The sequence below is a fragment of the uncultured Intestinibacter sp. genome, assembly GCF_902468165.1.
Lineage (GTDB): Bacteria > Bacillota > Clostridia > Peptostreptococcales > Peptostreptococcaceae > Intestinibacter.
This window is the reverse complement of the sequence record NZ_CABQXJ010000009.1, coordinates 1-57,671: the sequence shown is the minus strand read 5'-3', so window position 1 is coordinate 57,671 and position 57,671 is coordinate 1. Positions and strand designations below refer to the sequence as shown.

General features: G+C 28.8%; 53 protein-coding genes, 2 riboswitches and 1 other annotated feature (1 of these 56 running past the window's edge). Of the genes, 3 read left to right on the top strand and 50 right to left on the bottom strand.

The window, feature by feature from the left end; all coding sequences use genetic code 11:
- The 5 genes from RDX53_RS03240 to RDX53_RS03220 all read right to left on the bottom strand — a co-directional run.
- On the bottom strand, nt 1-1,177 hold the 5' portion of the coding sequence (locus tag RDX53_RS03240; protein WP_195929657.1) for a PH domain-containing protein. The gene continues 290 nt to the left of window position 1, outside the view; 1,177 of the gene's 1,467 nt are visible here — the first part of the coding sequence; the start codon lies at nt 1,175-1,177; the stop codon falls past the left edge of the window.
- A gap of 502 nt (nt 1,178-1,679) precedes the next feature.
- Nucleotides 1,680-2,507, bottom strand: coding sequence for a hypothetical protein (locus RDX53_RS03235; protein ID WP_195929656.1), 828 nt, complete (start codon nt 2,505-2,507; stop codon nt 1,680-1,682).
- On the bottom strand, nt 2,501-3,199 hold the full coding sequence (locus tag RDX53_RS03230; RefSeq protein WP_195929655.1) for an ABC transporter ATP-binding protein: 699 nt from the start codon (nt 3,197-3,199) through the stop codon (nt 2,501-2,503). Before RDX53_RS03230 ends, RDX53_RS03235 begins: the two co-directional genes overlap by 7 nt.
- Nucleotides 3,192-3,566: a GntR family transcriptional regulator gene (locus RDX53_RS03225; protein ID WP_195929654.1), complete on the bottom strand. Its 375-nt coding sequence runs from the start codon at nt 3,564-3,566 to the stop codon at nt 3,192-3,194. Before RDX53_RS03225 ends, RDX53_RS03230 begins: the two co-directional genes overlap by 8 nt.
- A gap of 192 nt (nt 3,567-3,758) precedes the next feature.
- Nucleotides 3,759-4,208, bottom strand: a complete 450-nt coding sequence (locus RDX53_RS03220; RefSeq protein WP_195929653.1) for a MerR family transcriptional regulator — start codon at nt 4,206-4,208, stop codon at nt 3,759-3,761.
- Nucleotides 4,209-4,294: 86 nt separating this feature from the next.
- Between RDX53_RS03220 and RDX53_RS03215 the strand changes: the two genes are divergently transcribed.
- Nucleotides 4,295-5,656: an MATE family efflux transporter gene (locus RDX53_RS03215; protein ID WP_195929652.1), complete on the top strand. Its 1,362-nt coding sequence runs from the start codon at nt 4,295-4,297 to the stop codon at nt 5,654-5,656.
- A gap of 85 nt (nt 5,657-5,741) precedes the next feature.
- Here the strand turns inward: RDX53_RS03215 and RDX53_RS03210 are convergent, their stop codons facing one another.
- From RDX53_RS03210 to RDX53_RS03175, 8 genes are all read right to left on the bottom strand, one after another.
- Nucleotides 5,742-6,161, bottom strand: coding sequence for a hypothetical protein (locus RDX53_RS03210; protein WP_195929651.1), 420 nt, complete (start codon nt 6,159-6,161; stop codon nt 5,742-5,744).
- A gap of 54 nt (nt 6,162-6,215) precedes the next feature.
- Nucleotides 6,216-6,650, bottom strand: a complete 435-nt coding sequence (locus RDX53_RS03205) for a 2-oxo acid dehydrogenase subunit E2 (RefSeq protein WP_195929650.1) — start codon at nt 6,648-6,650, stop codon at nt 6,216-6,218.
- A 162-nt stretch (nt 6,651-6,812) separates the two neighbouring features.
- A complete protein-coding gene (locus tag RDX53_RS03200) occupies nt 6,813-7,628 on the bottom strand; it encodes an energy-coupling factor ABC transporter ATP-binding protein (RefSeq protein WP_195929649.1) in 816 nt (271 codons plus the stop codon).
- Entirely contained in the window at nt 7,621-8,319 is a 699-nt protein-coding gene (gene cbiQ, locus RDX53_RS03195) for a cobalt ECF transporter T component CbiQ (RefSeq protein ID WP_307993702.1), read from the bottom strand. Before cbiQ ends, RDX53_RS03200 begins: the two co-directional genes overlap by 8 nt.
- 63 nt (nt 8,320-8,382) lie before the next feature.
- Complete coding sequence (locus RDX53_RS03190; protein WP_195929647.1) at nt 8,383-8,703, bottom strand: energy-coupling factor ABC transporter substrate-binding protein; 321 nt, start codon at nt 8,701-8,703, stop codon at nt 8,383-8,385.
- Nucleotides 8,703-9,392 carry an energy-coupling factor ABC transporter permease gene (locus RDX53_RS03185; RefSeq protein ID WP_330593223.1) on the bottom strand — a complete coding sequence of 230 codons (690 nt, stop codon included), beginning with the start codon at nt 9,390-9,392 and terminating at the stop codon, nt 8,703-8,705. The genes RDX53_RS03190 and RDX53_RS03185 overlap by 1 nt, the downstream gene beginning before the upstream one ends.
- Before the next feature lie 241 nt (nt 9,393-9,633).
- Nucleotides 9,634-9,813: riboswitch (cobalamin riboswitch) on the bottom strand.
- Between the two features lie 247 nt (nt 9,814-10,060).
- The gene (locus RDX53_RS03180; RefSeq protein ID WP_195929645.1) at nt 10,061-11,851 is read right to left on the bottom strand and encodes a nitric oxide reductase activation-like protein; all 1,791 of its coding nucleotides are present in this window, start codon (nt 11,849-11,851) and stop codon (nt 10,061-10,063) included.
- Nucleotides 11,852-11,899: 48 nt separating this feature from the next.
- On the bottom strand, nt 11,900-12,823 hold the full coding sequence (locus RDX53_RS03175) for a MoxR family ATPase (RefSeq protein WP_195929644.1): 924 nt from the start codon (nt 12,821-12,823) through the stop codon (nt 11,900-11,902).
- 362 nt (nt 12,824-13,185) lie between these two features.
- Between RDX53_RS03175 and RDX53_RS03170 the strand changes: the two genes are divergently transcribed.
- Together RDX53_RS03170 and RDX53_RS03165 are read left to right on the top strand one after the other, a co-directional pair.
- Nucleotides 13,186-14,598 (top strand): MBOAT family protein, encoded by a 1,413-nt coding sequence (locus RDX53_RS03170; RefSeq protein ID WP_295573778.1) that lies wholly within the window; start codon nt 13,186-13,188, stop codon nt 14,596-14,598.
- Between the two features lie 10 nt (nt 14,599-14,608).
- On the top strand, nt 14,609-15,916 hold the full coding sequence (locus RDX53_RS03165) for a DHHW family protein (protein ID WP_195929643.1): 1,308 nt from the start codon (nt 14,609-14,611) through the stop codon (nt 15,914-15,916).
- Nucleotides 15,917-15,979: 63 nt separating this feature from the next.
- On the opposite strand, the gene RDX53_RS03160 is transcribed toward RDX53_RS03165, so the two are convergent.
- The 37 genes from RDX53_RS03160 to hemA all read right to left on the bottom strand — a co-directional run bounded on the left by RDX53_RS03160 (nt 15,980) and on the right by hemA (nt 57,218).
- The gene (locus RDX53_RS03160; RefSeq protein ID WP_195929642.1) at nt 15,980-16,852 is read right to left on the bottom strand and encodes a DegV family protein; all 873 of its coding nucleotides are present in this window, start codon (nt 16,850-16,852) and stop codon (nt 15,980-15,982) included.
- A gap of 138 nt (nt 16,853-16,990) precedes the next feature.
- Nucleotides 16,991-18,403: a glutamate synthase subunit beta gene (locus tag RDX53_RS03155; RefSeq protein WP_307993701.1), complete on the bottom strand. Its 1,413-nt coding sequence runs from the start codon at nt 18,401-18,403 to the stop codon at nt 16,991-16,993.
- Between the two features lie 11 nt (nt 18,404-18,414).
- On the bottom strand, nt 18,415-22,932 hold the full coding sequence (gene gltB, locus RDX53_RS03150; RefSeq protein ID WP_307993700.1) for a glutamate synthase large subunit: 4,518 nt from the start codon (nt 22,930-22,932) through the stop codon (nt 18,415-18,417).
- A gap of 340 nt (nt 22,933-23,272) precedes the next feature.
- Nucleotides 23,273-24,640: an MATE family efflux transporter gene (locus tag RDX53_RS03145; RefSeq protein ID WP_195929372.1), complete on the bottom strand. Its 1,368-nt coding sequence runs from the start codon at nt 24,638-24,640 to the stop codon at nt 23,273-23,275.
- Nucleotides 24,641-24,908: 268 nt separating this feature from the next.
- Nucleotides 24,909-25,394, bottom strand: coding sequence for a LysR family transcriptional regulator (locus tag RDX53_RS03140; RefSeq protein WP_195929373.1), 486 nt, complete (start codon nt 25,392-25,394; stop codon nt 24,909-24,911).
- 31 nt (nt 25,395-25,425) lie between these two features.
- Nucleotides 25,426-25,683 carry a TfoX/Sxy family protein gene (locus RDX53_RS03135; RefSeq protein WP_195929374.1) on the bottom strand — a complete coding sequence of 86 codons (258 nt, stop codon included), beginning with the start codon at nt 25,681-25,683 and terminating at the stop codon, nt 25,426-25,428.
- Nucleotides 25,684-25,695: 12 nt separating this feature from the next.
- On the bottom strand, nt 25,696-26,496 hold the full coding sequence (locus tag RDX53_RS03130; protein WP_195929375.1) for a hypothetical protein: 801 nt from the start codon (nt 26,494-26,496) through the stop codon (nt 25,696-25,698).
- A gap of 167 nt (nt 26,497-26,663) precedes the next feature.
- Nucleotides 26,664-27,854, bottom strand: a complete 1,191-nt coding sequence (locus tag RDX53_RS03125) for an aspartate aminotransferase family protein (RefSeq protein WP_195929376.1) — start codon at nt 27,852-27,854, stop codon at nt 26,664-26,666.
- 86 nt (nt 27,855-27,940) lie between these two features.
- Nucleotides 27,941-28,789, bottom strand: a complete 849-nt coding sequence (gene argB, locus RDX53_RS03120) for an acetylglutamate kinase (RefSeq protein ID WP_195929377.1) — start codon at nt 28,787-28,789, stop codon at nt 27,941-27,943.
- Between the two features lie 40 nt (nt 28,790-28,829).
- Nucleotides 28,830-30,047 (bottom strand): bifunctional ornithine acetyltransferase/N-acetylglutamate synthase, encoded by a 1,218-nt coding sequence (argJ, locus tag RDX53_RS03115; RefSeq protein ID WP_195929378.1) that lies wholly within the window; start codon nt 30,045-30,047, stop codon nt 28,830-28,832.
- Between the two features lie 17 nt (nt 30,048-30,064).
- Entirely contained in the window at nt 30,065-31,099 is a 1,035-nt protein-coding gene (gene argC / locus RDX53_RS03110) for an N-acetyl-gamma-glutamyl-phosphate reductase (protein WP_195929379.1), read from the bottom strand.
- Nucleotides 31,100-31,256: 157 nt separating this feature from the next.
- Nucleotides 31,257-31,462: a binding site (T-box leader), on the bottom strand.
- 88 nt (nt 31,463-31,550) lie between these two features.
- The gene (locus tag RDX53_RS03105; protein WP_195929380.1) at nt 31,551-32,126 is read right to left on the bottom strand and encodes a bifunctional precorrin-2 dehydrogenase/sirohydrochlorin ferrochelatase; all 576 of its coding nucleotides are present in this window, start codon (nt 32,124-32,126) and stop codon (nt 31,551-31,553) included.
- A gap of 151 nt (nt 32,127-32,277) precedes the next feature.
- A complete protein-coding gene (gene sstT, locus RDX53_RS03100) occupies nt 32,278-33,504 on the bottom strand; it encodes a serine/threonine transporter SstT (RefSeq protein ID WP_195929381.1) in 1,227 nt (408 codons plus the stop codon).
- Nucleotides 33,505-33,827: 323 nt separating this feature from the next.
- Nucleotides 33,828-34,805, bottom strand: a complete 978-nt coding sequence (hemB, locus tag RDX53_RS03095) for a porphobilinogen synthase (protein ID WP_195929382.1) — start codon at nt 34,803-34,805, stop codon at nt 33,828-33,830.
- Nucleotides 34,806-34,833: 28 nt separating this feature from the next.
- On the bottom strand, nt 34,834-36,336 hold the full coding sequence (cobA, locus tag RDX53_RS03090) for a uroporphyrinogen-III C-methyltransferase (RefSeq protein WP_195929383.1): 1,503 nt from the start codon (nt 36,334-36,336) through the stop codon (nt 34,834-34,836).
- Nucleotides 36,336-37,232, bottom strand: coding sequence for a hydroxymethylbilane synthase (gene hemC / locus RDX53_RS03085; RefSeq protein WP_307993699.1), 897 nt, complete (start codon nt 37,230-37,232; stop codon nt 36,336-36,338). Before hemC ends, cobA begins: the two co-directional genes overlap by 1 nt.
- Nucleotides 37,233-37,257: 25 nt before the next feature.
- Nucleotides 37,258-37,965, bottom strand: coding sequence for a cobalt-factor II C(20)-methyltransferase (locus RDX53_RS03080; protein WP_195929385.1), 708 nt, complete (start codon nt 37,963-37,965; stop codon nt 37,258-37,260).
- Between the two features lie 33 nt (nt 37,966-37,998).
- Entirely contained in the window at nt 37,999-38,793 is a 795-nt protein-coding gene (locus tag RDX53_RS03075; protein WP_195929386.1) for a sirohydrochlorin cobaltochelatase, read from the bottom strand.
- Nucleotides 38,794-38,855: 62 nt separating this feature from the next.
- On the bottom strand, nt 38,856-39,602 hold the full coding sequence (gene cobK / locus RDX53_RS03070; protein ID WP_195929387.1) for a precorrin-6A reductase: 747 nt from the start codon (nt 39,600-39,602) through the stop codon (nt 38,856-38,858).
- A 49-nt stretch (nt 39,603-39,651) separates the two neighbouring features.
- Entirely contained in the window at nt 39,652-40,377 is a 726-nt protein-coding gene (gene cobJ, locus RDX53_RS03065) for a precorrin-3B C(17)-methyltransferase (RefSeq protein WP_195929388.1), read from the bottom strand.
- Nucleotides 40,374-41,519 (bottom strand): cobalt-precorrin 5A hydrolase, encoded by a 1,146-nt coding sequence (gene cbiG / locus RDX53_RS03060; protein WP_195929389.1) that lies wholly within the window; start codon nt 41,517-41,519, stop codon nt 40,374-40,376. Before cbiG ends, cobJ begins: the two co-directional genes overlap by 4 nt.
- Nucleotides 41,503-42,267, bottom strand: a complete 765-nt coding sequence (locus RDX53_RS03055; RefSeq protein WP_207743802.1) for a cobalt-precorrin-4 methyltransferase — start codon at nt 42,265-42,267, stop codon at nt 41,503-41,505. The genes cbiG and RDX53_RS03055 overlap by 17 nt, the downstream gene beginning before the upstream one ends.
- Nucleotides 42,257-42,838 carry a decarboxylating cobalt-precorrin-6B (C(15))-methyltransferase gene (locus RDX53_RS03050; protein WP_195929390.1) on the bottom strand — a complete coding sequence of 194 codons (582 nt, stop codon included), beginning with the start codon at nt 42,836-42,838 and terminating at the stop codon, nt 42,257-42,259. Before RDX53_RS03050 ends, RDX53_RS03055 begins: the two co-directional genes overlap by 11 nt.
- On the bottom strand, nt 42,828-43,436 hold the full coding sequence (locus RDX53_RS03045; protein ID WP_195929391.1) for a cobalt-precorrin-7 (C(5))-methyltransferase: 609 nt from the start codon (nt 43,434-43,436) through the stop codon (nt 42,828-42,830). Before RDX53_RS03045 ends, RDX53_RS03050 begins: the two co-directional genes overlap by 11 nt.
- A complete protein-coding gene (gene cbiD / locus RDX53_RS03040; RefSeq protein WP_195929392.1) occupies nt 43,433-44,584 on the bottom strand; it encodes a cobalt-precorrin-5B (C(1))-methyltransferase CbiD in 1,152 nt (383 codons plus the stop codon). The genes RDX53_RS03045 and cbiD overlap by 4 nt, the downstream gene beginning before the upstream one ends.
- Before the next feature lie 8 nt (nt 44,585-44,592).
- Nucleotides 44,593-45,222, bottom strand: a complete 630-nt coding sequence (locus RDX53_RS03035; RefSeq protein WP_195929393.1) for a cobalt-precorrin-8 methylmutase — start codon at nt 45,220-45,222, stop codon at nt 44,593-44,595.
- Nucleotides 45,195-46,097, bottom strand: a complete 903-nt coding sequence (locus RDX53_RS03030) for a serine/threonine protein kinase (RefSeq protein WP_195929394.1) — start codon at nt 46,095-46,097, stop codon at nt 45,195-45,197. The genes RDX53_RS03035 and RDX53_RS03030 overlap by 28 nt, the downstream gene beginning before the upstream one ends.
- Nucleotides 46,098-46,101: 4 nt before the next feature.
- On the bottom strand, nt 46,102-47,169 hold the full coding sequence (locus tag RDX53_RS03025; RefSeq protein WP_195929395.1) for a histidinol-phosphate transaminase: 1,068 nt from the start codon (nt 47,167-47,169) through the stop codon (nt 46,102-46,104).
- Nucleotides 47,170-47,193: 24 nt separating this feature from the next.
- Nucleotides 47,194-48,183, bottom strand: a complete 990-nt coding sequence (cbiB, locus tag RDX53_RS03020; protein ID WP_195929396.1) for an adenosylcobinamide-phosphate synthase CbiB — start codon at nt 48,181-48,183, stop codon at nt 47,194-47,196.
- 1 nt (nt 48,184) lies between these two features.
- Nucleotides 48,185-49,549 (bottom strand): cobyrinate a,c-diamide synthase, encoded by a 1,365-nt coding sequence (locus tag RDX53_RS03015; protein ID WP_195929397.1) that lies wholly within the window; start codon nt 49,547-49,549, stop codon nt 48,185-48,187.
- 9 nt (nt 49,550-49,558) lie between these two features.
- Nucleotides 49,559-51,097 (bottom strand): cobyric acid synthase, encoded by a 1,539-nt coding sequence (locus RDX53_RS03010; RefSeq protein WP_195929398.1) that lies wholly within the window; start codon nt 51,095-51,097, stop codon nt 49,559-49,561.
- A 153-nt stretch (nt 51,098-51,250) separates the two neighbouring features.
- A riboswitch (cobalamin riboswitch) is annotated at nt 51,251-51,416 on the bottom strand.
- Nucleotides 51,412-52,020 (bottom strand): histidine phosphatase family protein, encoded by a 609-nt coding sequence (locus RDX53_RS03005; protein WP_195929399.1) that lies wholly within the window; start codon nt 52,018-52,020, stop codon nt 51,412-51,414. (Overlaps the previous riboswitch by 5 nt.)
- An 18-nt stretch (nt 52,021-52,038) precedes the next feature.
- Nucleotides 52,039-52,809 carry an adenosylcobinamide-GDP ribazoletransferase gene (gene cobS, locus RDX53_RS03000; protein WP_195929400.1) on the bottom strand — a complete coding sequence of 257 codons (771 nt, stop codon included), beginning with the start codon at nt 52,807-52,809 and terminating at the stop codon, nt 52,039-52,041.
- Nucleotides 52,810-52,815: 6 nt separating this feature from the next.
- The gene (cobU, locus tag RDX53_RS02995) at nt 52,816-53,376 is read right to left on the bottom strand and encodes a bifunctional adenosylcobinamide kinase/adenosylcobinamide-phosphate guanylyltransferase (RefSeq protein ID WP_195929401.1); all 561 of its coding nucleotides are present in this window, start codon (nt 53,374-53,376) and stop codon (nt 52,816-52,818) included.
- Nucleotides 53,377-53,397: 21 nt separating this feature from the next.
- Nucleotides 53,398-54,444: a nicotinate-nucleotide--dimethylbenzimidazole phosphoribosyltransferase gene (gene cobT, locus RDX53_RS02990; protein ID WP_195929402.1), complete on the bottom strand. Its 1,047-nt coding sequence runs from the start codon at nt 54,442-54,444 to the stop codon at nt 53,398-53,400.
- 215 nt (nt 54,445-54,659) lie between these two features.
- Nucleotides 54,660-55,955, bottom strand: coding sequence for a glutamate-1-semialdehyde 2,1-aminomutase (gene hemL, locus RDX53_RS02985; RefSeq protein WP_195929403.1), 1,296 nt, complete (start codon nt 55,953-55,955; stop codon nt 54,660-54,662).
- A gap of 21 nt (nt 55,956-55,976) precedes the next feature.
- Nucleotides 55,977-57,218: a glutamyl-tRNA reductase gene (hemA, locus tag RDX53_RS02980; protein ID WP_195929404.1), complete on the bottom strand. Its 1,242-nt coding sequence runs from the start codon at nt 57,216-57,218 to the stop codon at nt 55,977-55,979.
- Between the last annotated feature and the right edge of the window lie 453 nt (nt 57,219-57,671).

Genomic DNA, 57,671 nt, shown 5'->3' with positions numbered 1-57,671 from the left:
TTCCAATCAATATTACTTGCATATTTGTAAATAAATTTAATTCGTAGATTACAAATACTATTAAATCTACAATACCCATTATTATAAGTGATTTTATAAGGCTTATTAGTAAGGTTTTCTTTGATTGTTTTTCAAAGTTAAAATCTATCTTTAAATTAAACTCTGGCAACAATAAATTAAATCGTTCTACCAACATATCCTTACTTTCAAATAGAATTATTTGTGATACTTCATCTTCATCATTCCCTACACCAACCACACTTATATCTACTTTATACTTGTTGAAAATTCTAGATAAAATAGTTTGATTTATATTTATCGCATTTATTCTATCAACTGGTATAGAATATTCCGATTTTGTGAAAAGCCCATAGTTTAAGTAAATTTTATCATTCTTTCTAAGAGATTTAAAATTATAGTATTTAATATAATCACCAAATAAATTTTTAAATATAGAACCGAAATTTGCTATTATTATGATACTTTGTATTATAATACTTTTTAGTGTATGATCCTCTTGATTTATTCCATATATAAATACTCCAATAAAAACTGCTATATTGATTAGCAATTCAATTATTCCAATATTGTAAAAACAGTGTTTTAAGATATCTCCATTTGAATAATTTATATCGTAATCTATATATTCATCATAATCCTCAACTTCATAATACATATTTTCTAAACTTTCTTGACTATCTTCATTTCCTTTTGATTTGTTTATAGACTGCATTATGCGCTTCTTAAATTCATTTGCTATATCTTTTTTGAGTACAATTTCTATATCAGTTTCATCTGCTGTAGAACGGCTATCAGTATCTATTTTTACTTTACATGTAGATATAATTCTTTCAAATATATTTTGTTCTATATTTATATTTGCAATATTTTTTATTCCAAAAGTATTTATCTTTTTATTTATAGTATTTCTTTCTAATACAATAGTACCATCTTGTATACTTATATATGTTTTTCTCCATACTAAGAAATTATAAATTGCATCTAATATTAATATTGCTGTACCTATCAAAAGTATGATATTCCCTTGAAATTTTCCTGTTTCTAATATATCAACTACATCATCTATATTTGATATAAAGATTATTATAAAAAATGATAAAACCCCTGCGACTTTTTCTAAAATAATACTTGGATGGCATCTAAATTTACTCTCCATAATTTCAACACCTTCCTATAAATTACTTCCCGATTTTGAACTTTTATTTATATCTTCTAATTTTTTACTTTTTTGACTTATAGATATTTCATTAATTTTATTTTTTAATGATTCTGCTATAAAATCTGCCTTATCATCTTCTAAAAAAGATATATTTATATCTCCTCCAGCTGTAGTTACTTTCGTATCTAACCTTTGGAGACACTAGCAAATATATTAAATCCAAAATAATTAAACCTAGTATTATATACTGAATTATCATAGGTATAATACCTTTAAAAAACCACCCTATAACAGCTAAAATTGTACTAGCTATTATAAACTGAATAAGCGTTCCTAAAAACATACATTTTATAGCTTTTTTGTTCAGCCTTTCATATTCCAAAATTTCCACCTTCTTTTTTATAAATACATGTTATAAATCCGATAACAATTCATAATTATTATCGGATTTTATCTCTTTTTAAAATATTAATTCTATATATTTCAACTCAATCAATTTTTATTCTAAATTAAGTTTTTTCTCTAATAAAGTAGTTGTTCCAAAGAATAATGCTAATGCAATTACAACATTTAATATCAATATCCCAATTTCATAACTTCCAACAGATAATATCGTTCCAAAAAGTTTATCTACATTTAAAAATAATATATCTAAATTCACAATTGCTTCAACTCTTGAACTAGTCATAAAATAATCAAAAATACCTCCGATAGCAGACTGTATTATAGTTAATACAATCATAGCTACTAAACCTGATAATACTTTATGTTTTGATAGCTTTGGTAGATGACATATTGTTATTGCTAAATATATTGTTAATATAAATACTGAATAATTTACTATATAACTTAAAATATAAAATAAAATTCCGCCTGCATTTTTTGAAAGAATAGAGCCCATATTTTTTAAACCATAACCAATATCTATAACATCACTCATTTTATATCCAACCATAACTGAAACTAAAGCTATACAAATCATTCCAACAATTGATGTTAAAATAATAAATAATAATGATGTTAAGAATTTAGATAGTACTAAAGTTTTTTGACTTACCGGTAGCGTAAACATCAAATACCCTTCATCTTCTAAAAGCCCCTTATTAAATCTTTGAACTATAAGAAGTATAGTTAATACAATTGCAGCTATAAATAATGCCAATCCTGCAAATATACCTACTATATATAGTACTGAAAAGTTATGTTCATAGTTATCAAAATTTATAAATAATGCTGCTATAAGTGAAAATATCAATCCCATTATATAAAATGGAAAAAATATTCTCCCGCAAGATTTAATTTCATATTGCATCAATTTTCCTAACATCTAAATTCCTCCCTAAATAAAGCATCTATAGATTTTTGTTTTTCTGCTCTAATTTCATCTACATTACCCTGTAGAGCAATTTCTCCATATGATAAAAATATAACTTCATCACATATATTTTCTATTTCACTTATTAAATGTGTTGCAATCAGTAAAGTTGAATTTTCATCGAAATTTTTAAGTATTGTATCTAATATAAAACTTCTTGCGGCTGGATCAACTCCTCCAATTGGTTCATCTAATATATATAAATCAGCTTTTCTAGCCATAACTAATATTAATTGAACTTTTTCTTTTGTCCCTTTTGATAGAGTTTTTAATCTTCTATTTTCATCTATGTCTAAAGTTCTTAACATTTGAAGAGCTTTAACCTCATCAAAATCTTTATAAAAATCTTTAAAGAAATCAATTATATCTTTTACCTTCATCCAATCATTAAGGTAAGTTCTTTCTGGTAAGTATGAAACTATTTTTTTAGTTTCTATACCTGGTTTCATACCATTTATAAGAACTTCTCCTTCAGTTGTTGTAAGTAAACCATTTATTATTTTTATCATAGTTGTTTTTCCACTTCCATTTGGTCCTAAAAGCCCAACTATTTTTCCTTTAGGAATTTTTATATCAATTCCTTTTAATGCATCTGTTTTACCATATTTCTTGTAAACATTTTTAAACTCTACTATATTATTCATTATTATCCTCCCTCAAGATTTCTCCTACTAAATTTAGAATTTCCTCATTCGTATAACCCAAATTAATTAAAGTATCCAATGTTTTTTTTACATTATCTTTAACTAAATTTTTTCTTTCTTTTTCTATTAATTCTTTATTATCTGTTACAAATCTTCCACTAGTTCGTTTTGAATATACAAATCCTTCTCTCTCTAGCTCAGCTAATGCCTTTTGCATTGTATTTGGATTTACCATAGCATCTGCTGCTAAACTTCTAACAGAATCTAACTTTGAATCTAATTCAATTTCCCCTGAAATTATCTTCATTCTTAGTTGCTCAACTAGTTGTATATAAACAGGTCTATTATTATCTATCTGCCATTTCATATTAACACCTCCTCATCATTGTATTAATACTTTAATACAATGATATTATTATTTTTTTTATTTGTCAAGTATTACATCATGTAGCTTTTTATTTGTAAATTTTCTATAAAATCCTTAATTACTAACATTTTAAAAGGTAGGTATGTTATGTCTAACATCCTACCTCTATTTATACTTTATCTAAAAAATATATTATTTTATTTGAATAGAAACTTTTATTATATAGTCATTCATCTCTTGTACTGATACTAAATCTAGTAATACCTCTTCATATGAATAACCTATAATCTCTAAATTATGCTGTTTTATAAGTTTCATTTTATTAGACATTATTTCTTGTTTTCGTCTAAGTAATTTAATTTCATTTTCGATTTCATTAGTTTTATATTCAAAAAGTTCGACTACACTATTTGGATTTCTTTTATCCATAAATGATTTGATTTCTTTTAATGGAACACCTAAATCTCTAAGTGTATAGATCATATCAAAAATTTCTAATTGATAAATAGAATAATACCTATATCCATTTTCCTTAACTATTTCAGGTTTAAAAAGTCCTATTTCGTCATAGTGAAAAAGAGTCTTCTTATTAACATTGCATAATTTTGCAAACTCACCAGTTGAAAAGTAATTATCTTTCAAATTTCAATCCTCCTATTGACTATCCTGTAACAGAATACTTTAGTATATACTATATAAAAACTTAATACTTTTTTCAAGGAGGTTATATGAACAATACATTACAAAACAAAATAACACTTACATCTTTAGTTAAATATACTTTGCCAACAGTAATAATGATGATATGTTTTTCTCTATATACAATTATAGATGGTATGTTTATTTCTAGGTTTGTAGGTGCTAGTGCCTTATCTGCAGTTAATATAGTATATCCTGTTATATATTTAGTTTTAGGCGTTGGAACTATGTTTGCAACGGGAGGAAGTGCTATAGTAGCAAAAAAACTTGGTGAAAACAAAATCGATGAGGCAAGAGAAAATTTCACATTAATCACTATTAGTGCATTAATAATCGGTATCGTTATCGAAGTTATAACGATTATTTTTATGAAACAAATAATTTATATTCTTGGTTCAACTGATGCATTATATTTTTATTGTAAGGAATACTTACTTTTCATGATATTATTTACACCATTTATAATATTAAAATTCTTTTTTGATTATTTCCTTGTTACAGCAGGGGCTGCACAACTTGGATTATTCAGTAGTTTATTAGGTGGTATAGTAAATATAATTTTAGACTATATATTTATAGTTAAATTAAATATGGGTATAAGAGGAGCTGCTATTGCAACTTGTATTGGATATGCAATTCCTTCATTTATAGGAGTTTTCTATTTCTTAAATAAAAACCATACTCTACATTGTGTTAAACCAAAATTGACATTTGATATAATAGCTAACTGTTGTTCCAACGGTTACTCAGAAATGATTACACAAATATCAAACTGTATTACAACATTTGTATATAATATAGTTTTAATTAAATTATTAGGTGAAGATGGTGTCGCATCAATAACTATAATTTTATATATACAATTATTGTTAAACTCAGCTTATATGGGATTCACTTCTGGTGTGCAACCTAGAATAAGTTTTAATTATGGAAGTAGAAATGAAAATCAGTTAAAGAATATTATAAAGTATAGTTTAGTTATAATTTCTGTATTCGCAGTATTTACATTTGTTTTATCTAGACAAAATGCTGATATTCTTATAACTATATTTACACCAAAAGAAAGCTCTTTATTCGGTATTACAAAAAATGCTTTTATGATATTCTCATTTGGTTTTTTATCTAATGGTATAAATATATTTGCATCTGGAATGTTTACTGCATTTTCTAATGGGAAAGTGTCTGCTATTATATCATCACTTAGAACATTTATATTATTTATAGTTGGAATGATTATATTCCCTAACTTCTTCGGAGTAAATGGAGTATGGATGGTAGTTCCTTTTGCAGAAATAGTTACTTTACTTATATCTTTAATTTATATTTATAAATACAGAAAAGAATATATGTATGATAATATGTTTGCTAAAAAAGAATTAGAGGCCGCATAACCTTAAAGTAAAAAGAAGATGTTGCTTTTATCTGTTTTTGAATAAGTAATTTCCTTCTTCCTTTATCATGGACAAAAACTATATTTTATTTAATTGATAAGCGTTTAAGCTTTTTTAAGAGTTTTTTCAAATGATACTTTTTAATCTTATTTTTGTAAATTACTTTGATTCCAAAATCATTTTCACATTTTAATATAAATGAGGATATATTATTCATATTTGCGTATATTACAATTTTCAAAAGTTGTCTTGGGGTTGCTGAATTTCCTCGAATACGAGAATAAGTCTGATATAATTTTTCTAAATTCATCTCCTCTATAATTTGACTTAACAACCTCACAGAATCATCTTTTGGTATTAAAGAATCAATATTTAATAATGATTTTAATTGATAATTATTTTTTGAAATAGTATAATCTACTTGTATAGTATTGTGTTTGGCCATACAATTATTATACAAAAAATTCCAAGATCTTTTGAACTTGGGATTTATTTTTTTTAACAAAAAGGGCATCGCTCTATTTCTTAGTATGACACCCCCTTTTACTTTAAATTTTCATTACAATTCGCCTATTATATCTGGATTTTCAAATATGCTATCTAGTTTTTTTATAAATGGTATAACCTCTCCAAAATCTAATGCTCTGTGATCAAATGCAATACATATTGGAAGTATTTTTCTAATTCCAATAGTTTTTTCTCCTTGTTCATTTGTATATACTCCCGGCTTTTCTTGAATTGCAACAAATCCAATCACACAAACCTGTGGTGGAATAATATCTAACATTGAAATTGTTCCCCTTTGTTCTCTATATGTTGAACCAATATTAGATATAGTTATTGTCATCATTTTTCCACTTGGTAAAATCCAAGGCATATTTACATTTATATTTTCTATAGTTCTTATTTCACCTTCTTTTGTATCTTTATTATAAGATATATGTGCATTTAATTTTGGAGCATATTTTAGTCCTTCTGAAAATACCTTTATCATTATTATATACATTATTAAAGTTATACAAAGTATAGCTTATCTAGAAAAGTATAAAAAAAATCCCCAGAGATTTTTGGAGTAATCCTGGGGTACCTATTATAGGTTAAGGGTTATTTTATTTTCAAACTATTTTGTCATAAAATAGGTTGAGGGCGTTCTCATTTATACAGTCTTCTGTGCTTGTTTATTCCAAAAGCTGTATAGGTCTTCTTCTTTTGGAAATAGAGGTAATCCCATATTTTTGTGAAGTTTTACAAGCCAAGGTAACTCAAGTCCTGCTTCGTTTATTTTTTCTTCATTTACGAAAACTTCAGCTCTTGTACCTTCATTTATTAAAACTCCTTGATTCAGTACATATACATAGTCACATATTTCATAAATTAAATTCATATCATGACTTGATATTATGATTTTTACACCTCTATCATTAAGACCTTTTATTATATCTACAATAGCTCTAGTACTTATTGGATCCAAACCTGCTGTAGGTTCATCTAATAATACTAATTTATTTTCCATAGCTACTACGGATGCTATTGCAACTCTTTTCTTTTGACCAAAGCTCAAATTATGAACTGGTCTATCTATAAATTGTAAACCATTGACTGCTTCTAAAGCAGTATGGATTCTATCTTTTATTGTTTTTTCATCCATACCTATATTTCTAAGTGCAAAAGCTATATCATCATAAACCATTGAGTAAAATATCTGCTTTTCAGGATCTTGAAATACTATTCCAACTTCCTTTCTTAGATTATATAAGCTTTTCTTATCATACTTTATTTGTTCTCCATTATAGAGTATTTCTCCTTCTGTAGATTTTAATATCCCCATAAGGTTATTAAATAAAGTTGATTTGCCAGAACCATTAGATCCAATGATTCCGATAATGTCACCTTTATTAAAGTCCATACTTACATTGTCGAGTGCTTTTCTTGTTTTATCATATTGATATGTTAAATTATTTATTTTAAACATCTTTACTATCCCCTACTATATGGAATGTACCATCAAATAATTTCATATCTAAGGCTATACTCATTTCATCATATCTTATCATCATTCGCTTGAATAACATATTTACTAAAAGCCCAAATGAATGGTATCCATTTTTTAAATTTATATATCCAAAGCGAAGTTCTTGGGAAGTTCTTATATCTAATACTTCCTCCATAAATATAAATATGAATCTATACATAAGCATTGATATCTCTAAAACTACATCTGGCAAGTGTAATTTTTTGAATATAAATATAAGTTGATTAAAAGGTGTTGTCAACATTATAAAATATATGCATGTTAAACAAGACAATGCCCTGAAAAACAAATGTATAGATGTGTCTATAGATGTATTAGAAACACCTATATATAAATTTCCCACTTTTATATAATGAAGTAAAATCGATTTATCAGTTGAAAAGTTTATTAAAATCATAATTATACTTATTAATAAAAATGCAAATGGTATTTTTATTAAATGTATATAGTCTTTTACCTCTATTTTGGCAATTCCAACTATTGTAATACTCATACCTAATATTATCAATACTGATAATATGTTGTAAGGACTAATTAATGATATTATTAAAAATAACATACCTACACTAAATTTTATATTAGGGTTAACCTTAAATAATTTATTCTTATAAGCATAATCATCTATTATCATTAATTTATCTTCTTTCTAAATTTATTTGAATTCACTAATACCTTAAACTAAATGTATTATAAATTATTTTTCTTCCCTCATTTTATGTTTAGTTCTAGTAGCTCCTATGTAGTAACCAACTATACCAGCACCTAGTGCTGCTTGAGATGCGAATAGTAAACTTTCGATTTCTCCACTAGCTGGTTCAAAGAAACTGCTAAACCATGGTTGATAATCTGGATTTATTTCTGTGATAGCTGCTTCAGCTTCACCATCTGCTCCACCAAATTCTGCATCACTTTGTATTACTTGAGGCACTACTATTATAGCTAATACTAATAGTAATAGTATTATATTTAATTTTGTACTATTACCTTTTTTTGATTTTGTTTCATGAGTTGTCATTATGCTAGTACCTCCTTATCTTCATTTTCAGTTATAAAGTTATAGATTATAGTTGTTAATAACCCTTCTGCTATTGCTATTGGAATTTGAGTTATAAAGAATATTCCTAAGAATTTAATAGCAGATACTGCAAATCCACCAACTGGATCAGGGAATGCTAACCCTAATTGTAATGAAGTTAAAGTATATGTAGCTAAATCTCCTATTGATGCTGCTAAAAATACTGCAACATTTTTATTGATTTTATCTTTGCATAATTTCCAAATTAAATATGATATGATTGGCCCAAATATCGCCATTGAAAATGCATTTGCGCCTAAAGTTGTTATTCCCCCATGAGCTAATAATAACGCTTGGAATAATAACACTATTGTTCCTAATACAACTGTTACGCTAGGTCCAAATAATATTGATGCTAGTCCTACCCCTGTTGGATGTGAGCAACTTCCTGTTACAGAAGGTATTTTTAATGCTGAAAGCACAAATACAAATGCACCACATAAAGCTAGCAATAATTTTTTCTTTGGATGTTCTTTTACTACTTTTGTTATATTTTTTAAACCTACAACAAAGAATGGTATAAATAGTACATACCAAATTACTGCCCATTTTACTGGTAAGAATCCTTCCATAATATGCATAGCGCCTGAAACTGTCGGAGCTAATACTAGCATAAATGCTGCTAACATACACCATTTCACATTAGTCTTTTGTAATCTCATTTACCTACCCCTTAAAAATAATATATTTGAAAATGTTGTGTATTAAGAACTGATAATATCTTATTTATGATAATAAATTTTGTCTATAACTCCCATTATTTAAATAATAATTCTAAAAATAAAAAACCTAACTACTCTGAGTTAGGCAATATCCTTAAATAAGTTTAAAAATTATTCCTTAATTAAGATATTATCTCCAACCCCGGAGAAATTCTTTTATTTATTAGGCAGGTTTCCTGACTTAGTCTCATTCTATCCCTCCCTTCCCATGATTTTAGATCACAGTGGTAACTGAGGGAATCGTCAACATTACAGTAGCGGGGGCTGTAGAGGATTTACACCTCTTTCCCTATTAATCTAATGTAGAACCTAAAAAATTTTAATTTTAATACCAACATATTCCATCTTGAGAATATATTTAAAGTATAGCATAAACAGACAAAATGTGATGGTTTTCACAATTCCAATTTGTTATAGTCTATAATCTTTTTATATTTTAAATTAATATTACATTGTAATTATATGATTATGTAAGTTTAACTATATAATATGTTGTTTTTTAATTCTAATTACGATTTTATATTTTTGATATAGCTTATAAAGTCTTTTTTAATTTATTAATTCCGTTTAGTTATCTAGTTAATTATTACCTTTTTCAAATAGGTAGATACAATATCTGAAAATCTCTGTATATCTTTTATATAAATAAAGTCTTTTCCATAGATTTTCTTTTCTGCCTCTAGGTCAATTTCTTTTCCTGTAAAAACTCCTAATACCATTATTCCTCTTTTTCTAGCTTTTCTAACTTCCATAGCAGTATCTTTAATTCCTACTATACCTTTATAAGACATTTCTCCTCTTATACTTCTTGAACTGTCTTTACCTATTTTTACATCGTTTGGTTTACCGTCACTAAGTACAATTAAAATTTTATTTTCTTCTTCTCTTTCTAATAGTCCATCACAAGTTGCTTTTATCGCAAGACCATCTCGATTATTTCCAGAACAGTAATATTCAAATATATCCTCACACTTTCTGACATTATCGTTATAATCCCTAAATCGTTTTAATATTGTATAATCAAGAAAACTTTGAAACCCCATAACTCTGTTTGGAATCCCAGCGAGTGTAAGTGCAGCAGATAATATATATGCTTGTATCGCAACCATAAATTGTTTTGATGTTTGTGAACCACTTGAATCGAGTAGTATATCTATAACATATCTTCCTTTTCCATTGTCTACATCTTTATAAAATATCTTGTTATTACTACTTCGTCCTATTCTCCACGCTTTATTTGCATATATTGTTCCGCAATCAGAATAAAGTCTATCAGACGAACTTTCTTCTATTAATAATCTAGAAAAACATTCTCTAAGCTTATTTATTTGTCTTCTATATACCTTCATTTTATATTGAAATTCAAATAAGTTATTATCCTTTTGTCTAGTTACATATTTTAATTGGAACGCATTTTCACAATGTGATCTCAAAACTCCATCAGTAAAATGAAGTCTGCATCCTTCATGAACATTTCTACAATTTCTAGATTCTATTTTTCTTCTATCGCCTTCATTTAAGTATGATTTTCCATAATAGTATTCTACTCTTTTATATATCTTATTTAGCATTTCTTCATTTACATATAATACTCTATGTGGTGTAGATTCTAAATTTATATCTTCTTTTTCGTCGCCTAAACCATCTACCAACATACCGCCAGTAAAGTTATTAATCTCTGTTTCAACATTTTCTACCTCTTGGTCATCATATAATTCTTCTAACATAAAATCTGCAAATGTATCAAAATCTACTTCTACATTTTTTATATTATCTTCTACAAATTCTACATTTTGATTTTGGCTATCTAGTATATATTGAAAATATGTGAGATATATTTCATCTACCTTTTTCAAGATTTCCATTATATCTCCATGTACATCAATATTATTAATTTCTCTAAGTATTTTTCTAACTAATCTATCCATAACTGGATGTCTATCCATTCGTTGAAGGACATATGTATATTTTAATAATTTTAAAATATCTTCTTTATGTATTTTGGAATAACTTTTTAAGATGTCATCATACGCTTTATTTCTAATATCAATTACTCCTGGTCTTTCTTCTATAACTTTTTTCTCTACAATATCATTTAATACTATTTGAATAATTGTACATAAGATGTCTTTGTTATATCCAGATTTCATTCTATTAACTAAGTATTTCTTAACAGTCTCCCAATCTATATATTTTCTCATTGCGCCTGCAATTATCGCATAATACATAGATGCATCTTTTGAAGTATAATCTTTTTCTGATATATCAATATCTTCATCATACTTTCCTGCGACTGTCCAAGCTAAATTATTAACCCTATTATCAAACTCATATTCATTAAATATCCATTTTAAACTATTTGTCATATTCATCACCCTTTTAATTAATATTTAAGCATTTTCAATCTGCATAAACTAATCATTTGGGAATATATCATGACTTTCCCATCCTTCTGGAATTCTAGTTCTTATAATGTCTGATACCATTTCCTTTTCATAAATATCAAAAGTCTTTCCTGTAATCCCCATATTAATTGCTAGAGTCGGTTTTAGTCCTCTTTTTATAGTTTTTAATGCACCTATCATTCCTCTTAAATCTATTGCTTTTGTTGATATTTCTCCATTTTCTGCTTTTAATTGTAAGTCTAAGAATATTCCTATAAATTGATATAGTTTTTCATCATCTACACTAGGGAATTCTCTTTTTAATATCATTTTTAATTTTTCTTCGTCTACTGCCGGCATATCAATTACTAAAAATCTTGAAACTAATGCTTCATTTAATTCTTTTGTTCCAGCATATTCATAATTCATTGTTCCTATAAATCGAGTTGCTGGGTGTAGATTTATTCTTTCATATCCTGGAACATCTATAACTCTTCTATAATCAAGTGCTGAGTGAAGTACTACAATTGCATCATTTTTAGCCATATTTATCTCATCAAATATTCCAAACCCTCCATTCACTGCACATTCATATACTGACCCACGTCTAAGTTTAACTTCATTATCTATAAAAGTATCTGTACCTATTAAAGATGCACTATCTGTATTTATATGAAATGAAGTATTCCATTGTGGTCTTCCAAATATCTCTGATAGATTATCAGATAATAAATTTTTACCGGTTGCCTTTGGCCCTGATAATAATATATTTTCCTCTTCCAAAATCCCTGTTATGCACATCTCTAAGATATCTTTTCCTATGAAAAATGCTGGTGATTTTGTAACCCTCTCTTTTAATTCATCTTTTACATCATATTCTTTTCTAAAATATTCAATATCTTTTATTAATGATTCTCTTATGTCTTGTTCCCTTAAATTTTCTAATATATCCATCTGTTTCTCCTTTTACTTTCCCCTATTTACTTATTTTTATATTATTTTGTATAATTACCAAATTCATCTGTAATTATAATATATCGAGTTTTATAACCATATATTGTAAATTATATCACCTATCACTTATGTATTCCGTTATAAAAATAGCTAATGTTATATTTTTTTAACATATCTTATTCATCATTTTCCTCAATCCACATCTAATAATGTTGAAATTTCATTATTTTTATAGACTTTTCCTCACTGCAACTAATGGTAAAATAAGACATAAAACTCTGTCGTAAAACCTCAACTTATGTTATAATATGCTGGTATATATTGCCTAATAAGGCAATTAAAGTATTTTATAAATTGGGAGGGTGATTAAAATAGTATTTTCAAATTTATTATTTATGTTTGCTTTTTTACCAGCAAACATAATATGTTATTTTCTATCTAGAAATTTAAAAACAAAAAATATTATACTTATAGTTTTTTCACTGTTATTCTATGCTTGGGGAGAACCTATATGTGTAGCTTTATTGATATTTAGTTCATTTATAGGTTATATCTTTGCTATTTCAATAGATAAAAGCGAGACTAAACAGCAGAAAAAATTATATTTGATTATTTCATTAATAATTAATCTTGGTTTATTAGGGATATTTAAATATGCAGGTTTCTTCGTAAGCAATATCAATTACTTACTTCATTTAAATTTACCTGTCCCTCAAATCTCTTTACCAATAGGAATCTCATTCTATACATTCCAAATAGTATCTTATGTTATAGATGTGTATTGTAATAGAGTTGATTCTCAAAAGAGTTTTGCAAAATTCTTAATGTATGTATCTTTATATCCACAATTAATTGCGGGGCCTATTGTTAGATATATCGATATAGAAAGAGAAATTGATCATAGGGAAGTTAGTATTGTAAATATATCTCAAGGTATAAACAGATTTATAGTAGGTTTAGCTAAAAAAGTTATAATAGCTAATACAGCTGCTACATTAGTTTCAACTTTCTTGGACGGCAAGTTAGCTTCAATGGGTGTATTAGATGCTTGGTTCGGACTTTTCATGTACACTATTCAAATATACTTTGACTTCTCAGGATATTCAGATATGGCGATTGGTCTTGGTAAAATATTTGGATTTACATACTGTGAAAACTTCAATTATCCATACATATCAAAATCTGCTACTGAATTTTGGAGAAGATGGCATATGTCTTTAGGTTCATTCTTCAGAGATTATGTATATATACCTCTTGGGGGTAACCGTAAAAGACAATTATTAAATATATTTGTTGTTTGGTTCTTAACAGGGTTCTGGCATGGAGCTAGTTGGAACTTTATAATATGGGGATTATACTTTGGTACAATAATTTACTTAGAGAAAAAAGTATTCTTCAAATTTACAAAAAAATTACCACAAGTTATTCAATGGTTCTTTGCAATGATTGTAATAATGGTAGGTTGGGCAATATTCTACTATGTCGACTTAAATAGTCTTGGAACTTTCTTAAAAGCATTAGTAGGTTTAAATAATAACCCACTTTACTCTGATACACTTCCGATAACATTTATGAGTAATGTAACATTTGTAGTTCTTTGCATAATTGCATCTACTCCTGTTCCAAAAATGTTATTCCAGAAGTTAAATGACAATAAAGTAGTAAATGGTAATTTAGATTTTGTACAAATCATTTTTAATGTATCATTAATATTCTGTATAATATCTATGTTAGTTGGAGAAAGCTATAATCCATTCTTATATTATAGATTCTAGGGGGTATAACATGAATAATACAGCAAAAAAATATGATAATTTAAAAAATAGTAACACTACAAGAAAACCAAAACTTAGTGATTATCTAAATATTGGTGTGTGCGGCTTAATTATGATGTTCTTCTTTGTATCTATGTTCTTTACAACTAATGGTGGTGTATCTCAACAAGAAAAAAGAAAACTAGCAAGTTTTCCTAAGATATCAGAAATGACATCAGAAGATTTACTTAGCGGTACATACTTCTCAAAAATAGATGAATTTTACAAAGATAACTTTGTACATAGAGATCAATTCCTTGCTTTATCAGATTCTATAGACGGTCTTAAAGGAGTTGAAAGTGAAATAAAAATGACAGTTGTATCTAATAATGCTACTAACCAAAGTGCAACTGCTAAAGATGATGATAGTGATTCAGACAAAGATATGTATAAAAATGTTGAACAAATCGGTACTTTATTAAGTATCGACAACATAGTTTGTGAAGCGTACGGATTTAATGAACCGACTATCAATGATTACGCAGAAACAATTAAGAAATTTGGTGATACTTTAAAAGGTGCAAATGTGTATAATATTTTAGTTCCTACACATGTTGAGTTTGCATTACCATCTAAGTATCAAAACTTATCTGCAAAAGAAAAACCAGCAATTGACTTAGTTAATAGCAAAATAGGTAATAATGTAACTCCAGTAGATGCTTATTCTATTCTAAAAAAACATAAAACAGAATATATCTACTTTAAATCGGATCATCACTGGACACAACTTGGTGCATATTATGCTTATACTAAATATTGTGAAGCAGCTGACTTAAAACCATTTAAGTTAAAAGATTATCCTTTGAAAAAAGTTGAAGGATTCTTAGGTACTTACTACTCTGCTTCTAAAGACCAAAAATTAGCTGATGACCCGGATGTAGTTGAATATCGATCTGTTGGTGCTGATTTAACTGCAACAATTTACGAAAATAGTTCATTGACAAAGAGCTTTGAGGCGTCTCCTTATTCAGATTACTCTACAGGTTCAAATGCATATGGTACTTTCCTTCATGGTGATAATCCTCTTACTATAATCAAAAATCCTGATGTTGATAGTAGTAAAAAGGTTGTTGTTATAAAAGAATCTTATGGTAATGCATTTGCTCCTTTATTAACTCAAAATTATTCAGAGGTTTATGTAATAGACCCAAGATATTTTAATGGTAATCTTAATGATTTTATAAAAGAACATGAAATTAAAGATGTTATATTTATAAATAATATGGTTGCTGTTGGTTCTCAAAGTCGTGTAGATGAATTAAAGAAATTACTAAACTAAAAATATAATTTTTCAAATTTAAAAAAGAAGATAACAAAAAATATTTGCTATCTTCTTTTTTATTTATTCTTCTCTATTATTTCCTAAATAAGCCACAACTACTGCCCCTTGTGCTGTATGAGCTCCTATAGTTGGACATATATCTGATATTAGAAAATCATCTACTCCATATTTTTGTTTTATTTTTTCTGCTACATATTCGGCATCTTCAATGCAATCTCCATGAGATATAAATACCTGTTTTAAATTTGTTACATCTGATTTTTTTTCTATATTATCAACTAATGTATGTAGTGCTTTTTTTCGTCCTCTAACCTTTCCTATAGCTGCTAATCCACCTTTATCATCCATATGCAGTATAGGTTGTATATTTAGCATTGTTCCTAAAACTGCACTCGCTTTTGAAAGTCGTCCCCCTCGATATAAATGATTTAAATCAGAAACTGTAAATTCATGTATTACATGCTTTTTATTATCATTTAACCACTTAGCAATTTCTTCTATAGTTTTTCCTTGTTTTTTCATATCTACAGCATGCATAAGTAATATTCCCTGACCAACTGTACCTGATAGTGTATCAACTACTATTATCTTAGATTCTGGCTCCTCTTCCATTATTTTTTCTGCACACATTTGTGCATTATTATAGCTAGAACTTAAACCAGATGAAAAACTTAGGTGAAGTATATCATGTTCTTCATTTATTTCCTTTTGAAATCTAGAAATTATATTTATTGGATTTGATGCACTTGTTGTAGGCATTTTGCCATCTCTTAATGCTTGATAAAAATCCTTCACCGGCATATCATCTACGCCTGGGATATATTCTTTTCTGTCTACTATATAATATAGAGGATGCACTACTATATTATTTTCTTCTAAGTATTTTGTTGGTAAATCTGCTGTAGAATCCGTTGAAATAATGAAATCTCTCATATTTTATCCTCCCCTGTATAAAGAAATACTTTATTTCTAATCATATTATAATTATATTAGATTTTTATGAATTTTGGGGTTTTAAAAGCATACAAAAAATGCTATAAGTAATAAGAATCACTCATAGCATTTTTTAATTTATCTTAAATTTGTTTGCCCCATAATATCTAAATCAATTGTTTTTGCTACTTTTCTTCCATCAGCAATTGATTTGCATACTAATGATTGACCACTTCTCATATCACCTGCTGCGTATATACCTTTAACAGAAGTTCTTCTAAATTTATCAGTAGCTACATTACCTCTTTCATCAAGTTCTACACCTAAATCATGTAATAAAGTCTCATGTTCTGGATGTAAAAATCCTAATGCAAATAATGCTAAATCACATTCAATTTCGAAATCTGAATCAGGTATTTCTTTTCTATTTTCATCTAATTTAACTGCATGTAGTTTATGAACTATTCCTCCTTCGCCACTAAATGCTGTAGGTTTTACAGAATACTCCCTTATTCCACCTTCTTCAAATACTGGATTCTTAGTCATTGCATAAATTTTTCCCCAGAAACTAGCACCTTTTAAGTCCCTTTCGCTCTCTGATGATCTTTGGAGTTGATATACATTTTTCGCCCCTTGTCTTATCGCTGTTCCAACACAGTCATTAGCTGTATCTCCACCACCAATTACAATTACGTTCTTGTCAGTAGCTATAATTTCTTCCTCATCAACGTCTAGTCCTCGATTTCTCTTATTTTGTTGTTTTAAATAATCAACAGCAAAATGAAGACCTTTTAAAGAACGTCCCGGTATAGGTAAATCTCTTGCTTGAGTTGCTCCACCAGTTAAAACAATTATATCGTACTCTTTTTTTAATATTCTAGCTGGATAGTCTCTTCCTACCCATATATTTGTTTTAAACTTTATTCCCTCTTGTTTTAATAAATCAATCCTTCTATCTACAACCCATTTTTCTAGCTTAAAGTCTGGAATTCCATATACTAAGAGTCCACCTATAACATCATCTCTTTCAAATACAGTTACATCATATCCTGCTTTGTTTAATTGGTCTGCACAGGCAAGACCTGCAGGACCCGAACCAATTATCGCAACACTTTTTCCTATTCTTATTAGTGGTAGTTTTGCAGTTATCCACCCTTCTTCAAAAGCTTTATTAATTATACTAAGCTCCATATTTTTGCATCCAACAGGCTCTTTTATAGCTCCTAACACACATGCCTTTTCACATAAACCTGGACAGACAGTCCCTGTAAATTCAGGGAAATTATTTGTTTGAAGTAATCTATCTAGTGCCTCTTTCCATTGTCCTCTATATACTAAATCATTAATTTCTGGTGCAGCATTTCCAAGTGGACATCCATATTCAGATGTGCAAAATGGTACTCCACAGTCCATGCATCTAGCTGCCTGTATTCTTACTTTTTCATAATTCATTGGTATATATATCTGATTAAAGTCTTTTATACGCTCCTTTACTGGACGTTTAGTCTGATTCTCACGTTCATACTCTATAAAACCAGTTTCTTTTCCCATATTTGCCCTCCTTATACTACTTGATATTCACTTATTAATTTTTTATATACTTTAGGTATAACTCTTAAAATATTTAATTTTTCTTTATTCCAATTATCGAGTATCATTTTTGATTTTTTACTTTGAGTATATTCAAAATGTCTTTCAATTAAATATTTTAGTAATTCTTCATCCTCAGTATCTATTATGTTTTCAATATCTGAAGTGTCTAGTACTCCTGGATTTAATTTTGTATTTAGTGAATGCTTTGGATCATATACGAACACTTTTCCTCCACTCATACCAGCGGCAAAGTTTCTACCTATATCTCCTAATATAACTACTGTTCCTCCTGTCATATATTCACATCCATGATCTCCTACGCCTTCTACAACTGCTGTTGCACCAGAATTTCTAACTGCAAATCTTTCACCTGCTTTTCCGTTAGCATAAAATTCACCACTAGTTGCTCCATATAAAACTGTATTGCCTACAATTATATTTTTATCTGATTTTACAGTACATTCTTTAGGAAGTTTAACTTTTATCTTAGCTCCTGAAAGTCCCTTTCCAACATAATCATTGCATTCACCTGTCAAATTAATTGTTATTCCTTTCATTCCAAAAGCCATAAAACTCTGACCTGTACTTCCAGTTAAGTTTAAAGTTATTGTATCGTCAGGTAACCCCTCTGCTCCATAGCATTTTGCGATTTCGCCACTCAACATAGTTCCAACTGTACGATTTATGTTTTTTATTTTAAAATCACCAGTTACTTTAGTTTTATTTTCTAAACTGACTTTAGCAAATTCAATTAATTTTAAATCATATGCATTATCTATTCCATGGTCTTGCTCCATTATCTTTCTACCAACTATTCTCTCTGGTAGATTAGGTCTATAAAGTATTGAAGAAAAATCTAGATTTTTAGTTTTCTCGTTTGTTAAAAGCTCATTTATTTCTAATTTATCGACCCTACCTATCATTTCATCCATAGTTCTAAATCCAAGCTGTGCCATGATTTCTCTTACCTCTGTCGCAACGAATGTAAAATAATTTATAAGATGTTCTACCTTACCTTTAAATTTTTTTCTTAATTCTGGATTTTGTGTTGCAACTCCCATTGGACATGTATTTGAGTGACATTTTCTCATCATCATACATCCCATAACTACAAGTGGTGTTGTAGCAAATCCAAATTCTTCGGCACCTAATAATGCTGCAACTACAACATCTTTTCCAGTTCTCATCTGTCCATCTGTTTGTAATGTTACCCTACTTCTTAAGTTGTTCATAAGAAGGACTTGATGAGCTTCTGAAAGACCTAATTCCCAAGGTCCACCCGTATATCTTATTGATGTGTAAGGCGCTGCGCCTGTACCTCCATCATATCCTGATATTAATATGATATCTGCTTTTGCCTTTGCAACACCTGCTGCAACTGTTCCAACACCAACTTCTGAGACTAATTTTACTGATATATTAGCTTGTGGGTTTACACTTTTCAAATCATGAATTAACTGTTCCAAATCTTCTATTGAATATATATCATGATGTGGCGGTGGTGATATTAAATCTATTCCGGGTATTGCATGGCGTACTTTCCCTATTTTCTCATTTACTTTTTTACCTGGAAGTCTACCACCTTCTCCAGGTTTTGCACCTTGAGCCATTTTTATCTGTATTTCTTTAGCATTTACTAAGTACTCTGTTGTAACACCAAATCGTCCTGATGCAACTTGTTTTGTTGCACTCATAGTTATAGTTTTAAATCTATTAGAATCCTCCCCACCTTCACCAGTGTTTGAACGTCCACCTAATGTATTCATTGCTGTTGCTAGTGTTTCATGAGCCTCTTTACTAAGTGAACCAAAACTCATTGCTCCACTTACAAATCGCTTAACAATCTCTGATACTGGTTCAACTTCATCTAAAGAGATGCTTTCTGAATCTTTAAATTTAAGCAATCCACGTATAGTACATAACTCTTCAGCTTGGTTATCTATAGCCTTTGAAAAATCCTTGAATAATTTATAATTATTTTCTCTAACACTTTTTTGTAAGGTAGTTATTGTATAAGGATTAAACATATGTTTTTCTTCATTTCTTCTATAATTATATTTTCCACCGAGTTCTAGTGTATCTATTGGATTTCTTAATTTGTTATATGCAATATTGTGTCTTTCTAAAGTTTCTTTTGCAATTATATCAAGTCCTATTCCTTCAATCCTTGTTGGTGTTCCTGTAAAATATTTATTTACAACATCACTATTAATGCCAATACATTCAAATATTTGTGCACTTCTATAACTTTGGATTGTAGATATTCCCATCTTTGATATTATCTTTAATAATCCATGACAAATAGCTTTATTATAATTTTCTTTTAATTGTTCTGATGATTTATGACCAACGTATAATTCTTTCTTTGCTAGTTGTTCTATAGTTTCATAAGCTAGGTAAGGGTTGATTGCTGTAGCACCATATCCTATTAATAATGCAAAATGCATAACTTCTTTGGCTTCTCCAGTTTCCAAAATTATATTTACATTAGTTCTCAGCTTATTTTTTATTAGATAATGTTGTAAAGCACTAGTTGCTAATAATGCTGGGATAGGTGCTTGTTGTTTGTTTATATTTCTGTCTGATAAAATTATTACATTATATCCTTCTATTATTGCGTCTTTTGCCCTTTGACATAATAAATCTAATGCCTCGACCAAATCTTTCCCTGTACCAGGTGATCTAAATAGCATTGGTATTTTTACAGCTCTTAAGCTTTGGTTGTTTATCTTGCTTATTTTTTCTAAATCTACATCAGACAATATTGGACTATCTAATTGTATAAATTTATAATCTTTTTTATCATTATCGAGTAAGTTTGCTTTTTGCCCAACAATTGTAACTAAACTCATTATAGATTCTTCTCTTATTGGGTCTATTGGTGGATTTGTCACTTGTGCGAATAATTGTTTAAAGTAGTTATAAAGTAGTTGTGGTCTTTTGGATAAAACCGCAAGAGGTGTATCATCTCCCATAGAACCTTGTGGTTCACTTCCATCCTTAGCCATTTGTGCTAAAACTATTTTTATATCTTCATAAGTGTATCCAAATGCTTGCTGTCTTTGTAATAAAGTATCCTCATCACCTTTTGGTAGATATGATGGTTTTGCAATCATATCCATAGTTATTTTATTGCGTTTAAGCCAATCCTCATAATCATATGATTCAAATAATCCTTTTTTAATTTCATCATCTGGAATTATTCTTCCTTGTTCCAAATCAAGCATAAATATTTTACCTGGCTCTAAGCGACCACTATATTCAACGTTTGATGGTTCTGTTTCTAATACACCAGTTTCTGATGCTAATATAACAAATCCATCTTTCGTTATTGTATATCTTGATGGTCTAAGTCCATTTCTATCTAACATTGCTCCTAATTGTACCCCATTTGTAAAAGCTATTGCTGCTGGTCCATCCCATGGTTCCATTATCGTAGCATGGTAGTTATAATATGCCTTTTCTTTTTTGTCCATTAATTCATTGTTATTCCATGCTTGTGGAATGAGCATAGTCATTGCCTCAGTCAAAGATTTTCCTGTTGATATCAAAAGCTCAAATGCATTATCTAATGTTGCAGAATCTGAGCAATTTGGCGTTAAAATTGGGAACAATTCTTCTAAACCATCTTTAAATTTATCTGATTTTAGTACACCTTCTCTAGCATTCATCCAATTTCTATTTCCCATAATAGTGTTTATCTCACCATTATGAGCCAAATATCTAAAAGGCTGTGCCAAATCCCAAGTAGGAAATGTATTTGTTGAATAACGTTGATGTATTAAAGCTAATGCTGACTTAAAATCTTTATCTTCTAAATCTTTATAAAAACTTCCTATCTGTCTAGCCAAAAGTAATCCTTTATAAATTATTGTTCTGCTAGATAAACTCGGTATATAAAAATATCCTTTATTATGCATTTTAGAGTTTCTAACTTCTTTCTCAGCTTTTTTTCTAACTATGAATAATTTTCTCTCAAATTCTTCAGTCGTATAATCTTCCTTATCTATAAATACTTGTTTTATTAAAGGTTCACTACCTTTTGCGATCTCTCCAATTGCATTTCGGTCAACCTCAACATCTCTCCAGCCTAAAAGTTTTAATTTTTCTTTTCTCAAAATTGTTTCAAAAATACCTTCACATTCTAAATCTTCATCAGATTCACGAGGTAAAAATACCATACCTACTGCATATTTTCCCTCTTGTGGTAAATCAATTTTATTTTCCCTACATTTCTTTTTAAAAAATTCATGCGGTATTTGAATCATTATACCGGCTCCATCTCCAGTAGTTTCATCACATCCAGTTGCCCCTCTATGAGATAAATTTTTTAAAATTAATAGTCCCTTTTCTACTATTTCATGTGACTTTTCTCCCTTTATATTTGCAATAAAACCTATACCACAATTATCTTTTTCAAACTTTGGATCATACAGGCCTTGCTTTTCTGGTAATCCAACATTCTGTATAGTTTGTTTTCCCTTCATCTCAATTCCCCCTTAAGTATATTGAATACATTTCTTTCAAATAAAGTTTTTTCTCAGTCGACATCTGTATATGATATAATCTTTATTATAGTTAAGTTTTCAGAATTATGCAATTTTTTAAAAAATTATTTCATTTTTATTTTTTAATATCTTACTTTTTTGTTTTATATAAAGTTGAATTTAGATATAATCATTTTGTTTTAGATATATTTTTTCGCTTATTTAACTTGAAGTTATAAGTAAATAAAAAAATAATAGATATAAAGCATGATTTATTTTCCTCGCTTTATACCTATTATTTTTTAATTATTCTACTGTTTTCCATAATGTTTAATAATATTTAATTTACATCTATTACTTCTTTTTTATTAAAATATTTCTTATAGATATTTCTTTTATAAGATGTATAATATAGAACAAACATTAAGACTATACTGACAGAGTAACTACTATAAATAACTTTCATATCGTGGAAGTATTGTAATAAAACAAAGCACCATATTACTCTAAAAATACAATGAGCAAATAACGATATGAGCATTGGTTCAAATGTTTTTTCTATCCCTCTTAAACTTCCAATATAGATTTGATTCATAGCATATAAAACATATGAAGGAAATACAATCCTTATACTTTCAAGCCCAACTTTTATAACTGCTGCATCATTTGTGAACAATCTTAAAATATATGGTGCAAATATATTTAAAATAATTATAAAAATAAGAGAAGTATAAACGCTTATCTTCAGACTTATATTTATTCCTTCCTTTACTCTTTCATATTCCTTTGCCCCAAAGTTCTGTCCAACAAATCCAGTTACAGCTAGCCCAAGTGAGAAAAGTGGAAAATATAAAAATCCTTCCACCTTCGCAAAGATAGTCATACCAGCCATAGCCTCTGCACCAAACGAATTTATACTAGATTGAATAATTAAAGATGAAATGCTCATAAAAATTGCCTGTAATCCTGCTGGTAGTCCAACTAAAAATATATCTTTTGTATATCCTCTATAAATTTTGATTTGTTTTAAACTAAGTTTACAATTATCATCCAAAGACATTATCTTATACATAACTAAAAGTGTAGCTAATATTTGCGAAATTAATGTTGCTATTGCTGCCCCTTTTACACCCCAGCCAAAATAAACTATAAATAAAATATCTAATATTAAATTTAATATGCATGAAAATATTAAGAAATATAGCGGGTCTTTTGTATTGCCGAGAGCTCTTAGTATTGCTGTTCCGATATTATATAAAAGTTGAAATGTTATTCCTAAGAAACATATTTTTAGATAGTCTATAGCCAAAGAATATACACCTTTAGGTGTTTGAAGTATATTAATAATAGGTTTCATAAATATAAGACTTCCTATTGTAAATACTATTCCCAATAATACGCTTACTGCAAGTAATGTTGATATACTTTTTTTAAGTTTGTCATATTCATTAGCCCCAAATTGATTCGCGATAACTGCACTTACACCTGTTGATAGCCCTATAAAAAAGTTAACTATAACTGATATTAATAGACCTGTGGAGCCTATAGCTGCTAGTGCATCTGTACCTATATATCTACCTATGATTGCTGTGTCTGCGATATTATAGAATTGTTGTAAGATTTGAGATAATAAAATAGGAATAGTAAACATAAATAATTGTTTAGAAGTATCACCATAAGTCATATCAACTTGGCACTTTGCTTGCATATATAAAACCTCCTTTATATTTAATGTTATTCTAGATAAAGAATATCATTACAACATAATAAGAAGTATTATCAAAAATTTATATCCATGATATAACAAAAGGCATATAACCTAATAACAAAGTGTTATTAAGTCATATGCCATCATCTATAATATTCATTACATATTTAATAAACTCTTCTCCATATTTATTTAACTCCTGGCTTTTGCATTTTATATATCCAAAATCAAGATAATTCTCATATCCTTTAATAGGAATCATTTTTATTTAATTATCTTTATATTCCCCTCTAAACCAGCAACTGCCTATATTACATAGTTCTGAAAACTTTAGAAGTTTTACCATAGCGTGATCACTATTTGTTATAATATCCTCCACTCCACCCTTTATATACTTAAATTTTATATTCTCATCTTTTTTGTCATTATAAAATTGTGAAAATAGTTCTGACATCTTGCTACTTGGATTTGTTGCTATCGAAAATAAAGATTCTCCTTTATTTTGTTTTGAATGGTCTATTAATTCAGCATTTTTTAATATATTTTTTGCATATGCATAGATTCTTTCTCCATCTTTTGAAAGAATTACACCCCTTGGTGTTCTTTCAAAAAGCTCCATTCCTAAATATCCTTCTAATGATTTTATTGTTTTGCTGACATGAGGTTGGGTTGTATATAGAACTTCTGCTGCTTTACTTAAACTACCCTGTTCTGCACTAATTACAAAATACTGTAATTGATTTATATTAATCATCTTCAAGTTGCCCCTTTTTTACTCCCCAAAATTACTTCTTATATTTATTATAAAATTCCTTCAGCTCATCCTTTCTAATTTGAGGCAATTCAGATTTTTTGATTCCCAATATAGCCCCTTCTAAAGCCATCAATCTGTGAATACATGCTGATTTATCTATAGACTGAATTTTTAACCATGCTTTTTCAACACCATAATCTTTTAAATCTTCATATGTATTTATACCAACTTCATTTAATTGACTTTCTATAACCTTGCCTATATTGGGTAGCTTTGAAAGTTCTCCCATCTTATCCCCTCCTTAAAATAATTTTTCTTCTGTTATTTCATATTTAACAGGTTCATATAACTTTAAAACTTCCCAATAAGAATTTTCATCCCTTACATTTGCTAGAAACTCATCAAATTTATCTGATGTATAATTAAAATGTAAATTATATAACTTATCGATAAGATCTTTAGAGTTATAATAAACTTGTATATATATTCGTTCTAAATTCAATTCTCCACTAACATTTCTTGTTACAAACTGACGTATTAAAGTACAACAACTCAAATCTCTATATACTAAATCATTTGGTCTTATCGTATATATTATTTGATCTTCATAACAATTAAATTTTTTGTTTAAAAATTCTTCAAATGAGTCAATTAAAATATCTAGCTTTATATTTTTTTCATCAAATCCATTTTTAGTTAAAATATCATTTAAAATTTGTTTTGCTTGACTAGTTCTGTTTATAGTTGTAATACTTTCTTCTTTATTAGTAGATTTTCTATTTATATTATATCCTTCAAAAATAACTTTATATTCAAGGAAATAAGACATTATAGCATTCCAAAATATATAGAAAACTACAGCCAAGAAAAATACTATTCCAATCCTAATTTTCAAATCTATTTCCATAAAATTTAGGAAATAATAAATCAAATAAAAAATCATAAAAAATGATAAAGCATTAATTATTTTTACTATACCTTTTGATTCAACCTCGTATACTGTACCGCATGATTCACATTTGATACGTACACATTCACTCCCCAATGTTTTAAGTCTAGTTAATAAATCAATCTTACAATTACATTTACTACAAGATTTCATATAAATCCCCCCTTGTTGACTTAAAATTATAACTTTAACTTCATTATAGCATTGAAAATGTTTTCTAGCTGTAAATTTGAACATTTTATAAATATACAAAAAGATGTCCCTAATAAATTCAATTATTAAAGACATCTTCCTTTATTTTTAAAATATTTTTTAATCTATTATAAACATTGTTTTAATATTTCTAGCCCTTTATTTATTTCATCCATTGTTATTACAAGTGGAGGTAGTAATCTTACTACATGTTCTCCTGCTGTTAATATCAATAATCCCTTTTGTGCAGCTATTTTTTCTACTTCTGATGCACTTTGTTTGATTTCAATTCCTATCATTAGCCCTCTACCTCTAACTTCTACAATTTTATCTAATCCCCATGATTTTATTGTATCCATTATATAATTTCCTTTTTTAGCTACATCATCTAAAAATTCTGGTTTAGCTAATTCATCTAAAACAACATTTGCAGCAGACATGGCTAATGCATTTCCACCAAATGTCGTTCCATGGTCACCTGGAGCTAGAACATTTGATAATTTTTCGTTTGATAATATTGCTCCAACAGGAATACCACCTGCTAATCCTTTTGCCATTGTAATTAAGTCTGGTTTTATGTCGAATTCTTGGAATCCAAATAATTTGCCTGTTCTACCCATTCCAGCCTGAACCTCATCACATATTACAACTATATCTTTTTCTTGGCAAAGTTTCACAGCTTCTTCTATAAATTCTTTTTCTATTGGGTATACTCCACCTTCTCCTTGAACAGCCTCAAAAATAAATGCACATATTGTATCATCTTTTAATGCCTCTTTAAATGCCTCTATATCATTTTTTTCTACGTATTTATAACCAGTTGGTAATGGATAAAAATATTTATGATAAGCATCTTTACCAGTTGCCATCAATGATGCCATAGTTCTACCATGGAAAGATTTATTCAAACTAAGTATAGTGCCTCTGTCGCCTTCATATTTTATATCACTATATTTTCTAGCTATCTTCATAGCACCTTCGTTAGCCTCTGTTCCCGAATTACAGAAAAATACCTTATCATATCCGCTAAGTTTAACTAATTTTTCTCCAGCTTCTACATTTGGTTGATTAAAAAATATATTAGAGCTGTGTAATAATTTTGCAGCTTGGTACTGAATTGCCTCTACCAATCCTTTATGACCATATCCTAAAGAAGAAACTCCTATCCCACTCGTAAAATCTACATATTCTTTTCCATCTATATCTGTTACTGTTGCACCTTGCCCCTTATCTATTACAACTGGAATTTGAGCATATGTCTGCATAAAATTTTTATCCCATTTTTCTTGTATATTTTTCACATTTTGTGTTAATTCCATTTAAAATTCCCCTCTTTCAATATATTATTTATTATCTAATATAATTCTTTTGCATCTTTAATCCAGAATTTCAAAACTAATATTTCTTAATCAATTAAAGTCCCCACACCTGCATCAGTAAATAGTTCAGTTATTATTGAATGTCTTACTCTTCCATCTAAAATATGAACTTTTTTGACCCCTTGATTTAAAGCCTCTATACAACTATTTACCTTTGGAATCATACCACCCGTTATAACCCCATTTTCAAATAATATCGGTAAATCTTCTTTATATACATGAGATATTAAACTTTCATCCATTGATGGCTCTTCTAATAATCCTGGGACATCTGTTAAAAGTATATATTTTTCTGCTTTTAGAGCACCCGCTATTGCAGAACCTGCTATATCTCCATTAATATTATATATATTTCCTTCTCTATCAGCCCCAACTGTAGCTACCATAGAAATATACCCTGCATCTAGATTATCTTTTATTATTTGTGGGTTTACTTCAACGATTTTGCCCACATATCCTAAATCTTCTTTTGTAGGTTCACAAATTAACATATTTCCATCTATTCCACAAAGGCCAACGGCTTTTCCCCCTCGTTCATTTATTTTTAGAACTAATTCCTTGTTGACCTTTCCTGCAAGAACCATTTCGACTACTTCCATTGTGTCTTCATCTGTATATCTTAAACCATTTATAAATTCACTTTGAATTTTTAATCTATCTAACATCTTAGTTATTTCTGGTCCACCGCCATGTACAACAACTATATTAATACCAACATAACTCATAAGAATTATATCTTCCATGACTGATTCTTTTAGTCTTTCATTTTTCATGGCATTGCCACCATATTTTATTACCATAGTTTTTCCGCTATGCTTTTCTATATATGGAAGCATTTCTATCAACATTTTTGCTTTATCATCGTTAAATCCCATAATTATTTATCCCCCATTTCAACCTTATATTTTTTAAATATTAACTTCTATAACTACCATTAATTCTAACATACTCATATGTTAAATCGCATCCCCATGCATTTGCCATTTTATCTCCCATCTGAAGATCTACTATAATAGTTATTTCATCATCTTCTAATATACTTCTGGCTTTCTTTTCACTAAATTGAAGTGGTGTTCCATCTTTACAGACCTCGACATAGCCTTTTTTACTCTCAAAAATTATATCTATTTTATTTGGGTCAAATTCAGCACCCTCACATCCTATAGCACATAAAATTCTACCCCAATTTGCATCAGAGCCGAATACTGCTGCCTTCACCATTGTTGATGTTATAACAGCTTTTGATAATCTAGCAGCTATTTCTTCTGTCAAAGCACCTTCTACAACACATTCGATTAGCTTAGTAGCACCTTCTCCATCTCTTGCTACTAATTTTGCAAGTTCTGTGCATATATAGACTAAGGCTTGTAAAAATGTATCATAATTTCTATCTTTTTCGATAATTTTATCATTACATGCTTTTCCATTAGCCAAAACTATAGCCATATCATTTGTACTTGTTTGGCCATCAACACTAATTCTATTAAAACTTTTATTAGTTGCATATCTTAGAGCATCTTGTAATAGATTTTGTTCTATGTCTATGTCTGATGTTATAAATGCGAGAATAGTTCCCATATTGGGGTGTATCATTCCAGAACCTTTTGCCATTCCTCCCACAACAACTTTTTTTCCATCTATATCAATTGATACCGTTATTTCTTTTTTAATCATATCAGTAGTCATAATACCTTCTCTCGCCGCCATATGTCCCCTTTTACTAAGCTGGCTAGCAAGTTTTTCTATATTATCTTCTATCAAATCTATTTTTAATGGTTCACCTATAACTCCTGTTGATGCAACCAAAACATCTTCTGGATTTAAATTTAATACTTCTGCTGTTGACTGTGCCATTCTAAAAGCATGTTCTAATCCTTCTTTGCCATTGAATGTATTTGCATTTGCACTATTGATTATTATCGCTTGTGCATTGCCATCTTGGATGTGTTTACTTGTAACATAGATTGGATTAGCTTTAATTTTATTTTGAGTAAATACCGCGGCTGCATTGCACATAGTATCCGAATATATAAGTGCGATATCCTTTTTTTCTACATTTCTTCTAAGACCTACATGCATTCCTGATGCAGTAAATCCCTTTGCAGCTGTCACACCACCTTTAATAATTTCCATCAAATTTATCGCCCCCTTTAAAATGCTGTTGCCATTGTGCTTAACCCTTCACATTCATCAAAACCAAGCATTAAGTTCATATTTTGTATTGCTTGCCCTGCTGAACCTTTAACCATGTTGTCTATAGCAGAACATATGATTATCTTTGATTTATTTTCGTGAATTGATATAGCACATTTATTTGATAATCTGACGTGTTTTACTGTTGCAACTTGACCAAGTGGTAAAATGTCTACAAATGGTTTATCACTATAGAATTTTTCTAGTTCATTTTGTATCGTATCTATTGTAACGCCTTCAGCTTTATCACAATAAATTGTAGATAATATTCCTCGATTCATGGGTGATAAAATTGGTGTAAATATTATTTCTACTGGTTCACCTGCTGCATCACTTAAGTTTTGTTCAATTTCTGGAGTATGTCTGTGATTTCCTATTTTATAAGGAACCATATTTTCGTTTATTTCAGGATAATGGCTAAGTAGTGTAAGCCCTCTGCCCGCACCTGTCACTCCTGATTTTGAGTCAGCTATTATATTTTCTTTCTTGATTAATTTTGCTTTTAATAATGGCATCAAAGGTAGTGATATACTTGTTACATAACATCCTGGATTAGCTATTACTTGTGCATTTTTTATTTCGTCTTTATAATGTTCACAAAGACCATAAACAGCTTGCTCATGTAAATTTTTATCTATAAATGATACGTTGTACCATTTATTAAAAAGTTTCTCATCTTTTAATCTAAAATCTGCACCCAAATCAACAACTTTTTTCCCCTCTTTAACTACTTGCAGTACAAATTTTTCACTAACCCCATGTGGTAAAGCTGTAAATATAAAATCACATTCTTTTATTACATCTTCATTTTTTATACATTTCATATCATTTGTTATACCTACACTTGGATAAACTTCTGTAATACTTTTATCTACAAAGGAATTTGATCCTATTGCAGTTAATTCTACTTGTGGGTGAGAATTTAATAATCTTATTAATTCTACACCAACATAACCTGTAGCCCCTATTATACCTACTTTGACTTTGCTCATATTCTTTCCAATCCCCTTTTATTAATTTTTATCAAAAAAGCCCCTTGAAATAAATTCAAGAGGCGAAATTCCGCGGTACCACTCTTATTAATAAAATTTCTTAACTCAAGTAATACGTATAAATTCTGTATATTAAAAAAGTCTCTCGGCTAAAAAACCAAGAGACGAATATACCGCGTTACCACTCTCATTGATAAGAAACTTATCCACTCTACTCTTTTAAGGCAAGATTACCTGTTTTTCTACTTAATTCAAAAAACATTCTCCAAAGCTCTCTTCACAATAGGTTTCTTTGCCCAGCTTCCACCATCCCAGACTCTCTATAAATTCTACCTATGCTACTATCTTCTTCATAGAATTTAACATGTTTCATTTTAGTAAGTAATCATATTATAATAAAATAATATAAAACTTTTAATATTCTGTCAATAAATTAATTTTATTTTATAAATTAAATTTTTTCTTTAAGTTCATCTACTGATAAATCGATTAAGGCTTTTATTTTTTTCCTTCTTTCATTTATATCCTTATTTTCTTTTATTATTTTTGCTCTAGCTAGTCCCAAAAGCTCTATATATTCTTCATATGATTCATCATATTTTTCTTCTAGCTCTCTTTTTATTTTCGCCGATAAAGATGGGCTATTTCCACCTGTAGATATACTTAATAGCAATTCCCCTCGCTTAACATATGATGGAACAGTAAAATTAGAAAGCTCTTTATCATCTACAACATTTACTAATTTACCATGTTTATTGCAATAGATTCCTATCTCATGATTTATCTCTTTGTTATTAGTAGATGCTACTACTACAAATGAGTCCTCTATATATTTTTCTTTGTATTCATCACAAATCATCTCTATCTTATCTTTTATTTCATCAAATTCACAAACAAATTCTTTTGAAATTACAGTTACCTTTTTCCCAAAATCTAAAAAATTTGTAGCCTTTCTATAAGCTACCTTACCTCCACCGATTATAGTGATTTTTATATTTTCTATATCTAAATTTATTGGATAAAGCATTTTTTACACCTTTCTATTATTTATTTTATTAAAAATATAAGCATTTAAAAATATTATATCATAGCATTATAAAAGGCTATTAAAAAGTATATTTCAACTTTATAATAGCCTTTTGATATTGTATTGTATTCTAATTTAATTAAATTTATAATTATACTGGAATTTTTCTTCCTTCTTTTCTCCACTCTTTAAATTCTGCTGCTGCAGTAAATAAAGCATCTGTTGAAGAGTTAAGTCCAGTTTCACAAGAGTCTTGTATAACTCCTATAATAAATCCTACACCAACCATTTGCATCGCTACTTCATTTGATATACCAAATAAACTACATGCTAATGGTATAAGTAAAAGCGATCCACCTGCTACACCTGATGCACCACATGCAGAAACTGCAGCTAATACACTAAGAACTATAGCAGTTGGTATATCTACTGTTATTCCTAAAGTATGAACAGCCGCTAATGATAATACTGTTATTGTAACTGCTGCACCACCCATGTTTATAGTAGCACCTAATGGTATTGATACTGAATAATTATCTTCATTTAATCCTAAACTTTCACATAACTCCATATTAACTGGTATATTCGCTGCTGAACTACGAGTAAAGAATGCAGTTATACCACTTTCTTTTAAACATTTAAATACTAATGGATATGGGTTTTTTCTTATATTTAAATATACTATTATTGGATTTACAACAAATGCAACAACTGCCATACATCCTAATAATAATGCTAATAATGAACCGTAATCTTTAAATATACCTATACCATTTGTTGATATAGCTGTGAAAACTAATCCTAATATACCAAATGGAGCAAAACTTATAACCCATTTCACCGCTTGTGTAACTGCATCTGAAATATCAGCTAAAAATTCTTTTGTTCTATCTGAAGATTTTCTTAATGCCAAACCAAATACTACTGCCCAAGCTAATATACCAACATAATTTGCATCTACTATAGCTCCAACTGGATTACTAACTATATTTAGTAATAATGTTTTTAATACTTCACCTATTCCTCCAGGTATTGCTGTATCAACCTCTGCTACTGAACCCAAATTAATTGTAACTGGGAATATAAAACTTGCTACAACTGCTACTAAAGCAGAGCAAAAAGTACCGATTAAATATAGTGCTATAACTGAACCCATGTTATTCTTTTTACCATCTTTATGTTGTGCTAAAGCACCAATAACTAAGAAAAATACCAATACTGGAGCTACTGCTTTTAATGCTCCAACAAATAATTCCCCTAAAAGTCCTATAATTTGAGCTTCCTTAGCAAATGTACCTAAAATAATACCAATTATCATCCCTACCAATATACGTTTAACCAAACTTATACTGTTCCATTTTTCTAAAATTCCCTTCATAAAAACATTCCTCCTTATATTATTTTGTGCACGCGATAAAAAGAAAAAAATAATTCTATTTATCTTTTTGTTAAATTATTCCTATTATTTATTAATAATACATTATTTTCCTGTAAATTGCCATAAAAAAACAAAAAGTCTAAATCTTATGAAATATTTTTTTATTTTTTATATTTAAAATATTAAATAAATTAAATTTTTCATTGCATATACTTTCATTAACATTATAAATTTTAGGAAAAATGTAAAAAAAATCTCTTCTTTTGAAATTTTAAAAGAAGAGATTTCATTATTTTTGTATTAATTTTTTTATTCGTAAAAAATTATTTTTTTGTATTAATTAATTTTGCTATATCTTTTGCAAAATAAGTAATTATAATTGTAGCCCCAGCTCTTTTTATAGACATTACAGCTTCATATATAGCATCTTCACTTAATAGACCTTTTTTAACAGCTTCTTTTAACATAGAGTACTCTCCACTTACATTGTAAGCCGCTATTGGTAAGTCATAATTATCTTTAAATCTTCTTATTATATCTAAATAAGAAAGAGCAGGTTTAACCATTATTATGTCTGCACCTTCTGCAATATCTAAATCAGCTTCTATTATAGCTTCATTAGAATTTGCTGGATCCATTTGATATGTTTTTCTATCTCCAAATGCTGGTGCTGAGTTTGCAGCATCTCTAAATGGTCCATAGAATGCTGATGCATATTTTGCGCTATATGCCATTATTGCAACAGTTTCATAACCATTTTCATCTAATGCATTTCTAAGTGCTCCTATTCTTCCATCCATCATATCAGAAGGAGCTACCATATCTGCACCTGCTTTTGCATAACTAACAGCTATTTTTGATAAATATTCTAATGTTTTATCATTATCTACATATCCATCTTCTGTTAATATTCCACAATGTCCATGACTTGTATATTCACACATACAAACATCACATATTACATCCATTTGTGGCGCTATTTCTTTTATTTTTCTTATACCTTGTTGTAAAGCTCCGTTATCGTTATATGCTTCGCTACCACAACAGTCTTTTTTATTGTCATCAGGAACACCAAATAATATTACATGTTCTATTCCTAATTCAACTAATTCTTTAATTTCATCTTCTAACATATCTACAGAGAAGTGATAAACACCTTCCATAGAAGATATTTCTCTTTTTATATTTTCACCATCCACTATAAATAGAGGATAGATTAAATCTTCTTTTTCTAATTTTGTTTCTCTTACTAAATTTCTTAAAGCTTGTGTAGCTCTAAGTCTTCTTGGTCTTCTTAACATTTTGGCTCCTTTCATATTAATAGGTAGCTTATTCTGACATTGACTCTATCATACTTTCAATAGATGCATTTTCTGCTTGTTTATAAACTTCTAAATTATTATCTAAAATAGTTTTTGTAGTTATTCTGCCTATTGATATTATTTTAGTATTAAACAATTTATCTTTGTTTTCTTCTCCAATTAGATTGATAAAGTTTGTTACAGTTGATGAACTAGCAAATGTGATATAATCTAGATTGCCTTCTTCTAATGCTTTTATAGCTTCTTCTTTTTTGCTATCATCCATTACACTTTCATATGTTATAACTTCTGTTACATTAGATATTTCGTTTAGTTTTTCAACTAAGAATTTTCTAGCATTTTTAGCTCTAGGAATTAAAATCTTATCATCTTTTGTGACAATATCTTTTAACTCATCATACAAAGATTCTCCTACAGCATTTTTAGGCTGTATGTCTGGTTTAATTCCTCTTCTTTGGATAGCTTTTGATGTAGCTGCACCAATTGAGCAAACTTTTATATTTGCAAGTGCTCTACAGTCTAGCCCTAATTCATCTAATTTATCGAAGAATATATCTACTCCATTTTTGCTAGTTAAAACTAAATAAGTATAATCTTTAATATTTTTTATTTCATTTTCTAATTCTTTATTATCTTGAACTTTTTCAATTTTTATAGTTGGTATCTCAATAGGATTTCCTCCTAAATCCATTATTTGTTCTACTAATTTGCTATTTTGGCTTCTTGACCTAGTAACCATTATATTTTTGCCAAATAGAGGTTTATTTTCAAAGAAGTTTAACTTTTCTCTAAGGTTTACAACTGTTCCTACTACTATTAATGTTGGTGGTTTTACACCTTCTTTCATAGCAACTTCATAAGCATTTTCAAGCGTTGCTGTAACAACACTTTGATTGTAGCGTGTTGCCCAGCTGATAAATGCTACAGGTGTATCTTTAGCCATACCTTCTCTCATTAAATTTTCACTTATATTTTTTAAATTTGCTACACCCATTAAAAATACAAGTGTACCTCTCATATTAGCTAAGGCATTCCAATTTATATCAGGATTTTCTTTTCCATCTTTTCTAAGATGACCAGTTATAACATGGAATGATGATGCATTGTCTCTATGAGTTATTGGAATTCCAGCATAACAAAGCCCACCGATTGCTGAAGTTATTCCTGGAACAACCTCAAAATCAATTCCCTCTGCTTCAAGAAGTTCACCTTCTTCTCCACCTCTACCAAATACATATGGATCTCCACCTTTAAGTCTTGTTACTATTTTTCCTTCTAAGGCTTTATCAGCTATTATTCTATTTATTTGATCTTGAGGTACTAAATGGTCACTTGATGCTTTTCCAACATTTATAAACTCGCAGCCTTTTTTAGCTTCTTTTAAATAATTTATATTAGCAAGTCTGTCATAAACTATAACATCTGCTTTTCTTATGCATTCTAACCCTTTTAATGTTAATAGTTTATAATCGCCAGGTCCTGCCCCCACTAAGTAAACTTTCCCCTTCATTATTTTTCATACTCCTTTAATACACTTTTTGCTAATTCATATCCTATTTTTTGTGCATCAGCTAGAGTTCCTTCTTTAGATTGAATTACTATTTTCTTTCCGTCTCCATCTCCATAAAGTCCAGTCAGAGTAATTTTTTCTCCATCTACTTCACAATAAGCTCCCATAGGTATATGACAACTTCCATTAACACCTATTAAGAAACCTCTTTCTGCATCTATTTGTACTTTTGTAATATTATCTTTTATAGAATCTATTATTTTTTCAGTCTCTTTATCATCTTCTCTAATTTCAAGAGCTAATATTCCTTGTGCAGGAGCAGGTAACATAATATCTGTCGGTATATAATAATCTATTTTTTCTTCTAATCCAGCTCTTCTCAGTCCTGATGCTGCTAATACTACACCATCAAGATTTTCTATTTCTATTTTCTTTATTCTTGTCTCGATATTACCTCTTATAGGTACAATTTCTAAATCTGGTCTATGTTTTAATAATTGATATTTTCTTCTTTTACTTCCAGTTCCTATTTTTGCACCTTGAGGTAAATCTTCTAAAGTTTTATAACCTTCTCTAAAAATAAGAGCATCTCTAGGGTCTTCTCTTCTTGGAGAATGTGCAAATTTAAGTCCTTCTGGAAGATATGATGGCATATCCTTCATACTATGAACTGCCATATCTATTTCTTTATCTAAAAGACTTTTTTCGATTTCTTTTACGAATAATCCCTTATCACCTATTTTATCTAGTGGTAAGTCTTTTATTAAGTCGCCCTTTGTTTTTATAATTTTTATCTCAAACTCTATATTTGGGTTATTCTTTTTTAATTGTTCTACAACCCAATTTGTTTGAACAAGGGCTAAATTACTACCTCTAGTTCCTACTACTAATTTCATATTTATCTCCTTAAATGTTTTAAGATTATTTTCTTTTATTGTTTCTATTAACTAATATTGTAGAAAAATATGATATTTTTTCTTGTAGATGAACATCTCTTAAATCTTTATAAACTACTTCTCTTTCTTGAGATGAGTTACTTACTAAAATAGCACTATCTATTAAATCGTATTTTTCTAATTTTTGAACGATTTCTTTAAAGTTCTTATATACTTTCATAAGAACAAAACAATCATATGTTTGTAATGCTGCATCTATTTTCTCTTCTTCCATAGTACATGGTATAACCATAAGTGGATCTGTATCCATTACTAATGGGAAGTTTTGATTTGATGCTATATTTGAGAAAGATGATATACCCGGTATAGTTTCAACTTCTATCTCGTCCATTAATCTTTCCATAATATATACATAAGTACTGTATATCATAGGATCTCCTAAAGTTATAAATCCTACTTCTTTCCCTGCTTTTACATCAGCTTTTATTTCAGCTGCTATAGCATCCCATGATGCCATTTTTTCTACACTATCATTGTTCATTGGGAAATGTCTTTGTTTTATTTCAACAGTATCTGGTACATATTCCTTTACTATTGATAATGCTAAACTATCTCCACCTTTTTTTGGTTCTGGTGTATATAATATATCTAACATTTTTATTGTATTTACTGCTTTTATTGTTACTAATGTACTATCTCCTGGTCCAGTTCCTATTCCATAAAATTTTGCCATTTATATTTCCTCCATCTAGCCTCGTACGTTAATTTATGCTAACTCTTTTTCTAATTCTTTTGCGCAATCTAATGCATGGTTAACAAATTTATCTTGGATTGCTGGGTATTCCCCTAAACCTTGTAAATGCACCTTTACATTAAATCCTTCTTTTTCTAATATAGATTTCCATGAATCTTCTTCATCACTTGCCATATCATTAGTAGCATGGTCTCCCGCAACTAACATGAAAGGTAATACATCAACAGTTTTTATGTTATCTGCTTTTAATTTTTTAACTACTTGCTCTATTTCAGGATATCCTTCAACTGTTCCTATATATACATTCATATCATTGTCTCTAAACATATATTCTAAAGCTGGATAAGCTGCATGACTTTCGTGTGTAGTTCCGTGTCCCATAAATACAACTGCTTCATCTGGTTTAATTATTTCTAGTTGTTTTCTTACAGCTTCAACTGTTTCTTTATAGTCTTCTATTGAAGTTAAAAGAGGTCTACCTAAAGCTATTTTTTTGAATTTAGGTTTAAAACTTTCAACTTGTTCTTTTAATTTGTTGTATTCTTCACCACATATTATGTGTAATGTTTGAACTACTACTTCTTCATATCCTGCATCTGCTAATTTTTGTAGAGCCTCTACTGGATTATCAATAAGCATGTTATCTCTCTTTTTTAATTTTCTAATTATCATATTTGAAGTAAATGCTCTATAAAAATCATATCCTTTAAGATTCTCACTTATCTTTTGTTCACATGCTTCTATTGTCTTCTTTCTAGTTTCATGATAGCTTGTACCAAAACTTACTACTAATACTGCTTTTTTCATCTTTAATTTCTCCTTAATATTTAAATACTCCTCCAATTTAAAAATAAAAATAACCCATAAAACTATACTATTTTTTCTATATCTTCAATTCTATTTATTACTTTTGGGTAGTCAATTTGTTTTCTAGTTATGATTACCGCTGGTATATTTAAAGCTTTGCATGCATTAATTTTTTCTAAAAATCCTCCTGCAACTCCACTTTCTTTAGTAATTAATAAATCTATGTCATATTGTCTATAAGCAGCTATATTAATTTCTTCAGTAAAAGGACCCTTCATAGCGATTATGTTATCTGCATTAAGTCCTAATTCTTCACAACTTTTTAGGACATCACTTGTAGGCAATACGCGCGCAATTAGTTTTTTTCCCTTTATAAGTTCTATATATTTATCTAAATTTTTACTACCTGTTCCAATAAATATGTTATTTCCTTTTTCATTTGCAATTTCACATGCTTGTTCTATATCTTCAACAACATATATATCGTCATAATCTATTTGTTTTATAAGAGATTCTCTTTCAAATCTCACATAATCTGTATTTGATATCTTTGAACATTCAATTGCATTGCTAGATACAATTGTTGCATAAGGATGTGTTGCATCTATTATTTGAGTTATGTTCTTTTCTTTTATTAAAGATACCATATCTTCTATTGTCAATTTTCCTAAGAATACATTCTCTGTAGCTTTTTTGGCAATATCCCTCCCATATTCTGTTGTAACTGAAACCATATATGGTAAGTTCATTTCGTTTAATTTATTGCAAATACCTATACTATCGGATGTTCCACCTAATACTAAAATCATGATATGTATCCTTTCCTTTATGCTTAATAATTTCTTTTTATAATACTAGTTATACTGTATATCCTCTTGGTGTTATCATTAAATCATCGTGGATATATGTTGATTTGTTTCCTATTATAACCATAGTAGTCATGTCAACTCTTTCAAAATCCATTGTATCGAAAGTACATATGAATTTTTCTTCATCTGCTCTTCCTACATCTTTTACTATTCCAACAGGAGTTGAACCATCTTTAAATTCACTCATTATTTTAAATGCTGTTGCTAAGTGTTCGCTTCTTCCTTTACTTCTTGGGTTATATAAACATATTACAAAATCAGCTTCTGCCGCTAATCTTAATCTTTTTTCTATAACTTCCCATGGAGTCATTAAATCACTTAAACTTATATGGCAAAAATCATGCATTATAGGTGCTCCTAATACTGCAGCTGCTCCTATACTTGCAGTAACTCCTGGTACTACTTTAACTGGTATATCTACGCCTTGTTTTGTTACTAACTCAAGTATTAGACCTGCCATTCCATATATTCCAGAATCTCCACTACTTATAACAGCTACTTTTTTACCTGTCTTAGCAATTTCGATAGCTTCTTGGCATCTATCTACTTCTTTTCTCATTCCATTTTGAACTACTTCTTTATCTTGTATAAATTCTTCAACTAATTTTATATATGTTTTGTAACCTACGATTACTTCAGCCTCTTCCATTGCTGCTATTGCTTCTTGTGTCATTAAGTCTCTGCATCCAGGACCTATTCCTATAACGTATATCATTTATTCACTCTCCCTGCCGAAAATGTTATTCCAGTGTATTTTTGTTTTTCAATAATTAAATTTCCATCACTAAGTAAATGTGCACATGGTTCAGCTACAGAATATACTCCTACATTCTTTTTGACCCATTCCGATTTTCCATATAGATGATCTATTTGTGATATTTCTTTTACGGTAAATGTTTCAAAAGGCACATTTAAATAGTTTGCTAAATCTATAATTGCTTTTTCATCTTTTTTTATTTCTATACTACCTATTTTCTTTATAGAATTTATATCTATATTGTTAATTCTTGAAAACTCATGTAGCGATTCTTTCATATGTTGGCTATCAGTATTTTTCTTACATCCAACTCCTAATACAATGTCTTTTGGAACTAATTTTATTATTTTGTCGCTTTTGAAATCTAGTTTTTGCTTATTAGTTACTACGACTATTGTCTCTATATTTTCTAAATCTTTATTATTGTTGTTATGGATATTTAACATATCTTCATATGTTAAAAGTGTAAAACCTCTTGTATCTATGTGATAGTCTCCATCTATAAATAAACCTACGGGCTTGTTGTTAACTATCATAGAATTCACCTTCAATACATTATCTCTGAAGTTTTCTATATATCCATTTATACTTTTTGCTATCATATCTAATGAAGATTTATTGTTTATATCTGTTGCAGTTGTTATAACTGGATTTGCATTTATTAAATGGCTTATATATAAAGTCATTTCATTTGCTCCTCCCATATGTCCACTCAATAAACTTATCACATTAGTCCCTTTTTCATCAGTCACTAATATTGCTGGGTCTTTAAATTTGCTTTGTATTAATGGAGCGATTGTCCTCACTACTATTCCAGTAGCCATAATAAATATAATATATCTATATTTGTTAAATATCGTAGGTATAAAGTTGCTTAATTTTTCTTTTATCCTAACTATATTTTCAATACTTTTATATTGAGTATTTATTTTAGCATTATCATCGTTACTTATGTTACAAACCTCTTGTAACTCTGTAGATTTTTCTCTTTTTACAAAATAAATATCACCTTCATGTAATTTATTTTGCATTTCTAATGCTAACTTTTTTCCATTCTCAGTAATACATATAATAGCAATTTTATTATTTTCTGTATTCATGTTTGAAGTCCTTATCATATAATTTTGAATTATTATATGTAGTACCTAAGAATTCCCCTACCATTATTAATGCTGTTTTCTTTATGTCGTTTTCTTTTACTTTAGCTGCTATATCTTCTAAAGTCCCTTTTACTACTTTTTCATCTGGCCAAGTAGCTTTATATACTACTGCTATTGGAGTAGTTTTTGGATATCCACCAGCTATTAATTTTTCTACTACTTTTTCAATTTCTTGAACAGATAAGAATATTACCATTGAAGTTTGGTGTTTAGCAAAAGATTCTATAGATTCTTTTGGTGGAACTGGAGTTCTTCCTTCCATTCTAGTTATAACAACACTTTGAGATACTTCTGGAACTGTATATTCAACTCCTAGTGCTGATGATGCACCTAAGAATGAACTTACACCTGGTGTGCAGTCATAATCTATATTTAATTTTGCTAAATCTTCAACTTGTTCTCTTATTGAACCATATATAGAGAAATCTCCTGTTTGTAATCTTACAACTGATTTTCCTTCTCTAATTCCTCTTTCCATAACTTCTATGATTTCTTGTAAATTCATATATGCACTATCATGTATTTCACAACTTTCTTTACAATATTCAAGAAGTGCTGGGTTTACTAATGAACCTGCGTATATTACAACATCAGCATTACTTAGTAATTTATATCCTTTTAATGTTATTAATTCTTTATCCCCAGGACCTGCCCCTACAAAATGTACTTTATTAATGTTAGTATTCATTATCTTCTTCTACTCCTTTTTCGCATGAAATTATATATATTGGATTGTGAGGTTTAAAATATTCCCCTGTTCCTAACTTTTCAAGTTTTGCAACATTTAAAACTGTAACATCAATATTTTTAAACCCTTTTTCTTTTACTAATCTCAACATTTCATAAAATGTATCTATTATTATAAAGTTTGCTACAAGTCTTCCTCCATCAACTAGTAAGTCTTTAGACCAATCTATAATTTCTTCTAATTTTTTACCAGTTCCACCAAGGAAAATTGCATCTGCTTTTATATCTTTATCTAATTCTACAGGTGCATAAGCTTTTATTATTTCTACATTATCTAAATTGAACTTTTCTTTATTTTGTTTTACTAAATCAATTGCATCATCATTACGTTCAATAGCTATAACTTTTAAATTTGGATAGCTATATCCTGCTTCAATTGATACACTTCCTGTTCCTGCACCTACATCAATAAAAGTTTTTGCATTTAATAACTCTAGTTTATTTAGAGAAATAGCTCTAACTTCTTCTTTTGTTATAGGAACTTTTCCTGTTATAAAATCTTTATTCTTCATCTAATATCACCACTACATTCATATCAAATTTATCAACTGCTAATATAGCTTCTGGTTTTCCTATTGTTATCTTCTCATTTTCATAAGATAGATTTTCTCCTACAACAACAGTTTTTTTCAGATTTCTTTTTTGTATTTCTCTACTTATCTCATGTGGTCCAATTTTACTATCAGTAACCATACATACCTTTTTATGAGAAAGTATATAATCAAAATCTGGCACTTTCCCATGACTACTTGTAATATAAACATCATTCATATCTACAAATATTCTTGAGAATATGTATTGAAGGGAGCTTATCCCTGAAACTATATTTAGATGTTTGTGTTCTATGTTATTTGAAAGGTATTTTCCAATCCCATATATAGATGGATCTCCAGATGCTATAACAGAAATATTTTTATCTAAGTTATTTTGTATATATTCTAGAATTTCTTTTAGATTAGTAGATAAAACTACCTTTTCACCTTTAAAATCTTTTATTGATTCTAGATTTCTTCTTCCACCAATCACTACATCTGATGAGTAAATAATTTTCTCACCCAATTTAGTAATATAACCTGTGTTACCAGGACCCAAACCTATAATATTTATCATTTGAATACCTCCACTATAGACTCTGCATTATCAGATTTTGCTATATATGATTTGTCCATTCTAAACATATACACACCTACTTCTATATCATCATCACCTAAATGTTGTTTTACTCTATCTCTGCATTTATTACATAAGACTTCATAAACACCTGTATATTCACTATCATCTATTATTTCTACTGCACCCTCAGCTGTCACACATTTATCTATTTCTTGTAAAAATTCTAGTGGCGCTCCCATAAGTGCCAAGTTAGCAATCATAATTTCATTTCTAGCATCAGCGACTTTGCTATGCGTGTGGAATATGCCGGCAGCTATCTTTATAAATTTACCAATATGTCCTGCCATAAGTATTTTTTTATATCCCATACGCTTGGCTTCCATAAGCATATAGCCTACAAAATTACTCATTCTAACTACATATTTTTCATCCAAACCAAGTTCATTTTTTATAAACTCTTCACCGTGGTTTCCTGGGACTAAGATGATTTGGTCAATTCCTTGTGCTCTTTTCATTTCAAGCTCAATAGATAATGATTTTTTCCATCCTTCATCACTCATAGGTTCTACTATTCCAGAAGTACCTAAGATAGATATTCCTCCAACTATACCAAGTCTAGGATTAAATGTTTTTTTAGCAATTTCAACACCTTCTGGCGCAGATATAGTAATTTTTAGTGTTTTTGATTTATCTATATATGTGTTTAAATCTGTTCCTAATACTTTGTGGATTTCGGTTTTAATCATATTCATTGGAACTGGATTGATTGCAGATTTTCCAACCTCTACTTTCAGTCCTTTTTTTGTTACTGTTCCTACTCCTATGCCACCTGTTACATAAATATCTTCTTCCTCATTAATTCTATCAATTATTTCTGCTTTTGCAAAAATGTCCATTTTATGAGTTGCATCGATATCATCTCCACCATCTTTTTGAATAGAACAAATCGCATATTTTTTATTTATTTCTATATTTTCAGGCTTTAAAGTAAGATAAATTCCCTTGGGCGTATCTATATTAACTGACTCCAGTTTTTTTTGAGTAATTAACATATATGTTGCTGCTTTAGAGGCTGCTGCTGCACAAGATCCTGTAGTATATCCTCTTCTATATTTTTTGCCGTCTATATATACATACTCTTCCATAACTCTACCTACATTGCATATAGTATTGCATTAACTATCGCAGCAGCTATATTGCTACCACCTTTTCTACCTTGTGCCACTATATGAGGTATTTCTGTTTGTTCTAATTCATATTTTGACTCAGCAGCACCAACAAATCCAACTGGTACACCTACTACTGCATCTACATTACAACCTGATTTTTGCATTTCCATAACTTTATATAAAGCTGTTGGGGCATTTCCAAGAACAAATATCTTTCTTCCTGTATCTTGCATAGCTAATTCAACTGCTGCCATAGAACGAGTTATACCTTTTTCTTTTGCTAGCTCTCTTGTTTTTTCATCTGCAACTAAACATTTATACTCACATCCTAGTGCATTTAATCTAGTTTTATTGATTCCACTTAAAGCCATATTTGTATCTGTGTATATTGTGCATTTATTATTTAATGCATCTATTATATTTTCTACAGCAGTTTCTGATATTTTTAATATGTCTAAGTATTCAAAATCTGCACTTGTGTGTATGCAACGTTTTATAATTTTTTCTTCTATTTCATTTTTAAATTTATATCCTGGTCTTATATCATCGATTATCCCTTGAATTATTTCAAAACTTCTTACTTCTATCATTTTTGGGTCTTTAATATATTCCATTCTTCTTCCTCCCTGGATTGTCCATCAATAATGTCTGATGTATATATTTTTTTATAGTGTCGAGATATTTCACTATCTCTTAAATATTGTATTATTCTTTTATCATCCATTTCTTTATACATTAGAACTCCAATAACAGTTCCGCTATGGGCAATATTTACCCCATAACACCCAAATTTATCAGAAATTTCTATAATCTCTTTTAAAAATGGTTTTTTGTGTATATTTTCATTTGCCAAACCACTATATGTGCATGCTCTTCCAATTAAATTAAGATCGTTTTTTAATAGACCTTCATCTAATAAATCAAAAGATGTTTTTATTATTTCTTTATTTTGCATCTTATAAGATTTGTAATCTGGCATAGTTCTAATTAGTTTTGTATTTAAAATATCATCAGGCTCTAATATAACTACCTTTGTATCATTTATTCCACCTAGATATTTTTTTACATCTGCTGTAAGTGGATTAAATATACTATGTTGATTGAGTAGTAGAGAATCAGTCGCTTCTATTTTTACGGCTAATTTGGAGATTTCCTCTCCGGTTAAGGTTTTATTCAACATAGATAATGTAGCTTTTATTGTAGCTCCAATATCAGCGGTAGAACTAGCCATTCCCTTTCCAATAGGTATCTGACTTTTTATATTGAGCGATATATTTTTTGTATCTTCTATAGGTATATTAAATTTTTCAAAGACAAGCTCCATAGCTCGCCTTGATTTACTAGGGCCTTTGTTGATTATGTCTTTGCTTTCTTCTAAAGTTGCCACTGAAAATAAATTAATTGCATATGATGATAAATATTCTTCATTGTCTAAAATACCTTGTACAAATTCTCCACAAGATGCTGGACATACTCCATAAAACTTCATATTATTATCCTAATATTTTGTTTAATGATTCGATTAAGATTTTATTATCTTTGTGACTTTTTATTGCCACTCTAACATAATTTTTATCTAATCCAATAAAGTTTGAGGCATCTCTTATAAGAATATTGTATTTTTCAAAAAGCTCTAATTTTAATAAATTAGCTTCGTAATCTCTTAATTTTATAAGAATGAAGTTTGTATCTGTATCATAAACTTTTAATCGAGATATTTTTCTCAATTCTTCTAACATAAACTTTCTTTCGCTTATATAATAATCTTTGCTGTTTTTTATATATTCTTTATCTTTAAATAAATAATTAGATAAATTTTCAGCAAAAGAATTTATAGTCCAAGGTTCTTTGTAGTGATATATAGTTTCTATTATTTCTTCATTGCTAGTTACGCCATATCCTAATCTAAGTCCTGGCATCCCAAAGAATTTAGTTACTGCTTTTAATATAAATAGGTTTTTTGTTTCTTTTACTCTATTTACTAAGCTATATTGTTCTTCATTTTCTACAAATTCCATAAAAGTTTCATCTACAATTAAAAGTTTATTATTTTCAATCATCAAATCTAATAATCTATTTAAATCTTTAACTTTTCCATTTGGATTATTAGGATTACAAACAAACAAACTATCAAATTTTTCTATATTTTGTTGTATTTCATCTAAATCAATGCTAAAGTTATCTTCCTCTTTTAAATGAAAGTTTATTACTTCTAAATCATTTAATTTAGCCCCTCTACCATACTCTGAAAAAGTAGGGTTTAATATTGCTATTCTCTTTTTTATACTTTTCATAAGAAGATATATAATTTCTGTTGCTCCATTACCTGGAATTATATTTTTACTATCTATATTTATATAATCAGAAATGTTTTCTCTTAAATTTGTATAGTTTATATCTGGATAGCTTCTACTTTTTTCTAACCCTTCCAAAACATATTTTCCTAGATTGGAAATTATATGTGGATTTACATTTGAACTAAAATCAATTATATTTTCTTCGTTTTTTCCAAACTGTTTAGCCATATTATTGACATTAGCCCCATGGCCTAAATCCTTCATATGTATCCTCCTTATAATCATTAATTACATGAAAATACAATATATTATCACGTAAAATAATGTGAATACTAGCATAGAAGTTAAAGAAGTTGCGTATAAAATTTTGTTTGTTCTTGCTATATCTTGAACTTCTATTTCTCTAGTTTTATCTCCAATAGTCGGCTTATATACTGTTTCTCCAAAATAAACATTTGTACCACCTAATTGGATTCCTAATGCACCTGCAACTGCACCTTCTGAAAATGCACAGTTTGGGCTTTTATGATTTTTTCTATCTCTTATTGCTATTTTGAAACAATTTTTATAATCATTTCTCAAGAAAAAGTTTCCTATTGTAAATAATATAACTGATATTCTCGATGGAATATAATTAGCTATATCATCAATTTTTGCCGAAGCAAAACCAATATGAAGATATTTTTCATTTTTATATCCTACTGTTGAATCTAAAGTATTAATTGCTTTATAAGTCATTGCAAGTGGGGCTGCAAGTGATATTCCACCAACAGTTAATCCTGCACCAATAAAAGCATAAACTAACGGTGAAATTAAACCATCAACAGTATTTTCTGCAACTGTCTCTACTGTTGCTCTTATTATTTCTTTTTCACTTAAATTTTCAGTATCTCTACCTACTATATAAGATAGTTGAATCCTTGATTTTTCTATATTTCCTGTCTTTAATACTTCATAGATCTTTTTTGCTTCATCTTTTAAGCATTTTGTAGCTAATGTTGTATAAATCACAACTGAATTAATTATAACATAAATTACCATGTTAAAACTTACCAGTTTAATAATTATGTAAGTTATTAAAAAAGTTATTCCTACAGTTATAAACCATAGAAAAAATCCACCTATTTTTAATCCTTTATCACTTTTTGCTACTTTTCTTATAAAGTTTTCTACGACCTTTATTAATTTTCCTATATATTTAACTGGATGAGGAAATGAATAAGGGTCACCTACAATCAAGTCAGTAATATATCCTAAATATAATGATAGTATATTCATCTTATTTATTTCCTTTTTCTAAAAAGTTTGCTATACAATCTAAGTTGTTATAAAAATGAGTATGTAAATAAGTTGCTAAGGTATTTCCACTACTATACCCTCCATCCCATCTATCTATGACTACTCCATTTCTTTCTTTTGTCATTTCGTATGCACAAGGCTCCTCACTATCAAATATTGAATGATGGAACTCATGCCCTTTTATTACTTGTCCCTTTTTAGCTAAAACAGTATCTTCTTTTGCTTTACCATTACAATATCCAAATCGTTTCAATGATGATGTCATTTTGCTCGTTCCTTTAAATATGCCGACCATATCGAACAACTCTTTATTTTGATTTTCTAGTTTTTCGCCTAAATACATAAGACCGCCACATTCTGCATATATAGGTATATTATTTTTATGAGCATCTAATATTGATTCTCTCATTGATTTATTGTCATGTAATTCTTTTGAGAATATTTCTGGGAAACCTCCTCCTATATAAATATAATCAGCTTTTGGAACTTTCTCATCATGCATCGGACTAAAATATTTTATTTCTAATCCTAGCTTCTCTAATAATTCTATATTTTCTCTATAGTAGAAATTAAATGCTTTATCAAATGCTATAGCTATAGATTTATTTTCTACTTTATGTTCTTTTATAAATTTATCTAAATCAAAATTGCTATCTATGTCTTGTGTTTCTGATATTTCTAATATTCTATCAATATCTATATATTTTTCGATTTCATCTGCTAAGTTATCAAATTTTTGCTTTAAAGAGTCCATTTCTACACTTGGGACAAGACCTAAATGTCTAGACTCTAGTGAAAATTCTTTATTTGGTGGAAAATATCCTAAAACTTCTATGCCTGTGTATTTTTCGATAGCACTTTTTAAAGTATTGTAATGACTTTCACTTTTTACATTATTAGTTATAACACCTTTTATATTTACATCAGTATCTAGCATTTTATATCCTAAAACCATAGCTGCAGAAGATGCGGCCATAGCTTTTGCATTTATGACTAATATAACTGGTGCTTTTAACATTTTTGATGTATATGAACTTGTGCAATCATTTAAATCTATTCCATATCCATCATATAATCCCATTACGCCTTCTACTACTGCTATATCAGCATCTTTAGATGCTTCTTTTACTATATACTTTATTTTTTCATCTTCAAGCATATAGGAATCTAAATTTCTAGAATATCTTCCTGTTATAAAAGTATGATAAGAAGGATCTATATAATCTGGTCCAACTTTAAATGGTTGTACCTGTAGTTTTCTTTTTGTAAGTGCTTGCATTATACCTAATGAAATAGTTGTCTTTCCGACACCACTATTTGTCCCTGCAATTAATATTTTCTTCATCTCTACCACCTATTGTCCTTTACTTTCTTCGTGCTCTTGCATTATTTGATATATTTTTTCTATATCAAGATGTTCTCTTAAGAAGTCTGCTAATCTGTCGTATTCTTTATCCTTAAATTCTTTAAATGATTTAACTTTACTGTCTATTTTATCTAGACCTTTCATTTCTCTTATGTTGTTTAATATAGTTCTAGTAAAATCTATATCATCAAATATTCCATGAAGATATGTTCCGAAAACATTGCACTCTGAGTTTACACTTCCTTCTGTGTAATTAACTTTTTCATCTAATTTTTGTGTAATTGTGCATAGATTTTTTATTTCATTACCTCTATTGGTAACGCCCATATGTATTTCATATCCTTTAACTTTTTTACCTTCTAAATTATTTAAATATCCACTTAAATCTTTATCTATTATTGCCTTAACTTGAGTTGTTATCTTTTCTAGTTCAAAAGTTGTTTCAGTATCTAGAAGACCTATCCCTTCAACTTCCTCTAGATCACTTTCGACATGATATGGGTCTCTTAATTTTTTACCTAGCATTTGATATCCACCACAAATACCTATAACTAATTTTCCTCTTCTATGTAATTCCTTTATTTGTTCTTCAAGACCATTATTTCTTAAAAACATTAAATCATCTATTGTACTTTTAGTACCTGGAATAATTACTATATCAGGATTTCCTAGAGATTCTCCATAATCTACATATCTAATACTTACATCTTCTTGAGTTTCAAATATATTAAAATCTGTAAAATTAGACATATGTGGCGTTCTAACAATTTCTATATGTATATCATTTCTCGCCATTTGCTTTTTAAATCTCGTAGTTACACTATCCTCATCTTCTATTTTTATATCACAATAAGGTACAACACCTAATACAGGTACATTTATTATTTCTTCTAACATTTTTACTCCGGAATCTAAAAGCTCTTTTCTACCTCTAAATTTATTTATTATTACCCCTTTTACTCTCTTTCTATCTTCTTCGCTTAATAAAAGCATTGTTCCAGCAAGTGATGCAAAAACGCCACCTCTATCAATATCACCAACTAATATTACTGGTGCATCTGCTATTCTTGCCATTCCCATATTGGAAATATCTCTTTCCATTAAGTTTATTTCTGCTGCACTTCCTGCACCTTCCATAACAACTATATTGTAGTTTTCTTCAAATTCTTTAAATATATCTCTCAATACATCCATTAACTCTAACTTATATTCATGGTATTGTAGAGAAGTCATATCTCCAACTACCTTTCCTCTTACTATAACTTGGCTTTTATTGTTGCCACATGGTTTAAGTAATATTGGGTTCATATCTGCTATTGGTTCTAATCCACATGCTTCTGCTTGTGAAACTTGGGCCCTTCCCATCTCTAGTCCTTCCTTTGTTATAAATGAATTAAGGGCCATATTTTGAGATTTAAAAGGAATTACAGTATATCCATCTTGTTTAAATATTCTACCTAAACCTGTAACTATTGTACTTTTCCCAACATTGGATGCAGTTCCTTGAAACATTATTTTCTTACTCATAGCCTCTTCCCCTTCTATTATTTGTAGCGCTATATATTAACTAAAATAAATCTATATTTATCGTATATATATTTAGAAAACTAACAAAAAAATCCTAATAACGAGATTAGGATTTTTTGTATTTATAAAAAAATCTTCACCCCGAGATTTTAACTCTAATAAATTAATTAATCCAGGTATCCTGACTTAACATCATCCTACTCCTACACCTTCCCATTTTCTCAAACAGTGGTTTCTATAGTTTCATCCGTTTCACAGTAGCGGGGGCTGTAAAGGCTTTTACCTTTTTCCCTGAGAAAAATTAATCTAATATTCTATTTTAAAAAACTTGTTTCATTTAACTTATTAATAACAGCAAATCCATTATCAATTTCAACAATACTTATAGATGCATTGTCGATTTTAAAATTCCAATGGTATTCAAAACTATTTGAAATTAAATATGTTAAAATATTTCTAATTGTCCCTGCATGAGCACATATTAAGATTGTCTCATCTTCATCAGACTCATCTAAAATAAATTGTGTTTCTTTTGATACTCTTTCAAAACAATCAACCAAGCTTTCTCCATTTGGATATGTATATTCATATCCTTCTTCTATCATTTTGTTAAATTCATCAGGATAATCTTTTTGAATTTCTTTGAAGTCTTTTCCTTCAAAATCTCCAAAGTTAATTTCTTGTAAATCCTTACTCTGTTGTATTTCTATTGAATTTATTTTAGCTAAATATTTTGCAGTCTCTTTAGTTCTACTTGACGTCGTAGTATATATCTTATCAATTTTTTCATCACTTAAAAAGCCTGTTATTTTTTCTATTTGTATCTTTCCTTCTTCACTTACTTTACTATCTATATGACCAGAGAGTTTCGCAAGTTTATTATCTTCTGTAAGTACATGACGTACTAAAATTAATTTTTTCATTTTCTTCTCCTTACAATGCTAAATTACTGAAATTAGCATATAAGTATATATTAAGAAAAATACTTCTCCAAGTTCTATCGTGCAACCTAGTATATCTCCAGTTACACCATCAATCTTTTTATATATATGTTTTTTAAACAATAATGCAAATACTATTATAAATATAATAGAACTTAAAACTTTTATAATTGTCGCAATAGGTTGTAAGAAAATAAATTTTCCAAATAATATAATTAATATAGAAGAATATACTATACCTGTTATAAGCATTCCCATAGTACATTTTCCTATAAATAAATTACCCATACCTTTTGCTCTTGGAGTTACTGTTTTGTAAGTCATTATCATAACTCCAATTCGCCCTATAACCGGCATAAAAATAACTAGCCATAACAAGTTATTTTGTACTAAGCTATTGATAAATCCTATTTTTAGTAGTATTAAAAACATTATTGCAAGAAGTGAATTTGTTCCTAATCTGGAATCTTTCATTATTTCTAAAATTCGTTCTTTGTCTCTATTACTGTATATTGCATCAAATGTATCACCTAATCCATCTATATGAAGGCCTCCTGTTGTTAAAACTTCTATAAGAGTTATAACTATAGCACTTATAAATGGATCAAATATTGTCAACGAAAGCCAACCAAAAATATATGTTATTATACCGATTACAAATCCTACTAATGGAAAATATACTATTGATTTATGGAATTCTTCATCAAATCCTGTTTCTATCCTAATTGGAATTCTCGTCATAAATTGTAGTATTGAAATAAATCTATTCATATCTCTCTACCCCTTTATTTTTGTAGGAATTCCGCATACAACAAAATAAACTTCATCACTTAGTTTTCCTAGCATTTGATTTATTCTGCCTACAAAATCACAGTAAACTCTACCTAATTTATAACCTGGAACTACTCCTAGTCCAATTTCATTTGTAACCATAACGAAATATAAATCAGTTTTTTTAACTTCTTCCATCAATTTTTTAATTTGGTCTTGTATATAAGCTTCTAACTCATTTATTTCTTCTTCGCTTGCATTATCTATGTCTATTCCATCAGTAAACATTAAATTATTTACTAATAAAGTGATGCAATCTAGTATAACTGTTTGATGTTTTTCACTTATATCTTTTATTATTTTATAAATATCTTTATAAATTTCGTATGTTTTCCACTCTTTTGGTCTACTTGCTTGATGCTTTCTAACTCTTTCTTTCATTTCATCATCAAAAGCGACTGATGTTGCAATATAAGCAGTACTATTATTTTGGTTTTTACATAGTGATTCTGCAAATCCACTTTTTCCAGAGCGTGCACCACCTGTAACTAAAATAACTTTGCTCATAGTTTTCTCCTTAATGTTTTATTACATACCCATATCAACTTCATCGAAAGTTAGCATATTTTTATAAACATAGTTTGCAGCTTCTATCATATTGAATGCTAAAGCAGCCCCACTACCTTCTCCTAATCTCATATCCATTTTTAAGAATGGATCTAATCCTAATAATTCTAAAGCTTTCTTAGCTCCTGGTTCTGCTGAATAGTGTGATGCTATCATATAATCTTTACATCTTGGGTTTATATTTACTGCTATTAAAGCTGCTGCATAAGATATAAATCCATCTAAAACAACTGGTACTCTATTTGCACTACATCCTAATATAACACCAGCCATAGAACCTATTTCAAATCCACCAACTTTTTGTAATATATCTATTCCATCTGTTGGATTTGGTTGGTTTATTTCTATAGCAGTTCTTATTACTTGTGCTTTATGTGCTAATAGTTCTTTTTTAAGACCTGCACCCATTCCTGTTACTTCTTGTGGGTCACATCCTGCAATTACAGATATTATTGCAGCAGATGGTGTTGTATTTGCTATTCCCATCTCACCTATACCTATAACTTTATAATCTTCTTGTATGTATTTTTCAGACATCTCTATCCCAATTTCTATTGCTCTTATAGCTTCTTGTCTTGTCATTGCAGGACCTTTTGCCATATTAGATGTACTTTTTCTTATTTTACAATCGATTACACCTTCAATTGGCTCATCGCAGTTAATCCCTACATCTACTAATTGAACATCTGAACCTACAAATTTAGAGATTGTTCCTACACCATTAATTTTCTTTGGAAAATTCATAGATTGTAAAAGTGTTATATTTTGATTATTTGGAGCTACTCCTTCTTCATATACACCATGATCACATGCAAAAGATAAAACTATCTTTTTTGTAGTATCAAAATACTTGCTTCCGTATATACCAGCTAATTGTATACTTATCTCTTCTAATTTTCCTAAACTTCCTTGTGGTTTTATTAACCTATCTTGCCTAGCTTGTGCTTGTTCCATAAAACGAGTATCTAATGGGTAAATATTTTTACATATACTCTCGATTAAACTCATTGTATGCCTCCCTCTGATTTTGAATTAGATATTGTCAAAAAATAAATAAAATTAATCCTAGCCATAAAGGCTAGGTTTAATTTTATTAAAAATATATCTATTATAAATTATATTAACTAATTTCTAAAGTTTCTACTAATTTCGTTAGATTTTTATAATTTAATTTGTATTTTTTTGCCAATTTTTATATTTTTATAATAAAAGTTAGATTTTATTTATAAATTATGGCATGCTTTTAATGCTTCATAGTTGCATTTTATTGTATATTCTATATCCTCATCTGTATGAGCATAAGATAAGAACATTGCTTCATACTGACTTGGAGCAATTAATATTCCTCTGTCTAACATTTCTTTGAAATATTGATTAAATTTATCTATATCTGATTTAGTTGCATCATCAAAGTTTTGAACTGGTCCTGATGTAAAGAATAAACAAACTAATGACCCTGCTCTATTTACAGTATAATCTAATCCTAATTTTTTAAGATTCTCTTGTATTCCTTCTTGTAGCATTTTACCTTTTCTGTCTAATTCAGAATAAATATCTTTATGGTCTCTTAATGTTTCAAGGTTTTTCTTTCCTAAGAACATTGCAAGAGGATTTCCTGATAATGTACCAGCTTGATAAACAGGTCCTACTGGAGATACACATGCCATTATTTCTTTTTTCGCTCCATATGCTCCAACTGGCATACCTGCACCAATTATCTTACCAAAGCAAACCATATCTGGTTCAACACCAAAGTATCCGATTGAACTATTGTAAGCAAGTCTGAAACCAGTTATAACTTCATCGAATATTAAAACACTTTTATACTCTGTACATATATCTCTTAGTCCTTGTATAAATTCTTGGGTTCCTGGAACAACCCCCATATTTCCTGATACAGTTTCAACTATTACTGCTGCTATATCATCACCTTGTTCTTCAAACACTCTTCTTACATCTTCTATATCATTATATCTACATACTAATGTATTTTTTACTACGTCAGCAGGTACTCCTGGACTTGTTGGAACACCGAAAGTTAAAGTTCCAGAGCCTGATTGAACTAATAATCCATCAGAATGTCCATGATAACATCCTTCAAATTTAAGTATTTTATTTCTATTAGTATATCCTCTAGCCACTCTTAAAGCACTCATTGTAGCCTCAGTACCTGAGTTTACCATACGCACCTGATCTATGGCAGGATATGCATCAACTATTATTTTAGCAACATCTATTTCTATTGGTGTTGCTACCCCATAACTTGTCCCTCTCTTAGCCATTTCTTCTAGTCCTTCAGACATAAAATCTGGACTATGTCCTAGCATAAGAGGTCCCCAAGAACAAATATAGTCTATATATTCATTTCCATCAACATCGATTAATCTATCACCATGTGCTTTATCTGCAAATATAGGCGCTAATCCTACTGATTTAAATGCTCTAACTGGACTATTTACCCCTCCAGGAATGTATTTCTCTGCTTCTTTAAATAATTGCTCTGATTTAGTATACTTCATTACTTTATATCCTCCATAAATTTATATTTCAAATAAATCCTCAATAACTTTTATGTATTCTTCTCTCTGACCTTTATTTTTTACTTGTTTTAAATTCATGATAGGTTCTCTTATTACCCTTTTTAATGCTGAACCTAACATTTTTTCGATTATTTTCTTTTCCCTTTGGTTTAAATCGATTTTTCTATAAATACAATCTAAAGTGTCTTCCTTAATTTCAATACATTTACTATTTAATGATTGTATTGTAGGATCCATGAAAGTCAAGTCTAGCCATTCTACAAATTCGTCAATTTTTACACTTATAATTTCTTGTGCTTTTTGTGCTAACTCATTTCTTTTTATATCATTTTGATCGTGAATTTCTTTTAAATCATCAATATCGTATAATTCTACATAATCTAATTCATTTAATTTAGTATCTATATCTCTAGGCAATGCAATATCCATAATATATATTTTCTTATCTAATTTTGGCATTTCATCATATCTTATAACTAAATGAGGTGATGCTGTTGCACTAACGATAATATCTATGGATTTTTCCTCAATAACTTTATGTCTATCACTATATTCTATCGGAATTATATTTTTAAATTTACTTTGTATTGCCTTTGTTTTTTCAATATTTCTATTAGCTACATATATATTTTTTATCTTTTCTTCTTCTAAGTGGTTTAAAGTAAGTAAATTCATCTTACCTAATCCTACAATTAAAGCATTTTTACCTTCTAGAGAACCTATTTTCTCCTTAAGTAATTTTACACCTATATAACTAATTGAAAGTGGTTGTTGTGATATTTTTGTTATAGTTTTTATTTCTTTAGATGTTGTTATCGCATCTCTGAATAATTTATTAAATACTTTTTTTGTTGCACCCAATTTCATACAAAATTCATGGGCATCTCTTACTTGTCCAAGAATTTGGTCTTCCCCCAAAACAAGTGAGTCTAAACCTGCTGTAACTTCAAATAAATGCTGAATTGCTTCTAAATTTGTTTTCTTAAATAAATATTTATTTATATCTTTTACCCCAAAATACTGCTCATAAAAATCTGATAATTCATTAATTTTTATATCTATATTTTCTGCGTTTATATATATTTCACTTCTATTACAAGTAGATATAATTACTACTTCCTCAATCTCTTTATCTAACAGTATATTTATAACTTCAATTTTTTTCGTATCAGTAAATGATACGGCTTCCCTAACATTTATTGGAGCTAAATTATGATTTACCCCTACAACTCCTATGTTCATATTCTTCCTCCATATTTTCAGATTTTCCCTACTCAACACCTTTACCTATAGTTTTTATTTTATAACATATTATTATAAAAAAAAAGTAACATGTCCCAAAATAATAAAGTATTCTTACAAAATCGCTATTTTTATTTGTTTATTATCAAATCAAGTATATTAGTCTATATTAAATTAAATTAAATTTATAATTGTATTTATTTTGTACTTATTAAATCCCCTAATCTAAAAGTACTTCTTTCTATTTCATAGTCTTTATCTTGTAAAAATCGGTAAAAAAAATGAGCCTTACTAAATATAATTTATATTTATAATAGGCTCGAAAATTCAATTTAGGTTTTTAAAAAAAGATTTTATATTATCCTTTATATTGTTTAATTTCTCGAAAACAAAAAAAAATTACGTGGCTACGTCTTACTCTCCCAGGCGGTTGCCCACCAAGTACCATCAGCG

What these genes read in the sequence shown, in the direction of transcription:
- RDX53_RS03130 (WP_195929375.1), bottom strand. Translation starts at nt 26,496, where the DNA reads ATGAAATCTTGTAGTAAATGTAATTGTAAGATTGATTTATTAACTAGA.
- RDX53_RS03075 (WP_195929386.1), bottom strand. Translation starts at nt 38,793, where the DNA reads ATGAAAAAAGCAGTATTAGTAGTAAGTTTTGGTACAAGCTATCATGAA.
- RDX53_RS03175 (WP_195929644.1), bottom strand. Translation starts at nt 12,823, where the DNA reads ATGGATATATTAGAAAATTTAAGGGAACAAGACATAAGAGAATCATTA.
- RDX53_RS03155 (WP_307993701.1), bottom strand. Translation starts at nt 18,403, where the DNA reads ATGGGAAAAGAAACTGGTTTTATAGAGTATGAACGTGAGAATCAGACT.
- cbiQ (WP_307993702.1), bottom strand. Translation starts at nt 8,319, where the DNA reads ATGATAATAGATGATTATGCTTATAAGAATAAATTATTTAAGGTTAAC.
- cobK (WP_195929387.1), bottom strand. Translation starts at nt 39,602, where the DNA reads ATGATTTTAGTATTAGGTGGAACATCCGATAGTATAGGTATTTGCAAT.
- RDX53_RS03180 (WP_195929645.1), bottom strand. Translation starts at nt 11,851, where the DNA reads ATGACAAATAGTTTAAAATGGATATTTAATGAATATGAGTTTGATAAT.
- RDX53_RS03165 (WP_195929643.1), top strand. Translation starts at nt 14,609, where the DNA reads ATGAATAATACAGCAAAAAAATATGATAATTTAAAAAATAGTAACACT.
- RDX53_RS03215 (WP_195929652.1), top strand. Translation starts at nt 4,295, where the DNA reads ATGAACAATACATTACAAAACAAAATAACACTTACATCTTTAGTTAAA.
- RDX53_RS03035 (WP_195929393.1), bottom strand. Translation starts at nt 45,222, where the DNA reads ATGGAATATATTAAAGACCCAAAAATGATAGAAGTAAGAAGTTTTGAA.
- cobA (WP_195929383.1), bottom strand. Translation starts at nt 36,336, where the DNA reads ATGAAGGGGAAAGTTTACTTAGTGGGGGCAGGACCTGGCGATTATAAA.
- hemC (WP_307993699.1), bottom strand. Translation starts at nt 37,232, where the DNA reads ATGAAATTAGTAGTAGGAACTAGAGGTAGTAATTTAGCCCTTGTTCAA.
- cobJ (WP_195929388.1), bottom strand. Translation starts at nt 40,377, where the DNA reads ATGATATACGTTATAGGAATAGGTCCTGGATGCAGAGACTTAATGACA.
- RDX53_RS03015 (WP_195929397.1), bottom strand. Translation starts at nt 49,549, where the DNA reads ATGAAGAAAATATTAATTGCAGGGACAAATAGTGGTGTCGGAAAGACA.
- RDX53_RS03235 (WP_195929656.1), bottom strand. Translation starts at nt 2,507, where the DNA reads ATGTTAGGAAAATTGATGCAATATGAAATTAAATCTTGCGGGAGAATA.
- RDX53_RS03125 (WP_195929376.1), bottom strand. Translation starts at nt 27,854, where the DNA reads ATGGAATTAACACAAAATGTGAAAAATATACAAGAAAAATGGGATAAA.
- gltB (WP_307993700.1), bottom strand. Translation starts at nt 22,932, where the DNA reads ATGAAGGGAAAACAAACTATACAGAATGTTGGATTACCAGAAAAGCAA.
- hemB (WP_195929382.1), bottom strand. Translation starts at nt 34,805, where the DNA reads ATGTTAAGAAGACCAAGAAGACTTAGAGCTACACAAGCTTTAAGAAAT.
- cbiG (WP_195929389.1), bottom strand. Translation starts at nt 41,519, where the DNA reads ATGAATACAGAAAATAATAAAATTGCTATTATATGTATTACTGAGAAT.
- argC (WP_195929379.1), bottom strand. Translation starts at nt 31,099, where the DNA reads ATGAGCAAAGTCAAAGTAGGTATAATAGGGGCTACAGGTTATGTTGGT.
- RDX53_RS03160 (WP_195929642.1), bottom strand. Translation starts at nt 16,852, where the DNA reads ATGAGAGATTTCATTATTTCAACGGATTCTACAGCAGATTTACCAACA.
- RDX53_RS03080 (WP_195929385.1), bottom strand. Translation starts at nt 37,965, where the DNA reads ATGGCAAAATTTTATGGAATAGGAACTGGACCAGGAGATAGTACATTA.
- RDX53_RS03050 (WP_195929390.1), bottom strand. Translation starts at nt 42,838, where the DNA reads ATGAAGAATAAAGATTTTATAACAGGAAAAGTTCCTATAACAAAAGAA.
- RDX53_RS03105 (WP_195929380.1), bottom strand. Translation starts at nt 32,126, where the DNA reads ATGCTTTATCCAATAAATTTAGATATAGAAAATATAAAAATCACTATA.
- argB (WP_195929377.1), bottom strand. Translation starts at nt 28,789, where the DNA reads ATGGGATTTAACGATGATAAAGCAAAAATGTTGATAGAAATGCTTCCA.
- cobU (WP_195929401.1), bottom strand. Translation starts at nt 53,376, where the DNA reads ATGAGCAAAGTTATTTTAGTTACAGGTGGTGCACGCTCTGGAAAAAGT.
- cbiB (WP_195929396.1), bottom strand. Translation starts at nt 48,183, where the DNA reads ATGAATATACTATCATTATATTTAGGATATATTACTGACTTGATTGTA.
- RDX53_RS03145 (WP_195929372.1), bottom strand. Translation starts at nt 24,640, where the DNA reads ATGCAAGCAAAGTGCCAAGTTGATATGACTTATGGTGATACTTCTAAA.
- RDX53_RS03010 (WP_195929398.1), bottom strand. Translation starts at nt 51,097, where the DNA reads ATGAGTAAGAAAATAATGTTTCAAGGAACTGCATCCAATGTTGGGAAA.
- RDX53_RS03140 (WP_195929373.1), bottom strand. Translation starts at nt 25,394, where the DNA reads ATGATTAATATAAATCAATTACAGTATTTTGTAATTAGTGCAGAACAG.
- RDX53_RS03190 (WP_195929647.1), bottom strand. Translation starts at nt 8,703, where the DNA reads ATGACAACTCATGAAACAAAATCAAAAAAAGGTAATAGTACAAAATTA.
- RDX53_RS03005 (WP_195929399.1), bottom strand. Translation starts at nt 52,020, where the DNA reads ATGAAAAAATTAATTTTAGTACGTCATGTACTTACAGAAGATAATAAA.
- cobS (WP_195929400.1), bottom strand. Translation starts at nt 52,809, where the DNA reads ATGAATAGATTTATTTCAATACTACAATTTATGACGAGAATTCCAATT.
- hemL (WP_195929403.1), bottom strand. Translation starts at nt 55,955, where the DNA reads ATGAAGTATACTAAATCAGAGCAATTATTTAAAGAAGCAGAGAAATAC.
- RDX53_RS03200 (WP_195929649.1), bottom strand. Translation starts at nt 7,628, where the DNA reads ATGTTTAAAATAAATAATTTAACATATCAATATGATAAAACAAGAAAA.
- RDX53_RS03025 (WP_195929395.1), bottom strand. Translation starts at nt 47,169, where the DNA reads ATGAAGGATTTAGGCCATGGGGCTAATGTCAATAATATGGCTAAACAG.
- hemA (WP_195929404.1), bottom strand. Translation starts at nt 57,218, where the DNA reads ATGAACATAGGAGTTGTAGGGGTAAATCATAATTTAGCTCCAATAAAT.
- RDX53_RS03135 (WP_195929374.1), bottom strand. Translation starts at nt 25,683, where the DNA reads ATGGGAGAACTTTCAAAGCTACCCAATATAGGCAAGGTTATAGAAAGT.
- RDX53_RS03030 (WP_195929394.1), bottom strand. Translation starts at nt 46,097, where the DNA reads ATGAAGTTTTATGGAGTATGTCCAGCATCTTGTGGAGAATTTGTACAA.
- cbiD (WP_195929392.1), bottom strand. Translation starts at nt 44,584, where the DNA reads ATGGAAGAGTATGTATATATAGACGGCAAAAAATATAGAAGAGGATAT.
- cobT (WP_195929402.1), bottom strand. Translation starts at nt 54,444, where the DNA reads ATGAGTTTAATCGAGAGTATATGTAAAAATATTTACCCATTAGATACT.
- RDX53_RS03205 (WP_195929650.1), bottom strand. Translation starts at nt 6,650, where the DNA reads ATGATAAAGGTATTTTCAGAAGGACTAAAATATGCTCCAAAATTAAAT.
- RDX53_RS03225 (WP_195929654.1), bottom strand. Translation starts at nt 3,566, where the DNA reads ATGAAATGGCAGATAGATAATAATAGACCTGTTTATATACAACTAGTT.
- argJ (WP_195929378.1), bottom strand. Translation starts at nt 30,047, where the DNA reads ATGGAAATTATTAAAGGTGGTGTGACAGCTGCAAAGGGATTTACTGCA.
- RDX53_RS03055 (WP_207743802.1), bottom strand. Translation starts at nt 42,267, where the DNA reads ATGAATACTAACATTAATAAAGTACATTTTGTAGGGGCAGGTCCTGGG.
- sstT (WP_195929381.1), bottom strand. Translation starts at nt 33,504, where the DNA reads ATGAAGGGAATTTTAGAAAAATGGAACAGTATAAGTTTGGTTAAACGT.
- RDX53_RS03230 (WP_195929655.1), bottom strand. Translation starts at nt 3,199, where the DNA reads ATGAATAATATAGTAGAGTTTAAAAATGTTTACAAGAAATATGGTAAA.
- RDX53_RS03185 (WP_330593223.1), bottom strand. Translation starts at nt 9,392, where the DNA reads ATGTTAGCAGCATTTATGCTAGTATTAGCTCCGACAGTTTCAGGCGCT.
- RDX53_RS03045 (WP_195929391.1), bottom strand. Translation starts at nt 43,436, where the DNA reads ATGATAAATATTATAGGTTTGGGTCCTGGTAACACAGGTTATATTACT.